The sequence below is a fragment of the Vibrio sp. Vb2880 genome, assembly GCF_033337975.1.
GTDB lineage: Bacteria > Pseudomonadota > Gammaproteobacteria > Enterobacterales > Vibrionaceae > Vibrio > Vibrio alginolyticus.
The window spans coordinates 115,343-173,013 of the sequence record NZ_JAWORT010000009.1 but is presented as its reverse complement, the minus strand read 5'-3'; the positions used below and the strand labels follow the sequence as shown (position 1 = coordinate 173,013).

The window sequence follows — 57,671 nt, the reverse complement described above, 5'->3', positions numbered from 1 at the left end:
AGGCTTGCCGACTTCTTCACGGTGCAATTCAATTTTAGGAAACGCGATGTTTTTGCAGCCTTCGACCAAAACCACATCAAGCATGTCTTCATCAAAACGTGTTAATAGGTATTCAAACTCCGCTTCGGCTTCTGGCGTTTCTGTCATTAACGCAAAACGGTTGCGAGAAGCAATCAGCATTTGAGATGCGCCAGCTTTGCGTAAACGGTAGCTGTCTTTACCCGGCTTATCGACATCGAAGTTGTGGTGCGCATGTTTTAGCATGCCAATGCGTAAACCTGCTTCGGTCAGCTTTGGCAATAGGGCTTCAAGTAGCGTGGTTTTACCTGTGCCTGAATAAGCTGCAAAACCAAGAATAGGAATGTTTAGCGTGTGTTTCATGATTCTAATTGTCCAAATTGCGCCAGTTCTTCCGGAGTGTTCAAGTTGACGAAACAGTTTGGTGAGTCGCTAAAGTCAACGTAACTGGTGTTGCACTCTTTGTAGAGCAGAATGATTTTGCGGTCGCCACGTTCTAAAAACGCGGTGAGTTTTGGCAGTACGCGCTTGTGGTAGAGCGTAAAAACAGGTTGCTGATGGTCACCATCATGCGCGACCAAAATATCGCTGTCTTCTTTGACGAACTGGCAGAAACGCTCGACAAGGTCGGTGTTAATTTGTGGACTATCGCAAGGTACAAATCCGACCCAGTCAGTTTCAGCATGCATCAAACCCGCGTGAATACCGCCCATAGGCCCAGGGAAATCTTTGAATTGATCACTAAATACGAAACCAAATTTGCTGTACGCATCTTGGTTTCGGTTGGCATTAATTAAAATGCGTGGAGTTTGTGGAGATAAACGTTCAATAACGTGTTCGATGAGTGGCTTCTGATTTAACTCAATCAGACCTTTATCTTTTCCACCCATACGGCTGGCTTGGCCACCAGCCAAAATGACCCAACTAGTTTGTGTTGGTTGAAGCATATGCATTCTCTTGGGATGTTTCTTTTGGTATGACATACAACAGAGGAGACTCTATCAAAGTCTTGTCTTTAATCCACCACTGTTTTTTACATAAGTCGGTCAGTGCGTTGGCCTGATGGCTTGTCACCACGATACTGGAACCACGATCCAAAAGATCTTTTGCCATCACCACCAATCGTTCAATGGATTCTTGGTCTAAAGACGCACTTGGCTCATCCATCAATAAAATCGACGGTTTTAAGATCCAAGCCCTTGCCATGGCAACGCGCTGTTTTTCACCGCCGGACAACACGGAAATATGTTCGTCCGCTAAGGTTTCTAAACCTACCATGCGCAGCGCGTGAATAACTTGAGCTCGCTTATCTTTTTGCGTGTCTTGTTGATATTTCACTCCATAGACTACGTTTTCATATACAGTGCCGTCAAAAAGGTAAGGGGATTGATGGAGATAAATCACATCGACACGACCATTGCGACGCGTCAGTCTTTTCAGCCACGTATCTTTTGGCGCAACAACATCACCAGTAGAGGGTTTGAGCAAGCCAGCAAGGATTTTGAGTAGGGTAGTTTTGCCCACACCATTGTCACCCTTGAGATAAATGGCATCATTTGGGCCGATGGCTAACTCAGGGATGTGGAAAAGCACACGCTCTTTAAAGCGCATGGATAACTGTTCGGCGGTGATTTTTATAGTCATAATTCGCCTCGACATGGGGTTAATGGTGAGTCGTTTGTTTGCTTCATGTTCTATGTTCTGAGGTAGCCTTTGCCTCTCATGCTTGATAAGAAGAAGTTTAGAGCCAACGCTAAAGATAGTAATACAATTCCTAATGCAACTCCTTGCGCAAAAGCACCTTTACTGCTTTCCATTGCGATAGCCGTGGGAATATTTCGCGTCACGCCCATAATGTTCCCACCAACCATCATTGAGCAGCCCACCTCGGTCACGATACGTGAAAACCCTGCAATGATAGCCGCAAGTAGAGGAAAGCGGGTTTCCCAAATCATCGTAGCTGCCAAGCGCGGAATAGAGGCGCCCAGCGTGATGGCAGTTTCCACTGCACGACGGTCGCTAGATTGTAATGCACCATGCATCATCGATACCAAAACAGGGAAGCAGATCACCATTTGGCCGAAGATCATTGCCTTCTGAGTGAACAGCATTTGCCAGTCTCCCCAAGGGCCAGCACGCGACAGCAACATGTACAGCAACAGGCCAATCACCACGGTAGGGACCGCTTGCAGCGTATTTACGATCGACAACAAAAACCATTTACCGCGAAAGTCGGTATACGCCAGTACAAAGGACATCAAAATAGCCGGCAATACCACTAGGGATATTGCCGTGATAGAAACACTAAAGGAGACCGCAACGATCTCCCATAGGTCTGCATCAAAATTCACCAGTAAGCGAAGCGCTTCCAGTGTTGTATCAGCAAGATTCATATTGCGTTATTTGCTCTCAGCATTCGCAACAAACAGTTGTTTACCGTTTAGGCGGAAACCATTGATAAGTTCCTGTCCGCGAGGGTTTACCAACCAATCACTGAATGCCTTCGCACCTTGGTAGTTAATCGTTGGGTAACGCTCAGGGTTAACAAGAATAACTTGGTACGGGTTAAACAGTTTTTCATCGCCTTGGAACAGAATTTCTAGATCCAATTTGTTTTGGTAAGCCAGCCATGTGCCGCGATCCGTCATGGTGTAGCCTTGCATTTCAGACGCCATGTTTAGAGTTGGGCCCATACCTTGACCTACGCTACGGTAGCCACCAAAGTTCGGTTCGATTTTAGTTTGAGCCCAGAAGCCCATTTCTTTTTTGTGCGTACCAGAATCATCGCCGCGAGAGATGAACGTTGCGTTTTTGTTTGCGATCTCTTTGAATACATCTAACACGCCTTCGTCATTTTTGATTGTTGCTGGGTCAGCTTTCGGGCCTACAATCACAAAGTCGTTGTACATTAGCTTGCGAGGTAAAACGCCGTAGCCTTTCTCAACAAATGCGCCTTCAGCTTTTGGTGCATGTGTCATCACCAAATCTACGTCACCGTTTTCGCCCATTTTTAAGGCTTTACCCGTACCTGCAGCAATAACATCGACTTTGTAGCCCGTGTCTTTTTCAAATTGTGGAAGCAGGTAATCAAGTAAACCTGAATGGTAAGTACTGGTTGTGGTTGCAAGGCGAACATGTTCTCCGTCTTGAGCAGAAAACGCAGAGTAACTTACAAGCGTGATAGACGTTGCAGCCAGAGTTAGCGCAATTTTTTTCATTTTTATGTGTTCCTTTCCAATGATTCTTTGGAATCTCTCCAGGTTTTAGGGAGAAGCCTTTTTGGACGAGAGCGATTAGCGTAATACGCAAGTTGTCTTAGGGTGTTGGAATAAGCAAACATCAACATCCTGAGATCACTTAAATGCGCTCCGTATCCACCTTATAGCAAACAAGATGCCAACCTTTTACAAGCTTAAAGTGCTTGGTTTATGCACTAAATCATGGGGTTATTTGCATAAAAGTTTGCGTTGGTACAAAATGTCGCACTTTTTGTAGGGTATCTCTGTTTAAACTTGGTACACTCTGTCCCATCGAAATCCATCTGGGGTAAATATGTCTACTCAATCCCATCTTAGTACAAACCAACAATATAGCGCCTTTTCCGTACTGGTCGTCGATGATGAATTAGGCATGCAAGCCATCTTGAAAAAGGCATTGGGTAAGCTTTTTTCACATGTCGATACAGCTGGTAGCATCGAAGAAGCAGAACAACTGCGTAATTCTCGACATTATGATCTGATCTTACTGGATATTAATCTGCCAGGGCGTTCTGGAATTGAGTGGGAAGAAGCGTTTGAAGATGATGACAAACGTGCCGATGTGATTTTTATGACGGGTTATGCGGATTTAGAAATTGCCATTCGAGCGCTACAGCTCGGTGCTTCCGACTTTATCCTCAAACCATTCAACCTTGAGCAGATGTTAAAAGCGGTCAGTCGCTGTATGGATCGCCGTTTGAACGAACGCATGCAGTACGCCATGACACGCGATTACCAGCGTCACAATACCTCAGAGATCATCGGCGGCTCAGAAAAAACGCGTCTGCTTAAGCAACTTATTAACCAATTTGCACCATCACGCGCTTCTGTTTTGGTGGAAGGTGAGTCGGGTACAGGTAAAGAGCTAGTTGCACGAGGTATCCACCAGGCGAGTGGGCGAACGGGCCCGTTTGTGCCAATCAACTGCGGTGCGATTGCACCAGAGCTTTTAGAAAGTGAGTTGTTTGGTCATACATCGGGCGCGTTTACCGGTGCAAAAAAATCGCGTGAAGGTTTGTTCCGTGTTGCGAACGGTGGCACCTTATTTCTTGACGAAATCGGGGAGATGCCACTTGCAATGCAGGCATCATTATTGCGTGTGTTAGAGCAGCGCACGATTCGCCCTGTCGGTTCAGAAAGAGAGATCAGTATTGATGTCCGTATTGTTGCCGCCACCAACCGTAATCTGCAAGAAGAGGTCAATCAAGGTAATTTCCGCAGTGACCTCTATTACCGTTTAAACGTTCTGAAAATTGAAGTGTGTCCGCTGCGAGAGCGCAAAACCGACTTATTTGAGTTGGTGCCATTTTTCAGCAACATGCTGACGCGCGAGCTCGGTATGCCTGCGCCCAAATGGGCTCACGAGGATATGGAAGCCATGAGTGAGTACGATTGGCCGGGAAACATTCGTGAGCTCAAAAACTTGATTGAGCGTTGTATCTTGCTTGGCAAACCACCTGCACACTATTGGCGAGAGCTGAATGGCGGGCATTCACTGCCTAATGTATCGATTACTGTTTCTCACTCTTCTGAGTTACCAACCTTTAGAGAAGGCAAAGAATTTACTGGCGAAGGCTATCCAAACAGCTGGACGTTAAAAGAAGTCGAGAAAGCACATATTAAACAAGTCGTTAACTTGCATGAAGGTAATAAGTCTGCTGCTGCTCGTGACTTGGGCGTAGCTCGCAAGACCTTAGAACGTAAGTACAAAGAATGGGATTCTGAGGGTGAGGAATATGCCGACTAACGGCCCACAGCACAAAGGATTGTCAAAATGGACGCACCGTTTTAAAACCATGGTGCGTTATCGCTTGTTATTCTTAACCTCTGCGCCGATTTTCCTCACATTGTTAGCTCTGATCGGCATTACCATTTATTGGTCTATTCATTACACGTGGCAAAATGCGCTGCTTGATGTCTCGGAACGTCTTGGTGTTGCAAATAACAGTGTAACGTTGTTACAGCAAAAGCAAGCCAATTACGTGCGGGCGTTTGCCGATTCGTACGATTTCCGTATTCGCATTAATAAAGGAATGCCACAAGGTGACCTGCAAAAGTGGGTCACAGAGCAGAAGAAAAGATATGCTTTAGATTTTCTCTCTTTCCAACGCGTTAATTCCATGGAAAACAAATTCCGCTTTATGGATCTCACCAAGCGCGAATCGTTTTTTGATGTACTCAATAAAGAAGAACTCGAACGCCTCGATCCTGAACTCGCCAAACGAGCAGAAGTGCCTATTCTTGCTGATGGTGACAGGGAAGTGCGTGGGTTAGTCAGTCGAACCGTGATTCCGGTATACAGCCAAGCGAACGATTTGATCGGCTTTCTTGATGGTGGTTTGCTCCTTAACAACAGCACAGTGCTGGTGGATCAAATCCGCGATCTCATTTACTTAAGTGATAATGACCGCCTTCGCCCTGTGGGTACGTTGACGGTATTTCTCGATGATTTGCGTGTGAGTACCAACGTTCCTCTAGACAGCGATCATAGACTAGGGCGCGCTATAGGCACTCGCGTGAGCGCAGAAGTGTATAACCAAGTACTTTCTAAGGGTGAACAGTGGGTTGATCGCGCTTATGTGTATGACGCTTGGTATATTACGGCGTATCAACCAATCAAAGACCAATACGACAATGTTATTGGTATGCTTTATACCGGTTACCTCATGTGGCCATTCGTTAAAGCCTACATGACGAACATTGCCGAAATCAGCTTGATTACGGTTATGTTATTGCTGGTTTCCGGCGTGATGGTATATCGCGGTTCTTATGATCTGTTTCGACCGATCGAACGCATTCATAAAGTGGTGAAGCAGGTCCAACAAGGTAAAGAAAAACGGATTGGCCCGTTAGGATTAGATGCCGATCATGAACTTGCGCAGTTAGCCAGACAGTTTGATGATATGTTAGACGCGCTAGAAGAGCGCAAAATTGAACTGAAAAACTCCGCAGCTCAACTTGAATGCAAAGTTCAAGAGCGTACGGCAAGCCTGAGAGAAAAAACCCAAGATCTTGAACTGCATATTCAATTGCTCAACCAAACCCGCGACAAACTCGTTGTTCATGAAAAACTGGCAGCGCTGGGAGAACTCACCGCGGGGATTGCTCACGAAATTAATAACCCAACCGCCGTGATTCTTGGCAACGTAGAATTGATCCATTTTGAATTGGGTGACGATGCAAGTCGAGTACAAGAAGAAATTGATGCGATTCACGCGCAAATTGATCGTATCCGCAATATCACACGCAGTTTATTGCAATACAGTCGCCAAGGCGGTGTTCAAGATGAAATCACTTGGCAACATGTCAATCCTATTATTGATGAAAGCATCACCTTGGTTAAAACTGGCACCAAGAAACGCGACGTTGAGTTTGTGACTGACCTACAAGCGCATACGTCCGTTGAGATAAACCGTCACCACTTGCTACAAATCTTAGTTAATTTGCAAATGAACGCCATTCACGCAATGAGCGGTAAAGGAACTTTAACAGTAGTCAGTGAAGACTGGATTGAAGAGGGCGAAGTGAAAGGAGCCGCGATTCATGTTATCGATGAGGGCTGCGGTATTAAACCAGAAAACTTGAGTCGAATCTTCTCGCCATTTTACACAACGAAACGAGAAGGCACAGGGTTAGGGCTATCGGTCTCCCAAAGTATTCTCAGCCAAACGGGTGGTGAGTTAAAAGCAGAGTCTGAATGGGGAAAAGGCAGTAAATTCAGTATTTATTTACCTAAAAAAGCCGAACTGATCCTAGAGGTGACGAACATCGCTTAGTCACTTTTTTGAAGTATTAATGGAAAAAGAGCCACTGACGATAGTGGCTCTTTTTTGTATTTGATGAAGCATTTATGTTTACGCTTTTGCTTCTTAGAAACCTTACAATGATTTCACTTGGAGTGAATTAATAAAAACAACACTTGCAGTATGTAGCATGAACAAGTACCGTTGCCCGGTTTTTCTAAATACACCCCAATTGCTAAGGTAAAGGTTTTGATCTCCACAGCGAATATTACTCAACAATTCGGCGCTAAGCCGCTATTCGAAAACATTTCAGTTAAGTTCGGCGAAGGCAATCGCTACGGCTTAATTGGAGCTAACGGTTGTGGTAAATCAACCTTTATGAAGATCCTCAGCGGCGAGCTTGAGCAAACCAGCGGTAACGTAAGCTACGATCCAAACGAGCGCGTTGCAAAACTGAACCAGGACCAGTTCGCTTACGAAGAATTTACGGTAATCGATACCGTTATCATGGGTCATAAAGAGCTATGGGAAGTGAAGAAAGAGCGTGACCGCATCTACTCACTTGCTGAAATGAGCGAAGAAGACGGCATGAAAGTGGCTGACCTAGAAGTTCAGTTCGCGGAAATGGACGGTTACATGGCAGAAGCGAAAGCGGGTGAGCTTCTTCTTGCTGTAGGTATTCCAATGGAACAACACTTCGGTCTAATGAGTGAAGTTGCACCGGGTTGGAAACTTCGTGTGCTTCTAGCTCAGGTTCTATTCGCAGACCCAGATGTGATGCTTCTTGACGAACCAACCAACAACTTGGATATGGACACTATCCGTTGGTTGGAAGACACGCTAAACGCACGTAACTGCACAATGATCATCATCTCGCACGACCGTCACTTCCTAAACTCAGTATGTACGCACATGGCTGATTTGGATTACGGTGAGCTACGTGTTTACCCAGGTAACTACGATGAGTACATGACGGCGGCTTCTCAAGCTCGCGAACGTCTACTAAACGACAACGCGAAGAAGAAAGCACAAATCGCTGAGCTACAAACGTTCGTTGCTCGTTTCTCTGCAAACGCATCGAAAGCAAAACAAGCGACATCTCGTGCTAAGCAAATCGACAAGATCAAACTGGATGAAGTTAAAGCGTCTAGCCGTCAAAACCCATTCATTCGTTTCGAACAGTCGAAAGAGCTGTTCCGTAACGCTCTGATTGTAGAAAACCTGAGCCAAGGTTTTGAAGAGGACTTGTTCTCAGACTTCAATGCAATTTTTGAAGTGGGAGAGCGCGTTGCGATCATCGGTGAAAATGGTGTGGGTAAAACAACACTTCTAAACACGCTTGCTGGTGTACTTGAACCGCGTGCTGGTGAGTTCAAATGGTCTGAAAATGCAAACATCGGTTACTACGCGCAAGACCACGCGCATGACTTTGCAGAAGATATGAATCTAACGGATTGGATGGGTCAATGGCGTCAAGAAGGTGATGACGAGCAAGTCGTTCGTGGTTTCCTTGGTCGTATGCTGTTTGGTCAAGATGACATTAAGAAGTCAGTAAAAGTACTGTCTGGTGGTGAGCAAGGTCGTATGCTGCTTGGTAAGTTAATGATGCACAAGCCAAACATGCTGCTAATGGACGAACCAACCAACCACATGGACATGGAATCAATTGAATCTTTGAACACGGCGCTTGAGCAATACAAAGGCACGTTGTTCTTCGTCTCTCACGACCGTGTATTCGTAGACTCGTTAGCAACGCGTATTATCGAAATCCGCGATGGTAAAATCACAGACTTTAAAGGCACTTACTCTGAGTTCCTAAAATCTCGTGGCGTTGACGCGTAATTACTCGCAAAGCGTTTAAAAAGCAAAAGCCTCGCTATTTAGCGAGGCTTTTTTGATATTTGGCCTTAATCCTTAAACTGACCGGTTATATACGCATAGAGCCCGACCACGCCAAAGGTAATAATCATAGAAAGCATGATACCGCTGGGCGTAAGCAGAAAATTCCACAATTGGTCATTATTCATAGTCCACATCCTCTGTGAATCCGCATTATTGGTTTTAGTTTACACTGAAAAGGTGTTATTGGTTGCCTTTTACATCAAATTCAACCTTGTCGGCTCCTGTAAAGACTTGGAAGCGCAAACCTTTCGCACGCGCAATGGTCGTAATACCAAATTGCTTCGCTAGATCTAACCCCATTTGAGTAACGCCAGAGCGAGAAAGCAGAACAGGAATGCCCATTTGAGCCACTTTAATCACCATCTCTGATGTAAGGCGACCAGTTGTGTAGAAAATTTTATCTTCACCTGTTTCTTCTTTGAGCCACATCTCACCTGCAAGTGTATCCACTGCGTTGTGACGGCCGACATCTTCCACAAATGACAACACTTCATTACCTTTGCAAACCGCACAGCCGTGTACTGCGCCCGCTTTTTTGTAGGTGTCGTTGTAATGAGTTAACGCTTCCAGCGCAGAATAAATTTCTGACTGCTTAAGAGAAACTTGAGGCACTTGATAATTTTCAAGCTGCTTCATCACGTTGCCATACATAGTGCCTTGGCCACAACCTGAGGTGACGGTTTTCTTTTTCAGGGCGCCTTCTAAGTGTTCAGTGTTTTCTTTAGTAATCACCGCTGCGGAATGCGTTTCCCAGTCAATAATAACGGATTCAATCGCGGCTGGATCGGACAGGAAGCTTTGGTTTTTTAAATAACCCAGTACTAGTGCTTCTGGACGCGAACCTAGCGTCATGAGCGTGACCACTTCTTTCCAGTTCAGCATGACCGTAAGAGGACGCTCGCAAGCGATTTGCTTCGTGAGCTTTTCGCCGTACTCGTCGTACACATCGACTTCAATGGTTTGCAGGGGATTTTCACTGGTTTTAATAATATTTGGTTTCAGCACAGTCGTGTCCTAGTGATTAAGAGCGTTAGGTTGCTACGCATTTTAGCTTGTTAAGTGGCTAGCAAATCTCATTCCAAAATAGCGGTTCCCACAGAAATTGCGAGGTTTTATGTCAACAATGCATTAAAACTGCGAGTTCGCAGTAATGACACATCAATACATTTGAGTTTCGTCTAGTTTGGTACTTATAGCCTGAGGGTGTATATAGACTAAGTTATATCAGCTTGGCGCGTTTATTGCTTCGAAGACAATAAAAATGGTCGAAAACGGGGGCAAAATGTCCTGTGTGTTTTCAGACCAAAAATAGAAAGACTGGGTGAGTTATGTCGGATAAGAAAGATTTCGAAAAAAATTACGAAAAGACTGAGGATACATGGCCAATCGGCGTAGAGCTTGTTGAGCATGAGATCAGTACAGGGATTTGGGTGACAACCCAATGGCAGTTGACAGGATTTGCGCTGAATCCGACGGAAGAGACTCCAGATGTTTGTCCGTTGCAATTACATAAAGATGAACGTACAGACTACCGCTTTAACTTAAGCTCTCTGCAACCTAAACTCTTTTTAGTGATGGATAACGTCGAGTCTGGTGAAAAACCAGCGATACAGTTACTGACGGCTTCACAATCTGTTGCGGCGCAATATATGGATGGTGATAACCTTGTACTATCTAACGATATGCCGTTAGCCGTTCAGGCTTGGATGGAAGCCTTTATCGGTCGCCACGGTGAGTTGTTAGAAGTAAGACGTAAGAAACGCAAAGGAGCGGGCAGAGCAAATGGCAACTAGTTTTTTAAGCCGTTGGTCGAAACGTAAGTTAGAAGAATCTTCCCAACATGATGAAGAGATCACGCCGATAGCAGAGACGGCGCAATCCGAAGATAGTGTCACAGCGCTTTCAAACGCTGACGAAAGCTCAGATGCTTTGAACGTCAATGAGGATAGTCAGGCTCCAGACATTACCGCGAGTGTAGAGACTGAAAAAACCGAAGAAATGTCTGTGGCGCAACTGCTGGTTTCTGAAGCCTCAGAAAGCGTCAAGAAAGCTGCGCTGCGCAAAATGTTCTTGTCCGAAGAATTTAACGTGCGTGACGGCCTAGACGATTACGATGATGATTACAGTAACTTAAAGTCACTTTCTCAAGACGTCGCTGAGACGCTGCGTGATTGGGTTAAAGACAAAGTGGAAGACGAACCAGACGCTGAAACTGCGCAAGGGTCTGAGCTTAACGTTAACGATATCGCATCTGAGGTAGTTGAAGACGCAGAGTCAAACACCGACAAAAGTGGCCAAATTACTCAATATGAAAATGAACTGTATATAAATACAGTTCCTGGCGAAAGTGATACTTTTGCTGAAGAATCACAGCCTAACGAGGTGAGACAAAATATACCACACAAAGAATAGGTACATTTTGACTAAACACTCAATGAGCCGGCTGAGACAAAATGTCTCAACCGGTTTTTTTATCCCTACTATTTGTCAGTAAAATTGATAACCTATTGATTTTTAGTTGATATTTTATTGGCATGACACTTGCTATTTGTTGCTCAATACCAATCTGGTTGAAGTTAGTACGGACGCACTGCGTAGTATTCATCGCCTATAGATGGCGGAATAAGAATGCTCATTGATAAGTTAATCAGCAGAATCTCCGGCGCTAACTACACTAAGAGATGGAAAAGACTATCCATGTTCATAAATGGAATTGAGCAATGCTGAAACAATTATTAGAACAAGCAACTTCCAATAACGGTAAAGCGAGGCTGTACGCTTTCGAAAATACCGTAGAGTTGACCAATCTTATTCCACCAACCGTAAGCTATGAAAGCGGCGGTAATACTTTGATTGTGGGCCCAACAGCAATCATCGAAAGTGCGGCAGCGCAATTGTCGCAAATGAACAGCCTAACGCTGCTTTCTACCGATGGCGAAAAGGGCACAAATCCCGAGCTTTATTACGCCAATTCGGTTCAGGTTTCAGGGTTCTTAGGTACGTTTGAAGTTCTGATTGAAAATCATGGTTCGACCAACAATCTTGCCAAGGTCGCGACCAATAGCGATTGTTTCGATATCGTACTCGATCTTTGCCTTAACAGCTGCATGTCGGAAGAAGTCCCAGTACCGGGCTACTACCCAGTAGGTCGTGGCTATCCGAAACTGGCTGAAGCGTTGGAAGAGATTCCAACCTTAATGGGGACGTTCGATAAACCGAAATTCTTCCGTTTAGATACCGATTTATGTGCACACAGCTCTCGTGGCGTAAAAGGTTGCGAACGGTGTGTGGATGCTTGTCCGGCAGGGGCACTATCGAGTGAAGGCAGCGACAGAACGGGCCATCGCATCGAGATCAACCCATACCTATGTCAAGGCGTGGGTACTTGTGCTACAGCGTGTCCGACAGAAGCGATTCATTACGCACTGCCAAACCCTGAAGATACGCAAAAGTTTATTGAACGTACGCTCGCCAACTATGAGCAAGCGGGTGGTTTAGATCCTATCGTATTGATTTGTAGTTCTCGCCACGAGAGCTACAACGTGATGGCACTAAAAGCACTGCCAGATAATGTGATTCCAATTGTGGTGGAAGAACTGCCTTCGGTTGGTATTGATACTTGGTTCGCCGCGCTTGTGAATGGTGCTACTCAGGTGCTGTTTGCGGCTTCACGTTTTATGCCTCAAACCATTATTCGCGTGCTTAATAGCGAAGTAGGTATTGCTCAAGAGCTGCTCGGTCAGCTTGGTATCGCCAAAGAAACCATCGACATTCTGTATCTAGAGTCACTACGTGAAGGTGCTCCGACACTTTGTACTGAGTCTTTTGATTTGGCATTAGGTGATTTGCAAGGTAACAAACGTCAGCGTCTATTTACGGCGTTGGATGCGTTGTCCGCATCACGTATTCCAGTTGAGAGCATTGTTGAACTTCCAGCGAACGCACCTTACGGCACAGTCTCTTGTGAAAGTAAAGGTTGTACGTTGTGTATGAGCTGTGTGGCGGTGTGTCCAACACGTGCATTGCATACGGACGGTCGATCTCCGTCGCTTAAATTCGTCGAGCAAGACTGCATTCAATGTGGGCTGTGCGAGAAAGCGTGTCCAGAGAAAGTGCTGACGCTTACTCCTCGTATGAACTGGGTGAAAGAAGAACGCCAGAAAGCGGTTGTGATTCATGAAGAAAAGGCAGCCGAGTGCATTCGTTGTCACAAGCCTTTTGCTCCGCAATCGATGATCGACATGCTACAAAACAAGTTACGCGGTCACTCTCACTTCTCTGATGAAGCGGCGATCAATCGTATCGCGATGTGTGAAGACTGCCGTGTGATCGACATGTTTGAGTCGATGGCAGAAGACCCAATGAAACAACTGAAATACTAGGAGCTCGCAGTGGACACACAACAAGAACAAACACTGAGAACAGACATTTATCTCGTTCTATCTGCACTTTTTCGTAGTGCGCCTAGTGATGAAATGCTGGCGTTCCTGAAATCGCTAGAAATTGAACCGTCTGAGAGCGCGATGCAAAAAGCTTGGCTCGCACTGCAACAAGCCGCGAACGAAGCGCAGCGAGAAGCGTTAGAAGAAGAATATCAAGATCTGTTTATTGGCATTGGACGTGGTGAAGTTGTGCCATTCGGATCTTGGCATCGCACTGGCTCGATGATGGAAAAACCGTTAGCGGAAATTCGTCGCGATTTGGATCTTTTAGGCATCGAACGAGAAGAGAACGTGAAAGAGCCTGAAGACCATATTTCTGCACTGTGCGAAGTGATGGCAATGCTGACAGGTGAAGAGGAAGAACTTCAACAAGCGGTGTTTAACAAACACATCGCCCCTTGGTTCCAATCTTTTACGCGCCAACTAGAGAGCGCAGAAAGCGTGAACTTCTACAAGCCAGCTGCACAGCTTTGCGATGCGTTTTTAACGTTAGAGCAAGTGCGCTTTAGCGTGAACACCAAAAGCAGTAAGAACAAATTAAAAATTGATGTGAAAAACGTCACTGATTACGAGTAATCGAGCAGTACTTGGTCATATCGATAGAGAGGCATGAGTCTCCAAAGATCTACCGTAAGGTAAGGAAGCAATGATGAAAGATAATAAAGAAATAAACACAAGCCGTAGGGATCTCCTAAAAGGCTTCACAACCGCTGCCGTTGCCGGTGCTGTTGTTGCGGGAACCACGAAAGTGGCCGTTGCTTCAGAAACGGTTGAGCCTTCTGAAAACGACGTGAAGAAGAAAGGGTATCGTGAAACTCAACACATTCGCGATTACTACGACACACTTTAGGAGATAACGGATGAAACTTGTCAAACGCTCCGACAGTGTGAGCAAAGAAACGAACCAGCTTGGCGTATCTCGTCGTGCATTCATGAAAAACACTTCGCTTGCCGCTGGTGGCGCAGTGGTTGGTGCTAGTCTATTCGCACCGGGAATGATGAAAAAAGCGCAAGCAAAATCAGTCGATCCAGAAGCGAAAACAGAAGTAAAACGTACTATCTGTTCTCACTGTTCAGTGGGTTGTGGTATTTACGCAGAAGTTCAAAATGGTGTTTGGACGGGTCAAGAGCCTGCATTCGACCACCCATTTAACGCCGGTGGTCACTGTGCAAAAGGTGCAGCACTGCGTGAACATGGCCACGGTGAGCGCCGTCTTAAATACCCAATGAAGCTTGAAAACGGTAAGTGGAAAAAGCTTTCTTGGGATCAAGCGATCGAAGAAATCGGTAACAAGGTGATGGACATCCGTAAAGAGTCCGGCCCTGATTCGGTTTACTTCTTGGGAAGCGCAAAGCACAGCAACGAACAAGCGTACTTGTTCCGCAAAATGGCATCACTTTGGGGTACGAACAACGTTGACCACCAAGCGCGTATTTGTCACTCAACAACCGTGGCGGGTGTAGCGAACACTTGGGGTTACGGTGCGATGACCAACTCTTTCAATGACATGCACAACTGTAAGTCGATGCTATTCATTGGTTCAAACCCAGCTGAAGCACACCCAGTAGCGATGCAGCACATTCTGATCGCGAAAGAGAAGAACAACTGTAAGATCGTCGTAGCGGATCCTCGTCGTACACGTACGGCAGCAAAGTCGGATCACTATGTATCACTTCGTCCTGGTTCTGACGTAGCATTTATTTGGGGTGTGTTGTGGCACATCTTCGAAAACCAATGGGAAGATAAAGAGTTCATCCGTCAACGTGTATTCGGTATGGATGAAATCCGTGCTGAAGTAGCGAAATGGACGCCAGCAGAAGTTGAGCGCGTAACAGGCGTAAGCGAAGAAGACGTTTACCAAACAGCAAAACTGCTTTCTGAAAATCGCCCGGGCTGTATTGTTTGGTGTATGGGTGGTACTCAGCATACTACTGGTAACAACAACACACGCGCTTACTGTGTGCTTGAGCTAGCGCTTGGTAACATTGGTAAATCAGGCGGCGGTGCAAACATCTTCCGTGGTCACGATAACGTACAAGGCGCAACCGACCTTGGCGTACTTTCTGACACGCTACCTGGCTACTACGGCCTTTCTGAAGGCGCTTGGCGTCATTGGTCAAAAGTGTGGGAAATCGATTACGAATGGATCAAAGGTCGTTTCGATGACAACGCTTACAGCGGTCAGAAACCAATGCACAGTGCAGGTATTCCTGTATCTCGTTGGGTTGATGGTGTACTGGAGAACAAAGACAACATTCGTCAGCGCGAAAACATCCGTGCAATGTTCTACTGGGGACACGCAGTGAACTCTCAAACACGTGGTGTTGAGATGAAAAAAGCGATGCAGAAGTTGGACATGATGGTGATTGTGGACCCTTACCCAACGGTTGCTGCGGTAATGAACGACCGTACCGACGGCGTTTACCTGCTTCCTGCAACAACACAGTTTGAAACACACGGCAGCGTTACCGCATCTAACCGTTCTCTACAATGGCGTGAGCAGGTGATTGAACCTTTGTTTGAATCAAAACCAGACCACGAAATCATGTACCTGCTTTCGAAGAAACTGGGCTATTCCGATCTTCTGTTCAAAAACATCCGTGTTGAAAACAACCAGCCGGTGATTGAAGACCTAACGCGTGAATTCAACAAAGGCATGTGGACGATTGGTTACACAGGCCAAAGCCCAGAGCGTTTGAAAGCGCACCAACAAAACTGGCATACGTTCCACAAAACCACATTGGAAGCGGAAGGTGGCCCTGTCAACGGTGAAACCTACGGTCTACCTTGGCCATGCTGGGGCACACCAGAAATGAAACACCCAGGTACACACATTCTGTACGATACGTCTAAGACGGTTGCAGAAGGTGGCGGTAACTTCCGTACGCGCTTTGGTGTGGAATTTGAAGGCAAGAGCCTTCTTGCAGAAGACAGTTATTCGAAAGGCTGTGAAATCAAAGACGGTTACCCAGAGTTCACTGACAAGTTGTTGAAACAACTTGGTTGGTGGGACGACTTAACTGCTGAAGAGAAAGTGTCAGCAGAGGGTAAAAACTGGAAGACTGACCTTTCTGGCGGTATTCAGCGTGTCGCGATCAAGCACGGTTGTATTCCATTTGGTAACGCGAAAGCGCGTGCGATTGTTTGGACGTTCCCAGACCGTGTGCCACTGCATCGTGAACCACTTTACACACCACGTCGTGACCTTGTAACGGATTACCCAACTTGGGAAGACAAAGATGCAATCTTCCGTGTTCCTACGTTGTATAAATCCATTCAAGAGCAAGACAAATCGGGCGAGTACCCAATCGTTCTGACTTCTGGCCGTCTGGTTGAATACGAAGGTGGTGGTGAAGAGACGCGTTCAAACCCTTGGCTTGCCGAGCTTCAACAAGAAATGTTTGTTGAAGTGAACCCGAAAGACGCGAACGATCTTGGCTTCAGAGATGGTGATGATGTTTGGGTTGAAGGTGCAGAGAAGGGACGAATCAGGGTGAAAGCGATGGTAACACGTCGTGTGAAACCTGGCTTGGCGTTCATTCCGTTCCACTTTGGCGGTAAGTTCGAAGGTGAAGACCTACGTCCTAAATACCCAGAAGGTACACAGCCTTACGTTGTTGGCGAATCGGCTAACACGGCAACCACTTACGGTTACGACCCGGTTACCTTGATGCAGGAAACCAAAGTAACCCTATGTAACATTCGTAAAGCGTAAGGAGTCTGACAATGGCACGAATGAAATTCCTATGTGACACCAAGCGCTGTATCGAGTGTAACGGCTGTGTTACTGCATGTAAGAACGAAAACGACGATGCGCTTGAATGGGGCATTCAGCGTCGCCGCGTGGTAACACTAAACGACGGTGAAGCTGGTGAAAACTCTATCTCTGTTGCTTGTATGCACTGTACCGATGCGCCTTGTATGGCAGTTTGTCCAGCTGATTGTTTCGAACATACCGAAGACGGCATCGTTCTTCACAATAAAGATCTGTGTATCGGTTGTGGTTACTGTTTGTTTGCTTGTCCGTTTGGCGCACCTCAATTTCCTAAACAAGAGGCGTTTGGTGAACGTGGCAAAATGGATAAATGTACTTTCTGCGCGGGCGGCCCAGAAACAGAGCCTGGCTCTGAGGAAGAACGTCAAAAATACGGTGCGAACCGTATCGCAGAAGGCAAGTTACCGATGTGTGCATCGCTTTGTTCAACCAAAGCGCTGCTTGCGGGTGACGCAGAGAAAGTCTCTGACATTTTCCGTCAACGTGTGGTAGAACGCGGCGCGAAAAACGCAGGTTGGACAGACGGAAACGATCTTTCTTACGATGCGACGAAAAGCTAAGTAAGGAGAGGCACATGTTAAACACGCTTAAACGTGCATCTCTAGCAATGCTGTCAATGATGACGGCATTGCTGCTGACTTTTGCAATGCCTGCTTCAGCAGAGGAACAATCTTCTAAAGTTATTCAACAGGAGATCACGCGACTCGCCGGGGCAGACTATTGGCGTGAAGTCAGAGAGGGGCAAGAAGGCTACACCACGTCCCAATCGCCAGAACATGGCGTATTGATCAGTAAACCTGGTGAGACTTGGTACATTCTAAAAGAGAAATGGATGTCTCCTGCTGGTGCTGTCGCGATTTTCGGCAGTATCGCGATGGTTATCATGGCTTACGTATTCGTTGGTCCTTTGATGCTTAGCAAGCCGCGTACTGGTAAAAAAATGAAGCGTTGGTCTCGTTTAGACCGCGCGCTTCACTGGAGCATGGCGTTTACATTCTTAACGCTGGCATTCAGTGGTTTGATGCTGGTTTACGGTAAGCACTTCTTAAAACCGTACGTTCCTACTGAGTTCTGGGGCTTTATCGTCATGTTGGCGAAGCAGTACCACAATTACATGGGACCATTGTTCTTCATTTTACTGATGCTCGTGCTCTTTAAATGGTGGCGCAAGTCGATTCCAAACATGACAGATGTTCGTTGGTTTATGAAAATGGGCGGCATGGTTGGTAAACACAAAGGCACACATCCGTCAGCTGGTTTCTCAAACGGTGGTGAGAAGGCAATCTATTGGTTGTTAATCTTCTTTGGTGCTATCGCGGCAGTGAGTGGCTTAGTTCTGGACTTTCCTATCTTTGGCCAAACTCGCCGTGACATGGAGTTTTCTAACTTAGTTCATGCGATTTCGGCGCTGATTCTAATCTGTGGCTTTATCTTCCACATCTATATTGGTCTATTCGGAATGGAAGGTGCGCTAGAAGGCATGGTGACAGGTGAAGTTGATGAAACATGGGCGAAAGAGCATCACGATCTTTGGTATGAGGAAGTGAAGTCCAAAGAAGCGATGGGTGAAACAGATACGGCACAAACGGAAGTAAAAGGAGCGAAAGCGAATGAACAAACCTCATAACGGGATTTGGATTGCGTACATCCTGAGCTGTCTGACCCCGTTTACGTTTCTGATCTCAGGCGTTATCGCAATTATCTATGCGGGTTACCGATTAGATAAGGGAGAAGACAGCGACGTAGTGATTTCTCATTACTACGGTTTAATTCGCACCTTCTTTCTCTACCTGACGTTTTTTGTTGTGTTGATCGTCACCGTCGCGACTTCTAACGGTGTACTCGTTGGCGTGAGTGATTATTGGTTGCATAGTACTTTGCTTGAAACCATCGCTTACTTTATTCCTTGGGTAGGGATGGTGTTTGCTGCATTAGCCATCTTGGTGTGGTTTATGCGAATGTTTCAAGGGATGCAGCAACTGCTCAATAACCAACCACACAGACCATCGACAGGTCCAAACCTTTAATCAGTATTCTTTAAGCAAAACCGCCGTAATAGGCGGTTTTTTTGTTGCTGTTTTGTCTCAAATATGAAGCACTTAGTCGCAGTGGTGATACTTGATGCAACTTATTGAGTGAATTTACGTAACTGGGCAGAAAATCATAGTTAAGTAAGAAACATGTAAAAAAATCGCGTCACGATGAGACATTAGTCTCACTCACGCTATTGTTCATTTACTCAGGATTCATCGTCCCGTTAAAGTACGCTGCGCTCAGAAATTCAAAGAGTTGCATACGTGAAAATTGCCATCAATACATTCAGTCTACGCATACAGAGGAATCTCTATCGGAGGATGTTTGATTAAGGCATCTTGCTCTCACAAATAAAAAGAGCGAAACGAGCATTAAATGATGCGGCAAGGTAAGAAAAGGACAAACACGTTACGGCTATGATCCCTCAATTCGTCATTCCTATCACGAATCGCTTTGGCGAAAGTTATCACTTCTCTGGTCAGTTACTTACTAGCGGCGAACCTAAAACATTCGTGACCAAACAAGAGGCAATAGAGTTTCTTGAGAGCTTTGGTGAGCTTGACCTTCGCTCTGTCGAGGACTTGTTCTATGCGATTGGTCAATTCAAGCCAAACATACCTGACGGTGAGCTTACTTCCCAACACTATAATTCAACGTTTGCCAATGCTTTGGTGAACGGTGACTTGCATGTCGCTCGAATTGTACCTACCGGCGAAAACTACGCACTCTCGTCAGCGGTTACGCCTCCACCGACTCAAAATACCGTCAATGCAAAACCATCGAAGGGAAAGGGGAAGTCGAATAAAAAGAGTGGCAGAAGTGCCGCATCCGCCAAGCCTCAGCAACAAAGCAGCGAAAAACATGAGAAAGCCGGTGATCCTGTATCACTTGTGACGGGTGAAGAAATTCTCGAGCTCTATGATATCGAGCTACAACAAGGTACTACTTGGCAGCGTACTTACCGCTCTTCGCAGTCGGATGTAAATCATGGAATGGGCTTTGGTTGGCGACATGCATTTCAGTTTGAATTACGCGAAAAGACGGACGAGAAAGACAATGTTATCGCTTGGGAGTTTGTTGACGATAAGGCAGATATCACAGAATTTGAGCCAGTAGATATTGGAGCAACAAGTTACCAGATATACGCTGGTGCGAGCTGTTATTTCCTAAATTCAGCAACTCGGATCGTGACGCTCGCTAATGGGCATCAATATCGATTTGAACAGAAAGATGATCGTTGGCTTGTTAAACAAGTCAGAAATGGCACGTTTTCAACGTTTCAATTGCAGTATTCTCGAAACCATCGATTGATCGAGATCGCATATAACAAGCGTCCGGTTCTTGAATGTCAATATGATAAGCAAGGACGCCTTGTAGAACTGCTAAATGCAAAGTCCCAAAAAGTTCTGACAACTTATACCTATGATGAGCACGATGATTTGGTCAGTGCAACTAATCATTTGGGCTTGAAGGAACAGTATCAATACCGCGGCCATTTAATTGTTAAGCGTGTACGACCAACAGGCTTTACTCATTATTTTGAATGGGATGGCGAAGGTGCTAACGCGAAATGCATCAGGAACGTTGGGGACGCAGGAATTTATGACTATCGCTTCCATTATCAGGGAAATCACTCTTCTTATTCTGACTCGTTAGATCATCAATGGTCTTTCTTGCATGACGAGCAGGGTAACTTACTCGAGAAAATAAGCCCCACAGGTAAAACTTGGCGATGGCAATATGATGAACTAGGACGAAAAGCACAAGCTATCTATCCTGATCAGTCAACGGTCAATTATCAATATAATCAGCATGGTCAATTAGTTTCTAAGTTTCATTCCTCTGGCAAAGAAATTCAATATGGCTATGACGGCTTAGGTAAGTTAGTTAAAACGGTTTCACCTGACGGGGATATCGAGAAGGCTTACTACAATAGTCTCGGTCAAAGAGTTTGGGATACCGATCAGTTCGGCTGTGTCACGGAGTATGATTACGATAAACACGGTCAAGTCGTCAAAAAAGAGTCTGAAGATGGTAAGAAAAGTCAGTGGTGGTGGGATGAACAACAAAGACTTATCGCGAATGAAATAGACGGTACATTACTTCGTTACAGCTACAACGAAGAAGATCTAGTGAATGGCGTCGCTTATCCCGATGGGTGTATTGCTCAACTCGCTTATGATCAATTCGGCAGGCGTACATCAGTTCGTTATTTTAACGACGAAGACAAAGTCGGTTATAGCGAAGAATATTCTTACGATGAGCACAGCCGTGTTGCTCAGATTCGAACGCCAGCAGGCATTACCTCGTATCAATGGGGAGCACTCGCGCAACAAGAAGCAGTCATCTTTCCCGATGGCAGCCATATTTCTTACGAATACGATCAACAACGTAACCTGACTAAATTAGTTCGGAGTGACGGCTTAGAGTTCGAATTCCTGTATGACGATGAAGGCCAGCTATCAGGAACTGTTGGGTTTGATAATCTACACAGCCAATTTGATTATGACGATATGGGGCGCATCCATCGTAAGCAAGTCGCCGATAGGACCGTGCTGTACCGCTATGACGCTGCGGGTTATCTCAAGCACGTCAAAGCAGGAAATGGTCGCAGTATTGTAGAGAACCACTTCAATTATACGCTTGGTGGGCGACTTACTTTCGCATCCAATCGCCATCAAACATTGCAATACCAATACTCTTCATTCGGGCATTTAACAAAGCGAATTCAAGGTCAGTTTGAGATAGCGCAGGAGTTTAACAGAGTTGGCCAACGCGTATCTCAGGTACTGCCAGATAATACGGAGCTGAGCTTCTCTTATGATCGATATGGGCGTTTTTCAGCGATTCGATTTGGAAACCTAGATTTACCTCAAATCAAATTTCATTACGATGAAATGGGACGAGTTTCCCAAATTGAAACGGCACATTTTAATGAGCGCATCATTTATGATGGTGTTGGTCGTTTGGTCGAACAACATTGGCCTGATAGAGAGAAAAAGTACGTTTACAATGCGCAAAACCGTATTTCATCAATCATTGATAATACGGCAGGAGCAACGCACTATCAGTACGATGCCTTAGGGCAACTGAAACGAGTCAATGCTTCCGGAGAAGTGACTAAGTTTGAATACGATAGTTTTGGCAATCCTACTTTGCCAACTTCAGAGGTATTCGCTGATCGTATTGAAGTACACGATGGTGTCCGGTTCAAATATGACGCGCAAGGAAACCAGACAAAACGTGAGGGGCAAGGACAAGTTCAGACTCGAGTGTTTGATGCGTTAAATCAGCTCATTGAAGTTCACACCGACGATGGCATCAGTCAATATGAATATGATGCATTAGGGCGCAGGACGAAGAAGATTACACAACAAGGCGTTACGGAGTTCTTGTGGGAAGGGGAACGTTTAATTGGTGAACGCTCTTCATGTGCTTTCCGCTGGTACCTATATCAACCAGAAACCTACACGCCAGTGGCACTGCTAGAAAATGACGTTATTTATTGGTACCAGTGCGATCAAGTTGGTAAACCAGAGCGACTGATCGATTGCGAGGGGAATGTTGTATGGAGTGCCAGCTACGATGCTCATGGCTTTGCTCATGTACATATTGAAAAAGTAGTAAATCCACTGCGTTTTCAAGGGCAGTACTTCGATCAAGAAACCGACTTACACTACAACCTCGCTCGGTATTACGATCCTAAGCTAGGACGCTTTATCCAACAAGATCCGATATCTATTGCTGGTGGCATTAACCATTACCAATATGCAGTCAATCCTATCCAGTGGATTGATCCAACAGGTTTCCTTTGTGAAGAAGGGCTAAAACGCTTGGGTCAAATGTTGGCAGCGTATCAGGCGCAAAGCGATGTCCCCCAAGAGGTTTGCGATCAGATTTTAGAAGCTGCAAAAGAATCATCCGTCGGAGAAGATGGCGTTCGCTCGCAAGTCAAAATCCGAAAACCCAAAGGTAAAAATCATATTCGATATGAATACGATTTAGACCATATTGATTGCGAGAAAAATGAAATTACTTTTTATCGTCATATCAACTATTCAGATGGTAGTAAACGAAAAATTCAACATGTTGTAGGCATAGAAGAAATTGTCCAAATCATCCCCTTGAATAAAAGTCAAAGGGGGAGTGTTGTGAATCCTAATGGCGGTTCTTTAGACAGAGATTGTGGGCTTAAGTTAAATAACGAAATAGTTGGCGGGATACCTGAAAACCATGCTGGACATCATCAAATTAGTATCAATATTGCTCAGGAATATCCTGTAATGCATAGAGCTGCCGAACTTGGTTACAACATTAACAGAGGTACAAACGGGATTGCACTTCCGACTAATATTGAAACATCTGTCGAAACAGGTCTTCCTTTACACGTGGGTAGACATCTAAGTGCAAGGCACGAAGGTTCAGCGGATGCCTTAGTTAGACGAGAAATGAGAGCGTTGCAAACTAAGTATGATCGTGGTTTTATCGATGATACGACTCTTGTAGATGAAATTGGAAAAACAGAAAGTAGAATTAGGAATGCTCTGGAAAAGAATGAAGTTCGATTGCAATTGGATGATCCGCACTGGAAAAGTAGGAAGTAGTAATGACACTTAAAATTTGGACCAACAAGGTAGATAGAGATTCCGATTTTACTCAAGGTAAAGTAACGGAGCCTAGTGTATTAAGAGGGTTGAATCTGACGGGAGGCGTTGCCCTAGGAGACAAATGGCCAAAAGTTACTATTGATGTCATATCAGATGACAAGCCTGCGGATAGTTTTCTTAGTGGTCCTTTATTAATCGTGAGTCGACGGTTAGCTGATTTAATTTCTGAGCACACACAAACGAGTGAAGTTGAATTCCTACCGATTGAGGTTAATTACCAAGGCAAAAGTTTTGGTGAATACTATTTTTTAAATGTTATTGCGATTTGCGACTTACTGGATAGAAATCATGCAATATTTAGTGAGTTTGATGGAGAGATTGATTCAATTGATCGAGTTATCCTTAAGAAAGACATTGAAGCGCAGAACACTATATTTCAATTGGATGCTATCGAATGGTTGTTATGTGTTGATGAAAAACTGGCGGAATTAATCGAGAATAAAGGTTTTTCAGGAGTGGTATTTAAGTCAGAAAGTGAATGGCGTCCTTTTTAGGTATCCGCGGGTAGCTTGTTTTGAGCCATCTCTTACGAGGTGGCTTTTACGTTTTATGGTAGAGAGTTTGCTGTTTGTTGAACCATATAGTGCGCATTATGTTGGTGCACCAAAACCACATTGGTGCATTTATTAGCGTGTTAAGCACCATTTCAAGAATGCCTAATTCTATTAAAGTTCATACAAAACAATAAATTAAAGTGTAAGTGTTAGAAATGTAAATTATGGAATGAGAATTGCTCTGTTAGACGTTCTATAAATTAAGTTCACCAAATTGGTGATGAGCCTAACTTTGATGCACAGGATAAGTGCGCTACAGATCAACGGAGACCATTAGAATGAGTGTAACTGCCAATCAGGTACACGGCGCTGTACAAACTCTCACGCAAAGTTCCGACACACTTTTCTTACTACTTGGCGCAATCATGGTTTTTTTGATGCATGCTGGTTTTGCTTTTCTTGAAGTAGGAACCGTGCGCCAAAAGAACCAAGTTAATGCTTTAGTTAAAATCTTGGCCGATTTCGGTATTTCCGCCATTGCGTATTTTTTCATTGGATACTGGGTCGCTTATGGCGGCACCTTCTTTGCTGATGCAGAGACATTATCTCAAGGCAATGGTTACGAGTTGGTGAAGTTCTTTTTCTTGCTGACCTTCGCTGCAGCGATTCCTGCTATTGTTTCTGGTGGTATCGCAGAGCGAGCTCGTTTTTATCCGATTCTAATCGCAACATTTTTCACTGTCGGTATTGTATACCCACTATTTGAAGGAATGATCTGGAACGGAAACTTTGGCGTTCAATCTTGGTTTGAAAATACCTTTGGTTATGGCTTCCACGATTTTGCAGGTTCAGTCGTTGTACATGGTGTTGGCGGCTGGATAGCGCTGGTTGCCGTTGTGTTTTTGGGCATGAGAAAAGGCAGAGTTCGAGCAGGAAAGCATACCAACTTTGCACCTTCGAATATTCCGTTTTTGGCTTTGGGAGCTTGGATCTTATGTGTGGGGTGGTTTGGCTTCAACGTCATGTCAGCTCAAACTGTGTCAGGCATAAGTGGCTTGGTGGCTATGAACTCATTGATGGCAATGGTCGGAGGCATTGTCGCGTCACTGTTGGCTGGTAAAAATGACCCTGGCTTTATTCATAACGGGCCACTAGCTGGCTTGGTTGCTGTATGTGCGGGCTCAGACTTAATGCATCCTATCGGTGCTTTAGTGACAGGTGCGATTGCTGGCGTGCTATTTGTTTATCTTTTTACCCACCTACAAAACAAAACCAGGATTGATGATGTGCTAGGTGTCTGGCCTTTACACGGTGTATGTGGCGCTTGGGGTGGTATTGCTGCGGGGATCTTTGGCCAAATCTCGTTGGGTGGGCTAGGGGGCGTGAGCATTATCGTTCAGCTTCTAGGAACGCTTTTGGGCATTTCCATCGCTGTGCTTGGGGCACTTGCAGTCTACGGCGCGATTAATACCAGTATGGGACTAAGGCTTTCAGAAGAAGACGAATTCAATGGCGCTGACCTAGCCATTCATAAAATATCTTCGACCAACGAGGATTGAGACCAATATGGGAGCGGCATAAAGCCGCTCTTTTAGCAATTGCCTTTCTTGGCTTGGCCAGGAGGACAGAAATTACCATTACCTCGATGGTCATCATCATTGGTGCTGACTCTTACCTTTACATCATCGACTTCGCCTTCAACATTGGTAAGTTGACAGCCTGCCAAAGTCATAAGCAATATAAACGCTAGAGATACTTGTCTCATTGCTGTTCCTCTTAAATTGTAATTCTAATAGTGACCATTACGACTATGGTCTAATCCATATTACTACTGTTGCTATTCTTTCAGTGTTAAGCTAATGAAAAAACAGCAAGGATGAGTTATGAATTTCCCTTATAGAAATATTGTAGTACTTACTGGTGCAGGTATCTCGGCCGAATCTGGTATTCAAACATTTCGTGCGCAAGATGGCCTATGGGAGAATCACCGTATCGAAGATGTAGCAACGCCTGAAGGGTTTGCTCGCGATCCGGACCTTGTTCAAGATTTTTACAACCAACGCCGCAAGAAACTTCAAGATAATGCGATAAAGCCTAATGCAGCGCATGAAGCATTGGGTCGTTTAGAGGCTGAGTTAGAAGGTAAAGTGACGGTCATCACTCAAAATATAGACAACCTTCACGAAAGAGGCGGCAGTCAGAATGTGATTCACATGCATGGTGAGTTGCTCAAGGCCCGCTGTAGTGAATCTAACCAAGTAGTAGAGCACAATGAGGACATTAAGACCGGCGAGCTTTGTCACTGTTGTCAGATCCCTTCACAAATGCGACCACATATTGTTTGGTTTGGTGAAATGCCACTGCGAATGGGTGATATCTACGCGTCATTAGAAGAAGCAGATTTGTTTATTTCTATTGGGACTTCTGGCGTTGTGTATCCCGCAGCAGGTTTTGTTCATGATGCAAAAATGCACGGTGCACATACCATTGAAATTAACCTAGAACCTAGTGCGGTAGAAAGTGAATTTGAGGAAAAACGCTACGGAAAAGCAAGCGTTGAGGTTCCAAAATTAGTTGACGAGATACTGGCTCTAGAAGGAAAAGAAAGAGCGTAATAACTTCAACAGGAAGAGTTTTTGTCTTGTCATTAAGAACAAAAAAGCGGCTCATGAGCCGCTTTTTCATCTCTTTAAAACTAACGAATTAGTTGTTCACTTTTAGCTTTTGGAAGTACTCATCGTACATTACGCTCGCTTCGCCAACTTCATCTTGCCAAGTACCACTGTCCATCACTTCTTGTGGTGGGAAGATGCTTGGATCATTAGCAAATTCTTTCGGTAGCAGATCGTGTGCCGTTTTAACTGGCGTAGGATAACCAATCTCAAGTGCAATCTTAGCTGCGTTCTCAGGACGTAGTAGGAAATCGATCATCTTATGAGCGGCGTCAACGTTCTTCGCGCCAGTTGGAATAGCTAAGCTGTCCATCCAGAAGATAGTGCCTTTTTCTGGCCAGATGATGTCGATGTTCGCGCCTTCTTGACGAGCCATGTATGCAGAACCGTTCCAAAGCATGCCTAGTGAAACTTCACCCGCAAGGTAAGGGTTTGCAGGAAAGTCTGAGTTAAATACTAATACGTTTGGCATTAGCTTTTTCAGTTCTTCGTAAGCGGCTTTGATTTCTTCTGGGTTAGTCGTGTTTGGTGAGTAACCAAGCTTAGTCAATGCAATGTGGAATACTTCGCGAGAATCATCCATCAGCATTAGTTGACCTTCCCACTTGCTATCCCAGAAATCATCCCATTTAGAAACCGATGACTTGTCTAGCATGTCAGCATTGATACCAATACCGGTCGCACCCCAAATGTATGGGATAGAGTAGTTGTTGTTCGGATCGAACGGTTTGTTTAGGAAGTTAGTATCAAGATCGGCAAAATGAGATAATTTCTCTTTGTCGATCTGTTGTAGCATGCCTTCTTTACGCATTTTAGAGACGAAATAGGTAGACGGTACTACCAAGTCGTAACCAGAACCTTGAGTTTTTAGTTTTGCGTACATACTCTCGTTAGATTCGTATGTAGAGTAAATAACTTTGATTCCGGTTTCTTTTGTAAAGTCTTCAAGAACTTCGTTTGGAATGTATTCCGACCAGTTGTAGAAATACAGTTCTTGATCAGCAGCCATTGCAGGGGTAGCGATGAGCGTCGCTGCACATAGAGCGCTTGCGTAGAATTTACTTTTCATTTGTTTTCCGTTTTGTTTCGCGATTGGACAAGTCAATACTAGCTGGAGTTATCAAGTTGAGCCAAATCGCAGTAAGCACAAATATGTTCATTTAGCTTGAATATCGTTGTCTCCTTGTTATGAGACGATAAATCTATGATACCAAGACAAATAAACCTAGCAACGCGCGATTATATCAGCCTAAGACAAAAATAGGCAGCGTATTGCTGCCTATTTTCCTATGGTTGATGACTTGTTACACAAGCTAGATTATTGTCCCGCTTTCAGCTTGAGGAAATAATCTTCGTACTTAACGGTTAGATCACCAACCGCATCTTGCCATTCAACGCGGTCAAGGTCTTCTTGAGAAGGGAACAGTGGGGCAACGTCTTTAAACTTAGCATTCGATTCTTCCACCGCCGTTAGGTAGCCAGTATCACGAGAGATTTGCTCTGCGATTTCTGGGCGCAGTAGGAAGTCAATCATCTTGTGAGCGGCTTCTACGTTCTTCGCACCGGAAGAGATAGCGAAGTTATCAACCCAGCCGATACCGCCTTCTTTAGGAAAAACGAGTTTAAGGTTCAGGCCTTCACTTTGTGCCGCTGCCGCGCTACCGTTCCAAAGCATACCAACGCCCACTTCACCAGACATGTAAGGTGCGCCAGGGTTGTCAGAGTTGAAAACTAAAACGTTAGGCATCAACTTTTGTAGCTCAGCGTACGCTTCATCGATTTGCTTAGGGTCTTTTGAGTTACCTGAGTAGCCAAGTTTACGCAGAGCGATATGGAACACTTCACGAGTGTCGTCCATCAACATTACTTGACCTTCAAGCTCAGGCTTCCATAGGTCAGCCCAGCTTTGGAAGTCGTTTGGATCGTACATATCTGCGTTAACCGCTAGGCCTGTAATCGCAACAACGTGTGGGATAGAGTAGTCGTTACTTGGATCGTAAGGCTTGTCTAGGTAGTTTTTATCTAGGTTGCCGAAGTTTTTCAGCTTAGTCTTATCGATCTTTTGTAGCATGCCTTCGTCACGCATCTTCGCCACGAAGTACGTTGAAGGTACTACTAGGTCATAACCTTGGTTATGGGTTTTTAGCTTTGCATACAAAGTTTCGTTCGACTCGTAAGTCGAGTAGATCACTTTGATGCCAGTTTCTTTAGTAAATTGCTCTAGGATATTACTGTTGATGTAAGGACCCCAGTTCATAAATACTAGTTCTTTATCATCCGCTGTCGCTGTACCAGAGAACAGAGAAAGCGCACATGCACTACCAGCTAATAGAGTAGCCCATTTTTTCATTGACGTTAGCTCCAAACCAAACGTTGTCCAATTTTGGACGATAGATAGAAAAACAGAATGGCATGTAACCATTCTGTTTCGTGATGTTAACAGGTGCGGATTCTACTTCACTTTTTCTCTTGCTAGCAACTGAGAAATTACTACCAAGACCAAAGAAACAATCAACATCACCGTTGCTAGGGCGTTAACTTCCGGTGAAATGCCCACCTTAACCATGGAGTAAATCTTCAATGGCAAGATTTCGTATGTTGGACCCGTTACAAACGAGCTGATGATCACATCGTCCAAAGACAGGGTAAAGCTCAATAACCAACCTGCGGCAACCGCTGGTTTAGCGAGAGGAAGGATGATCTGTTTCAAGATAACCCATTCGCTTGCACCAAGGTCTTTTGCAGCTTCCAACATTTTCACATCAAAGCCATTTAAACGGCTGTACACTGTTACCACAACGAAAGGTAGACAGAAGGTGATGTGAGCAATCAATAGAGTAAAGAAGCCTAGCTGTACGCCCAATACAAGGAACAGAGCAAGTAATGAAATCGCCATTACGATATCTGGAGACATCATTACGACAAACAGCATGCCGTTTACCGCGCCTTTACCTTTGAACGAGTAACGGAATAAAGCAACAGCCGTCAAGCTACCAATAATGGTTGCAGCTGTCGCTGAAAATACCGCTACGTTCAATGAATGCCATGCAGCCTGCATTAGGCTGTCGTTATTTACTAAAGTTTCGTACCATTTCGTGGTGAAACCGCCCCATTTCATACCAAATTTGTTGGCATTAAATGAGTTAACAATTAAGACGATGATTGGCAGATACAAAAATGCATACACCAGCGCCATAAAGCTAAATCTAACTGTGCGTCCCATTAGTCTAGCTCCACTTTCTTATTCAATAGTTTGCCTGCTCTGTAGTAAGCGTAAAGCATCACAGCCATTGCGAAGGTGAGGGCGATACTGGTCGCAGCACCAAATGGCCAGTCACGAGCGTTCAATACTTGGCTCTTAATAACGTTACCAATCAGTAGGTTCTTCGCACCACCAAGAAGGTCAGAGATGTAGAACATACCTAGTGCTGGTAGCAGAACCAACAAACAACCACCGATAATGCCAGGCATTGTAAGAGGTAGAATCACTTTCGTAATGGTTTGGAACTTGTTCGCACCAAGATCTTTCGCCGCCTCGATATAAGTGTTGTCCAACTTCTCGATTGCCGAGTAAAGCGGCAGAATCATAAATGGAAGCAGGATGTACACAAGACCAATCATTACTGCTGTTTCGGTGTACATAATACGTAATGGCTTATCGATGATTTCCATCGCCATTAATGATTTGTTCAAAATACCTTGTGTACCCAGAACAATCTTCAGGCCGTAAGTACGGATAAGAGAGTTTGTCCAAAACGGTACGATAACTAAGAACAACATGAATGGGCGCCATTTCTCTGGCATTTTCGCTATGATGTAAGCAAATGGGTAACCAATTACTAAACACAACAACGTCGCCACAATCGCCATGTAGAACGAGTGCATCAGCACTTTCGCATACAAAGGGTCGAGTAGACGTAAGTAGTTGTCGAAAGTAAATGTCATTTCGATTAAGTTTGCTTCATCACGCGTTAAGAAACTCGTACCGATAATCATCACATTTGGTACCAACACGAAAAGTGTTAACCAACCGACGATTAAGGTGATGATCGCGTTTTGAAGATTAATCTTCTTGCTTATCATTGAGGACTACCTCCCAGCTCTCAACCCAAGTGATAGCGACTTTCTGGCCAAGTGAGTGGTCCACATCAGGATCATCTTCGTTAAAGAATTCGCTAACCATTACACGCATGCCCGAATCCAATTGGATAACTGAATCAAGCGTCATACCTTTATAGGTACGCTCTGTTACGTGACCTACGATGCCTTTTTCTTCAGACTCTTTGATCTCTTCGATACGTAAGTCTTCTGGGCGAAGTAGTACTTGCAGTTTTTCACCTGCTTGCGCTTCCTGATCGTAGTAAACAACAGACTCGACACCTTCTATTTCTGCACGGATACGTTTCTCGTCGATACGCTCTAGCATGGTTGCGTTGAATACGTTGATCTCACCGATAAAGCGAGCAACAAATAGGTTCTTCGGCTCTTCGTAAATCTCACGTGGAGAACCATCCTGCTCGATAACACCGTCGCGCATAACAATAATGCGGTCAGACATCGATAGGGCCTCTTCCTGATCGTGCGTAACGAAGATAAAGGTAATACCAAGTTGACGCTGAAGCTGTTTAAGCTCGATTTGCATTTGCTTACGCAGTTTGTAATCAAGTGCAGATAGAGATTCATCTAGCAGCAGTACTTTTGGTTTGTTAACAACCGCACGCGCAATGGCGATACGTTGTTGCTGACCGCCAGAAAGCTGATGAGGCTTACGCTGAGCCATTTTTTCTAGGCGCACCATGCGTAGCGCTTCCATTACTCGTGGTTCAATGTCCGCAGTAGGCGTTTTCTGCATACGAAGACCAAAAGCGACATTCTCATATACGGTCATGTGTGGAAACAATGCGTAACTTTGAAATACCGTGTTGACGTGCCTTTGCTCTGCAGGAACCTGTGTTACATCCTGGTCATCCAAAATAATTTGACCGTTATCTGCCGTTTCAAAACCTGCAATCATGCGTAAAACTGTTGTCTTACCACAACCAGAAGGCCCGAGAATCGTCAGAAATTCACCATGATTAACATCCAGATTTAAATTACCGATGATTTCCTTACCATCGAAACTTTTACTAATACCAGATAAACGAATAACTGGCTTTCCTGCTTGCGGTTTTGCGTTCAACGTCTGTATTTCCCCCACGTTCAAGCCGGGATTATCCCAGCTGATGTGACACTAACCATTCACTTTTGAGGCGCGCATCATAATCACCAAAAGTGTGAAATTAAAGCATTTTCTTATCTTGAAACAGAAATAATTTTGCAGGAAAAAGCCATCATTCCTTACCATACTGTTTTTATGAGATTAATTGGCATCTAAACACAGTTTGATAGCACTAAACTTTGTTCAACAATTGTTTCAATTTCATGACCTTGAAAGTGGTTAATTATCAACCATACAGTTGAGATTGCAAGGATTGTAGGTGAGTTGTGATGTTAGATGTGGAAAGATTTCTTTATAATGACGATTACATTAATTGACTGGAATTCCAGTCAAAATTTTACAAGTTAGTCTTGGATAAACTATGAACGACGATTTTGAGAAAGATTTCAATCTTGGGGGGAGTGTAGAGCGAGCTTTGTCTGGCAACTACGAGCTTAAAGCTGGCGCGGTTTTTAACGAAGCTTGGCGAGCAACCATCCAGCACTTTTTATCATTTTCTCCTGCCATTATTGTATTGCTTTTTGTCCAGTTAGGTATTTTCTATATTGCATTAAAACTGCAGTTGGGCGATTTGACCGTTATTCTTGATGCGTTTGAGAACCCAGAGTCGTTCACAAACGATATTGTGTCTTCTATTTATGTCGCGAATTTCAGTTATGAGGTGATTAGCGCCCCAATTTATGCGGGGATAAGTTTGATGGCTATGAGTCATGTCGCTGGCTTAAAGACTAAGTTGCGCCATGTTGGAAAGGGGTTGCAGTTCACCATTCCTGTTATCCTAGCAACGCTCATGAGCTTAATGCTACAAGGTGTGGTTGGTATGATTTTTCCTTTACTGTCGCTGTATCTTTCCTTGGCATTTAGTCACTCTATCTTGTTGATTTGTGAGAAAAGGGTGCCACCAATGCAAGCGTTGCTGTTATCACTTCGCGCAATCAACAAGAAGATTTTTGTGGTCGCGGGGCTTTACTTAGGCGTGATGTTAATGTTTATTATTGCAGCAATGTTCTACGGTATTGGCTTGATTTTTGTGCTGCCATTCTTCTTCCATTTGAAAGGCATACTCTACCGCGAAATGTTTGGAATTAAGCTTAAGATCGTTACAACACAGAAAAACGATAATGATCACGATAGTAACTCACAGGTGTTTGATGCCTAATTCTTTGAAATCAATAAGTTTACGAGTGGCGGCAACCTGTATAGCCGCCACTTTCATTTCTATAGGCCCATATTTACACTACGAGAAACAGTTTAAATATGTGGAAAATCCTGACGTACTCTCTGGCAAGATTAAGCATGTCGATTTATCACACTTGCCATACATCGGTGATATCCCAGACTTCAATTCAATAAAAGATACGAAAGAGAAAAAAGCTGCTTTTTTTGATTTTTTAAGGCCTAAAATTGCTCTTGAGAATCAACGAATTCGTCATGAGCGGGCCTTTCTTACATCTTTAAAGGTGGGACAAGTGACGCAAGAACAACAAGAGTATGCTCAGCGGTTATCATCTCTGTATTCGTTGCCCTTGAGTAACGATAAGATTGATCAAGCATGGCTAGACGAGATGCTTGTGAGAGTGAACGTCTTACCAGAAGCGTTGGTTCTAACTCAAGCGGCAAATGAATCTGCGTGGGGCACTTCTCGTTTTGCTACTCAAGCAAACAACTTGTTCGGCCAATGGTGTTATAAAAAGGGCTGTGGAATTGTTCCAGCGCAACGTGGCGCTAACAAAGTTCATGAAGTTGAAAAATTCGATTCTGTACAACAGTCTGTTCATGGCTACTTTATGAATGTTAATCGAAACCCAGCGTATGCAGACCTGCGTGAAATCAGAACATCTCTGGCTGAAAAGAACAAGGGCTTGTTAACGGTCGCAACCGCGTCAGAGTTAACGCATGGGTTGCTAGCCTATTCTGAACGTGGCATCGCCTATGTACACGATCTTCGCGCTATGATTCGTCATAACAACGCCTACTGGACGCAATAAAATAACGGATAAAATGAAAAAGTTAAGCCTAAGTCTGTTGGGAAGTGCGGCGCTAATTCTTGCATCGCCGATAACCCAAGCTCAAGAGTACATGTTCACGTACTCAAAGTTATATACTCAACTAAAAAACAACAATAAAGAAGGGCATGACGATGTGAAAGTTGGTGTCTTTTTTGTGGACGCAAAAACTAAACAAATTTGTATGATAGAAAAAGCTTGGATGGAAAAAGAAGAGCACTATGAAGAGTTTGTTATCCCTGCTTCACAAGAGTTGCCTTTACCTGTTGATAAAAACTTAAAGTCAGCGAATCCGTTGGTTTTTGTCGATACCCCAAAAGATACACGTTGCGATTACTCACTTGTTGTGATGACCAAAGAACCATTACAGGGTAACGTTTCTTACGACCAACTTAAGCCTCTTCTACCTCAAATGCAGACGATGCTGGAAGATTTAGGCGGTATGTTTGCGGGTTGGTTTACACCGGAGGTTCAAGGTGTGACGATGGAGTTTGCAAATCAACTGAATGATAAAGTGATTTTCTCAAACGGAACCGAAAAGCCAATTGTCAATGGCAAGATACAAGTCGCACTAAGTGAAATAGGGCAAGGTGGCACAATGACACTACCAGAACCGACGATGCGAGTGTTACCTTATCTACCTAACGCAAAGAAATGAACACTGAACGTTTAGAAAGGGCTGCAATCGCAGCTCTTTTTTAATTTTGACCGTAACTAAAGTATCTTTCACACTCTTTTCTTAAAGACTCAATAAGACAAACATTTAATCCTGCGTAAAAAGCTCGTATAATCCACGCCCCAAAGAAACCCATGTTAGGAAGTCCTAGTCGATTTATCGGCGATGTGAGAGCCCGCAATGAACCAAATAGATACAAGAAAAGAAACCCTAGAATTCAACAAGCTTCAGAAACGCCTAAGAAGACATGTTGGAAATGCCATTACTGATTACAACATGATCGAAGAAGGCGATGTTGTGATGGCATGTATTAGCGGTGGTAAAGATTCATTCGCGATGCTTGATATCCTGCTGAATCTTCAAAAAGCCGCACCGATCAAATTTGAAGTGGTTGCAGTAAACCTAGACCAAAAACAACCGGGCTTCCCTGAGCACATTCTGCCAGAGTATTTCGAAACACTGAATATCCCTTACTATATTGTCGATAAGGACACGTATTCCGTCGTAAAAGAGAAGGTACCAGAAGGCAAAACCACTTGTGGTCTGTGTTCACGCCTGCGACGTGGTACGCTGTATTCATTTGCAGAGAAGATTGGTGCAACTAAGCTTGCGCTAGGTCATCACATGGATGACATCGTCGAAACAATGTTCTTGAACATGTTCCACGGCTCTCGCCTTAAAGCGATGCCACCAAAGCTACGCTCTGATGATGGCCGTAACGTGGTCATTCGTCCATTGACTTACTGTCGTGAAAAAGATCTGATCAAATACGCTGAGCATAAGGATTTCCCAATAATTCCATGTAATCTTTGTGGCTCTCAAGAGAACCTTCAGCGTCAATCTATAAAAGCAATGTTGATTGAATGGGATAAGAAGACGCCAGGCCGTGTGGAAGCAATTTTTAAATCAATTCAAAACGTAAGCCCAAGCCAACTAGCAGACCGCGAATTGTTCGACTTTGTTAACTTACCGCTAGATCGTGAAGGTAACCGCGAAGAGTATGAGTTTAATGAGGCTGTCGTGTCTTCGACGAATATTGATGAATCAATGTTCATCGATGTTACGAACATCTAACTTGTAAAAAAGGAGGTCAATTAGACCTCCTTTTTTGTACCCAACGCTTTAACTGTTCCCAAACAAAAATCCCCCTGTATTCGGGGGATTTATTAGCGCTTATTTGAAAGCGCTCAATACATAGCAATACTAAGGAGAGATTAGGTTGCTGTATTTGGATCGAGAGGACTAATGTAGCCTTTTGGTTTTAGAGCCAACACATCGCAATTTATTTTATCAATTACGTGCTCCGCTGTATTACCAATAAAGACAGCAGAAAGCCCAGTTCGCCCTGTAGTACCTAAAATAACCATTGCAGCATTCAAGCGCTCTGCAGCTGCCGGAATGACATCTTCAGGTAAACCTTGCTCAACTATCGTTTGTTCTTCATCAAGACCATGTTTTTGGCGCAGTGCTTTCATAGCCGTTAAATGATGACCTCGCACTGCATCGGTATAAGTCGTTGGGTCAAATTCAGGAAGTTCAATCGTAATGTTCGCCGGTGTAACGGGGTAGGCGTTAACAAGATATGGCTTGGCCTCAAGCCGAGTGGTGATTTCTTTTAATCGCTCGACCATCGTATCGTTGAGATCAATATGAGTCGGGTTTTCTGAGCCCACATGTACTGAGGCAAGGATACTTGCTTGTTCCGGCCAATCTGCATTTTTAATCAGAAGTACTGGGATAGGGCATTTACGTAACAAGTGCCAATCGGTCGGAGTGAAAATCACAGATTCTAACACGTCGTGCTTACGTGTGCCTTTGATGACTAGGTCATGATTGCCTGCGTAGACTTCAGCAATAATCGCCTCATAAGGACGGTTGTGCCAGACAACACAAACATCAAAGTCGAAGCCATCGTTTAGGTATGGTTGAGCAATTTTGCGCATCCACTGCTCACGCTGATGAATGACACCTCGACGCATAGCATCTCTTTCATCCACTGATAGCATTGACGTCATGTCATACGAGAAATCGTAAATGGATAAAAAGAAAGTGATTCGGCTCCTAGATACACTTTTCTGAGCTAATTGAACAGCTCTTGCAAGTGCGGGCTGCTCATCATTATTGATGTCAGCTACAACAAGGATCTTACTGTATATACTCATAACTAAGCCCACTTCTATTGCAAAACCAGATACTGAATGTAAATTAAATCAGTATTTTGGAGTACTCACCGTACATTTTTACTGTAGCTTAGTTTGGAGAACTTTTTGAGGACTTTCGAAAGGAATTTATGAGAAATATGATGTAGCTCATTTTCGAGCTACATCAATAATTAGGGTGTATTATTCTTTAGTTACACCAGCAAGTTCCATCAATGCATCGTGGTCTAAGATAGTGATATATTTACCTTTTACGCTTAGGATCTCAGATTTCTGGAAACGACCTAACAAACGACTGATCGTTTCGACTGTAAGACCAAGGTAGTTGCCAATATCACCACGAGTCATAGTTAAACGAAACTCTCTAGGGCTGAAGCCACGCTGAGAAAAACGCGTTGATAGGTTGTAAAGGAAAGCAGCTAGTCGCTCTTCTGCATTCTTTTTAGAAAGAAGCAAAATCATTTCCTGATCACCTTTAATTTCGTTACTCATCAAACGCATGATTTGCTGGCGAAGCTTAGGCATCTTACCCGATAGATCGTCTAAAATTTCGTATGGGATTTCACATACCATCGACGTTTCGAGTGCTTGAGCAAAGCTAGGGTGGGAGTCACCAGTGATAGCATCGAAACCGACTAAGTCTCCAGCTAAGTGAAACGCTGTGATTTGCTCATCACCTTGCTCTGTGATCGTATAGCTCTTGATGGTACCAGAGCGGATAGCGTATAACGATTTTAGCTCATCACCGGCCTTAAAAAGCTCTTGTCCTTTTTGAATAGGCTTCTTACGTTCGATGATTTGGTCAAGCTGGTCAAGTTCTGCCTCATTTAGAGTGAACGGGATACACAGTTGACTAATGCTACAATCTTGGCAATGAATGGCGCAACCGCCTGATTGGATACGCTTTGTTGCAGGTTTTTCAGAAATCATAACAACCTTTCACTATTTGATATACATCAATATTTTAGCATCGCTTAATCCTAAAGGGTAGCAAAAATGTCACCTCAATAGAGTTTAACGTTATATGAAACCGAGTAACGCTAAGGCTCCTACAGCGGTATACGTACCATAGCCAATAAGGATTAATGCTGAAATATTTCTAAATATTAATGATTTTTGTAATTTCTGAAAATGATTGGCACCGTATCCAATAATAAGCATTGCAGGTAGCGTTCCGAGCCCAAACGCAAGCATAATTAGGCCGCCGTTCATCGCACTACCAGAAACCGCCGACCAAGTAAGCGCTGAATAAACTAAGCCACATGGTAACCAACCCCAAATAAAGCCAAATGGCAACGCGTGAAGAGGATGCTTTAGTGGCAACAGATTCTTCCCTGCCGGCGAGATAAAGCGCCAGATATACTGCCCTAGCTTTTCTATTAAAAGTAAGCCTTGCCACCATTTAGCAATATACAGCGCGACCAGGATCATGAATAACGCAGCAATCAGCCTTAACCAAGCAAGAGAGTGCGTTAACCCACTAAGCTCAGATAAACCTGATATAGCACCACCCACTAATGCACCTATTAAGGTATAACTGATCAATCGTCCGAGGTTGTAGAAGAGGGGGATAAGAGGGGTAGTTTTATTTTTAGCAGAAGAGCCCATGGTAAGCAGAGACGCGATACCACCACACATACCCATACAATGACCGGCTCCTACTAAGCCGATCATCAACGCACCGATAAAATCAGGAGTCATAAAGGTCGCTACTTTTTATCACTATTAGATTGGTCTTCTTCGTCGAGAAGAATGTTGTGCCCTTGCCGTTCAAGATCTTCAAACTGATCGCTTCTTACCGCCCAAAGAAAAACGGCGACAGCAACACAAACGAGAACGATAGCGATGGGAATCAATATATAAAGACTTTCCATGTTTGCTTTCTCTACTTATTTCTCTTTGAGCAGGCGCAAAGAGTTAGATACAACGATAATTGAGCTTGCAGACATGCCAACTACTGCAATGTAGGGAGCCACTAAACCTGCGACCGCCAAAGGCAAAATTAACAGGTTGTAACCCAAAGACCAAGCCAAGTTTTCTCGAATAACCTTTCTTGTACGCAGTGCAAGCAAACGTGCTTCTAGTAGCTTTTCGAGATTATCTCCAAGTAACGTCATATCTGCAGAAGCTTTAGCGACATCTGTACCACCGCCCATTGCGACAGAAAGGTGAGCTCCGGCGAGAGTCGGCGCGTCATTGATTCCATCACCAACCATCATAGTGATACTGTTTTCGTCCAAGCTCTTAAGGTATGCAAGCTTATCTTCTGGCTTTGCTGACGCGACGATGTGATCGATACCAATTTCATTCGCCACTGGTTGGGCGTTTGAGAGAGAATCACCAGTTAGCAGGGTTGTCTTAATTCCAGCGTCAGCAAAACGTTGAATAAAGGCTTTGCTTTCTTTTCGGATAGGGTCGCGGTAGTAAAAGCTAGCGACATGCTTGCCATCAACCGACAGATAGACCGCCTGGCTTTCACCACTTTCTTTGCCTTGAACAAAAGCAGCACTACCTATCTTAACGATTTTGCCATTCCACATACCCTCAATCCCTGAACCAATCACGTTTTGCGCGTCAGACACGATAAAGTCATCATTGGTGTAAGTTGCAAAAGAACGAGCGATAGGGTGGTTTGCATGAGCCTCTAAAGCTGCAGCTAGTGATAGACAATCTTTCTGTGGGAGATCACTAAGTACCTTTGTTTCACAGATCTCAATATCACCTTTCGTTAGAGTGCCTGTTTTATCTACAACTAAGTGGTTGATCTTACATAGTGTCTCAAACACATGGCCTTTACGAAGCAAAATGCCAAAATTACCCATTCTAGAGGTAGCACAAGTGAGAGCGGTCGGAGTGGCCAGAGATAGCGCACATGGGCATGTAGCAACTAACACAGACAGCATGATCCAAAACGCATCATCTGGTTTTGTTTGATGCCAGTAAAACCAAGTACCAGCAGAGATGATAAGAATCACACCAACAAAGTAACGGGCGACAATGTCTGCAATTTCCGCAATTTTAGGTTTGGAGTGTTGAGCTTCATCTTGTAAACGCACGATGTTAGAAATCATTGAATCGGCCTTTGAGCTTACTACCTCAAGTTCAAATGATTCGTCTCCGTTTAGCGTTCCCGCATAAACAATATCGCCTTCTCGTTTCACAACATGCACTGACTCACCCGTTAGCATGGATTCATCAATATGAATACGGCCTGAAATAACTTTACCGTCAGCGGGGATATGTTCACCAGGTAGAACGCGAATACGATCGCCAACTTTTAGCGTCTTCACGGGTATCTGATCACCGTCCAGCGTTGTAGCAATTGCAGGAATCAACTTAAGAAGGTTACCACTCGCTGCAGCAGCTTTGCGACGAGCGCGCATCTCTAAGAATCGACCTACTAACAAAAAGAAGGTAAACATCGAGATAGATTCAAAGAAGACTTCGCCTTGTTCAGTTACTGTTGCAACTAAACTTGCAACATAGGCAAAGATCAACGCGATAGAAACCGGGACATCCATACCAAGGGTTCGGCCTTTGATACTGCGCCATGCGTTTAAGTAAAATGGAAGAGCGGAATAAAGCAAAACAGGAGTAGCAAAAATCAAACTTACCCAACGAAAGTAACTTTTAAACTCTGGCTCTAAATCACCAAAGACTTCGAGATACAGTGCAACGGCGAGCATCATGACCTGCATGGTTGCTAAACCTGCAATACCTAGCCGATATAGATATTGCTTCATCATTCGATGGTAAGAGGCTTCTTGCTTATCTGCTTCAAAAGGTGCAGCTTTGTAACCAAGTTTATGAATAACGGAAAGGAGCTCGCTTAACCGTACCTGAGTTTTATCCCAGGCTAGTAACGCTCGATTGGTGGTTGTATTAACACGGATAGATACCAACCCGGCCGTATTAGAAACTTGCTTTTCGATTAACCACGCACAAGCGGCACATGAAACGCCTTCCAAAGAAAGGGTTACTTCAGAAACATTTTCGCGATTTCGTACGAATTCAGATTGTACATCCGCATTGTCATAATGAATTAAAGCTTGGAGTTGCTCTGGTACTAGATCTGCCTTTTCTGCAGGCGCAGTGCGGTATTGGTAATATGATACAAGACCACTATCGACAATAGTCTGCGCCACAGTTTCGCAGCCCGGACAACACATGTCGCGAATTTCACCCAATATTTCTACTTTGAAATCCGTGTTGGCTGGTACATCTTCACCGCAGTGATAACAGGATTTACACATATGCTTACTTCATTAACGGTGTTGAAGAGGCAGGAAACTCAACTTTACCTTGGATCATCCATTGCTTGTCGTGTGGTTGTAGTTCAACAAACCATGGTCCTTGAATAGATTCCTCAGCTTTTAGTCGGTAATTACCAGATGCATCCGCTGTTACAAGCTTTGTGAAGTCACGATCAGGAAGAGTACGATGAGTGAAAGTGGCCGTTAGAGCAGGGTAATGAGGTAGCTTCCCTTTAGCGAAAACAATCACAACATTGTTATTTTCAGAGGAAATCTCAGCGTTAAGACCTAGGTCACGAGCGACATTCATTTTACTAATGTCGATATTAATGCCTTTGCCTTTTTTATAGTAATCCTCGGCGACTAAAGAAACAGAGTTGTTCGAGAAAACGACCACAGTAATCACAGTCCAAACTACGACAGTAAGAGGAAGGATGATTAGGAACCACGGCCAAAATTGTTTATACCAAGGCTTTACCATAAAAAAGTTCTCAACAGCTAAATGAAAAAATGTAAGGCGTTAAATTTAAAGGAAAGACAGCCCCTATGAAAGGGGCTGTTATTGCTATGTTACGTAATATCTCAGTTACTTACTCTCTGAGTTACTTAAACTCCAGACATATGAGGCAACGAGCTGAACTTTATCTTCACCCAAAATGTCTTTCCACGCAGGCATTACGCCTGAGCGTCCGTTCATTACGGTTTCTGTTACAGCTGCACGAGAGTCACCAAATAACCAGTCTTGGTCTGTAAGGTCAGGCGCACCGACTGCAGGGTTACCCTTACCATCGGTACCATGACAAGCAGCACACACTACGAAGCGTGCTTTACCTGCCGCGGCTTCACGAGCATTTACTTTACGACCAGATAGACTAAGTGTGTAACTTACAACTTCTTGAACACCTTGCTCACCAAGGGCATCTTTCCATGCTGGCATTTGACCAATACGGCCGTGCATGATGGTTGTAACGATCGCTGCTGGCTCGCCACCATATAGCCATGCATCATCAGTCAGGTTAGGGAAGCCTTTCTGACCACGTGCATCAGAGCCATGGCATTGAGAACAGTTTTGCAAAAACAAACGCTGACCAACTTTTAATGCTTCAGGATCTTGCGCAATTTCAGGAATTGGGCGTAGACCACTGTCATTGTGCGCAAGTTTACGGAATGCTTCGCCGAAGTAAGCGTCGGCATCATCCAGTTCTTTTGCATATTGGTTTAGTTGCTTGTTCTCTTGTGCTGCAGCGATGGCTTCTTTTGACTCTTCTAGTGAGCGAACGGTTTGAGCCGAACTCTGCCAGTTTAAAAAGCCCTTGAAGCTACCTAGACCTGGGAATAGGGCAAGGTAAACTGCTGCGAACACAAATGTGCTTACAAACAGGTAAGTCCACCACTTTGGTAGAGGGTTGTTTAGCTCGCGAATACCATCGTACTCGTGGCCCATGTCTTCCCCTTCCTCGACGCCCATTTTATCTTTAGCGCACCAAGTCAGGAGAATCGCACAGCCTACTAGCGTACCGACAGTAATCACGATAATCCAGAGACTCCAGAATGTAGTCATTACTTCTTCACTCCTTGGTTATTAGGGGTCTTTTGTTCTTCGTCAGCAAACACCAAGTTGGCATCTTCTTCAAAGCGTGCTTTACGCTTTTTACTAAATGCCCACCATACGATGCCAATAAAACTAGCGAAGAGTACAACGGTATAAATACTATGAATTGTACCGAAATCCATATGATCCCCTTACTTCATTGCATGACCAAGAGACTGAAGGTAAGCGATGATTGCATCCATCTCTGTTTTACCTTCTACTTCTTTAGCCGAATTCGCGATCTCTTCATCAGTGTATGGAACGCCGAACTGATCACGAAATAGCTCAAGTTTCTTCTGAGTTAGCTTACCGTCTAAAACGTTTTCAGCTAGCCACGGGAAACCTGGCATGTTTGACTCAGGTACAAGCTCACGAGGATCTAACAGGTGAACACGGTGCCATTCGTCAGAATAACGACCACCAACACGAGCTAAATCCGGGCCTGTACGCTTAGAGCCCCAAAGGAATGGGTGTTCCCAAACACTCTCACCAGCAACAGAGTAGTGACCGTAACGTTCAGTCTCTGAGCGGAAAGGACGAACCATCTGGCTGTGACAGACGTTACAACCTTCACGGATGTAGATATCACGGCCTTCCATCTCCAAAGGAGTGTAAGCGCGCAGATTTTCTACAGGTTCAGTCGTTTGCTTTTGGAAAATCAGAGGAGTGATCTCTACAAGAGCACCCCAACTGATAGCAAACACGATAAAAATAGCCAACAAACCGACATTACGTTCTAAGATTTCATGGCGATTATTAGAATTATTACTCATTCTTAAATCTCCTTATGCCGGATGTGGGATAGCTTTTAGGCTTTCTTTAGGTGCACTTACCGTTTTGTACGTGTTGTATGCCATTAGGAACATACCAGATAGGAAGATAAATCCGCCTAGGAAACGTACAAAGTAGAACGGATAAGACGCTTCTACAGATTCAACAAAACTGTAAGTTAGCGTACCGTCAGAGTTAACCGCGCGCCACATAAGACCTTGCATTACACCAGAGATCCACATCGCAACGATGTAAAGAACGGTACCGATTGTTGCTAGCCAGAAATGCACATTAACTAGACCAACAGAGTACATACGCTCTTGGCCAAATAGGCGAGGTACCAAGTGATATACAGAGCCGATAGAAACCATCGCAACCCAACCTAACGCACCAGAGTGAACGTGACCAATGGTCCAGTCTGTGTAGTGAGAAAGTGCGTTAACCGTCTTAATCGACATCATCGGGCCTTCAAAGGTAGACATACCGTAGAACGACAGTGAAACGATTAGGAAACGTAGGATAGGGTCATAACGAAGCTTATGCCATGCACCAGATAACGTCATAATACCGTTGATCATACCACCCCAAGAAGGAGCAAATAGAACCAGCGACATAACCATACCTAGAGACTGAGTCCAGTCTGGTAGCGCTGTATAATGAAGGTGGTGAGGGCCTGCCCAAATATATAGAGAAATAAGTGCCCAGAAGTGAACGATAGATAGACGGTAAGAATAAACAGGACGTTCAGCTTGTTTAGGAACGAAGTAGTACATCATACCTAGGAAACCAGCGGTCAGTAGGAAACCTACCGCATTGTGTCCATACCACCACTGAACCATCGCATCCACTGCGCCCGAGTAAATCGAGTAAGATTTACCAAGTGACACAGGAATAGCCATGCTGTTCACGATGTGAAGTACTGCTACTGTGATAATAAAGGCACCGAAGAACCAGTTTGCCACATAAATATGTGACGTGTTTCGCTTCACTAGTGTGCCGAAGAACACCACCGCATATGATACCCATACTAGCGCAATTGCGATATCAATAGGCCATTCTAGCTCAGCATACTCTTTACCCGACGTTAAACCGAGAGGCAAAGTAATGGCTGCTGCCAGGATGATTGCTTGCCAACCCCAAAAGGTGAAGGCAACGAGTGGGCCACCAAAAAGACGTGTTTGACATGTGCGCTGTACAACATAATAAGACGTTGCGAACAGAGCACTGGTACCAAACGCAAAAATTACCGCATTAGTATGCAGTGGACGTAAGCGACTGTACGTCAACCACGGCGTATCAAAGTTTAGCTGTGGCCAAACTAATTGAGCGGCAATCAAAACACCAACAGCCATACCAACTATGCCCCATAAAATGGTCACAAGGGTAAATTGGCGAACGACTGTATAGTTGTAGTTTTGTTCAAGCTGCTTTACTTGGCTCATTTGCATGCTTCCAATTTCTAATTAACTACACTTTTACTTCCAACACGACTTGCGTCGTAACACCACCCAAGTAAACTCTAGAATTCAAGTGTTATCATCACCTTATTTCCATTGCTGACTTTAATAAAAAGTGGCATTTTCAGCGTGACACTATACTTGAATTAACAATTCAATGACAGGGTAGTAACCTTACTGGACCTCTGGAAATCATTTTTTATTTAAAAAGTTTGAAGTTTGTAACAAGGATATTAGTAATTATGCCTGCACAAAAGTTAACAAAGGCGCGACTTGCACAAATCTTAATCATGCTCAGTGTTTTAATAGGCGCATTTTTCTGGCGTACCTTTACACACGAGAGTGTTAATAGCGTTGACTGTTCACAAAAAGAACGATGCGATGTAACAATTGAAGGAGAAATAATCACGATTAATCGTGACTCAATGGGAATTTCGCTCGAAACGACAGAAAGTAGCACTCTAAAAATTGATCTAAATCAATCTGGTAATTTTATCAATCTCAACGAGAAGCATAAGTCAGTAGAATGGGACATCATGCCTGAATCGAAAAAAATCACCTTTAAAAAAGGTGAAAACATTGTTGTAGTTCAATTATAAATACGATCTATCACGAGATAATCGTAACTTATTAATGAAATTAACACCTTCTTACCTAGAGAAAATTGGTTGGAATGGTATAACAGCAGAGTGATATCCAATTATAAAATCGTATGCATTGCCAATCAGTTTTTACTCATATTAAAGATGAAGACTCAGCGATAAAAACGCTCAGCTCCGAATTGACACAACAGAACTTGTCTTACGTGATGTGTTACTACACGGAAGAATACAATTTCGAGTTGATTCGAGAAGCGTTTCTTGCGCATTTTCCTGGTGTGCCTTTTCATGGCGCCAGTTCATGTCAAGCCGTAATGACAGATCAGGGCTTTCATACAGGCCCAGTAATTGCGGCACTTGCTGTTTATGATACAGGCCCTCATGCTTATGGTACTGGTATTTCTAATCATAATTCAGGTGACAGTGTCACCAAAGCTTTGGATATGGCCCTTGAGAGCGCTAACCGTGTAGGAGAGGTACCAAACTTAATTCTACTTCATGCCACACCAGGGCAAGAGGAATCAATCATTGCGTCTATAGATGAAAGATTTGGAACTCTAATTCCAATTATTGGTGGTTCAGCCGCTGATAATAACATCGCTGGGAAATGGTCTGTGATAACCGCCCAAGGCTCTCAAACTTCAGGTTTAAGCTTAACTCTCTTTTACTCCTCTCAACCTGTTGATATCGCTTTTAGCGCTGGGCATACACCAACTAATATCAAAGGTGTTGCAACCAAGACCAACGATAGATGCTTACTTGAAATTGATAACGAACCTGCGCTCAATGTTTATAGAAGGTGGACAAATCACCAGGATAACCAAGTAGGTAAAGATAATATGCTGTTTACAAACTCGAGTGCTTATCCATTAGGGCGGATCGCAGGTCACCTCTATGATCGCCCATATTACAAGTTATCCCATCCGATCCGTGAGACGCAAGATGGTGGAATCGAGTTGTTTACACGAATAGAAGAGGGTGACGAGCTCACATTAATGAAAGGAAGTCGTGAGCATCTCGTTGCGCGCGCTGCAAAAGTCGTCAATGCCGCTTTTAACCAAAAATTAGAAGAGTCTCGAAAAATTGGAGTGATAAATATCTTTTGCGCAGGTCCCATGTTGCACTTAATGCAAGACATGAATAGCGTTTGTGAACAAATTAACCAAGAACTAGAACATTTGCCTTTTATTTGCCCTTTTACTTTCGGCGAGCAAGGTAGATTTATTGGTGGTGAGAATGGACATGGAAACCTGATGATTTCATCGGCTATATTCCATAAACCTTATGAAAGATAAATACTTAGACATATATCAACAGGAAGCGCTTCAAGAAGCGTTAGTTGAGCTAAAGCAGGCTAGACAAAGAGAACGACTACTCGCCGATGAAAACAAGGCCATTCTTTCCGCGATATCTGCGATGAGTGAGGCAAAGAATCGGCATGAGATATTTACGGGATTAAACAATGTCCTCAAAAAGTACATCAACTTCGATGACTTTATTGTACTGACTCGTGATGGTGAACGATATCCCTTCAAGACATTGATATCAACTAATAGCGTATTTGATAATGTATCCTGGTTACACGGTAACACCTATCAAAGAGCTCTCAATGGTGAATGCATTCTACTGTTCGAGCCAGATAAACTCGCTGAGTTTGTTAACTTAAACAGCTTTATAAAAAGCCATGTAAACTCGGTCGTTTTAACTGGTATACGTTCAGAAGTAACGCAAACCGTAATCCTACTTATTGGAGCTCAGAAAGGGCACTTTAGCATAGAGAATAAGGAAACCTTGAGGCGGTTTCGTCCCTTAATTGAAAGGGCGGTCATTGATATCGAGACCAAAGAGAAGTTACAACGTATCGTTGAGGTAAGAACAACTCAGCTCGCTAAAGCAAGAGAAGAAGCAGAGCTTGCGAACCGGTCTAAGTCGGAGTTCTTAGCGATGATGAGCCATGAAATAAGAACCCCTTTAAATTCCGTTCTTGGAATGCTAGATATACTGAAGCAATCAACCTTGTCAGAAGAACAAATTGATGCTTTGAGCCAAATGGAGTGCTCTGCAGAGTTACTTCTCGCGATAATCAGTGACATTCTTGATCTTTCTAAAATCGAGTCAGGTCGCTTTCAGCTCAATGAACAATGGATTAACTTAAGAGACACTGTCACTTTTGTTATTTCTCAGCAAAAACAAATAGCTAAGAAGAAGAATCTTAAATTCAAGCTCAACTGTACTGTCACTAATGACAAACAATTTTGGATTGACTCCACGCGGTTATCTCAAATTCTGTTTAATCTAATAGGGAATGCAATAAAGTTTACAGACGAAGGTGAAGTAAAAGTTTCTGTATCTGAGCAAGATGCTGAACTTGTGATCTCAATATCTGACACTGGAATTGGTATATCTAAAGCAAAGCAAGAGCATTTGTTTACGGCATTTCATCAAGGAGACCGTTCCATCACGAGACGCTTCGGTGGTACAGGACTGGGGCTCGCAATAACCAAGCATTTAGTCGAAATGATGCGTGGCAAGATTGCCGTTAAAAGTGATGAGCATGTTGGTTCAACCTTTACGATTTCGATTCCAGTTTTGACTCGTTGTAATCAAAATCGTCCAGTTAGAATCGAAACCAATCAACCGACAAAAGCAATGGAACTTCTCGTCGTAGAAGATACCGAGTCGAATCAGTTCGTAATAAAGCTTATCTTAAATAAGCTTGGCCATAATGTTCATATCGCAAGCCATGGAGCAGAGGCATTAACATTTTTAGAGGAGCATGAGGATTTAATCGATTTGATTCTCATGGATGTCTCGATGCCGGTGATGGATGGAATTACCGCAACAAGACTTATTCGAGATAAAGGTTTCAGGACCCCAATTATAGCGTTAACTGCACATGCGCTAGAAAGCGATAGAGATAAATGCCTGGATGCCGGGATGGACGGATTCATTTCCAAGCCAGTTAGAAGACAAGATATCTTTGAAGCTATACAGTCATTTCAATAAGTAAAAAGGCGTTAATATAGATCTTAACAATCGATAGATTATTAAGATCTATATTAAGTATTTTATGCACCCTAGATGTCTCGTTTTGAAATCCGTTTTAGAAAACTGACACAATCTTAAAATGTGCAAAAAGTTAGAAAAATAGTGAACGGAACCTCTCTAAGTGCTGGTGTCTTTATACAGAACTTTCAATGGAGAGAAAATGCTAAGGCTAGTCAAAACTTCAACGACTCTTCCAATCTATAAAGACACGCAAGCATCAATTGACGAAAATGGCGTGTCGAATCAATCACTTTTAGAAAGCGCCACAGTTAGCAAGGCTCCACTTTAATCCTGCTTAGCCTTAGTCATAAATTCAGTTGTGGAAGCACTACAATAAAAGGGTATTGGGGAGTCTTTAAAATTTTTATCTATGCCCTCGTTGCGGCCTGATAAAGAGTCAGTGTCGTTCTTTCTTACAGGCCTCGGAGTTGCGTATGAAAAACAGAGAAGTGTTTAGATAGAAGAAGCTCTGAAATTAACGGACGTTGGCTATCTCCCGGTCATTAGCAATTGAACTACATCATTTTCTGAAACTAAACCTACACATTTACAAGCAAAGCATTGCTTGGCGATAGCCAAAATCAGCAGTCAAGAAAAGGACTCAATGTGCGTCCTTACACGTTTGGCTTTATGGGGGCACAAGGGGTGTTTCATGATGAGTTGCCGCTGATACCTAACTTTGAGCCAGCGTAATCGCATACAGCAGACCGTGGTTTGACAAAGTCCATCTATATTGATGCTTACTTGCTGATATTTAGCTAACTGCACAAACTATACTAATTTCATGAGTTTTAAGGTCAGAAATTTCCTTGGAAGATTTGAATAAATCCGTCGAGAGCTCTCTCTCCGTCAGGGTGAGGAATTCTTCTACCATGTGCTCCCATTCCTTGCGACACATAAATGTTTGACCCTAGAATAGCGATGTTAGATGGGGTGTCTAACTGCGATGCCAGTTCTTTGACTTTCTTATTAGCAAAATCAACACTTAAAAGCCTTCCACTGAATCTTTGATACCCTCCGTGTATTGCCCTATCAGGGATATGATCTCTGGGTAGTGGTTCCAGAGTCGTTTTACATAGCTCTGTAATGAGCAAGTTCCCGGTTTGGTCGATGGCAATGCCAGTAGGAAGCGTTAGCCCCTCTACTACGGTAGTAAGTGCACCGCTCCCCACGTCTAGGGCGACGATTTTCCCCTGCTGTTTCAGAAAGTTGACGCCCTGCTTGTTACTGTCCGTTTGGAATTCACCTGAAAACAGGCTAATCAATAAGCGATCATTGTCATGGCAGTAAATGACGTTGACGGGTACAGCTTCTTGGCCTTGATCAAGGGTTGGCAGAGCGCAAACGACTTTTTCTTTTTGGTTTAGTCGAAACTCAATCACTTGGTTCGTGTCGGGCTTTATGCCATACCAAGCTTCTTGCTGAGGGTGAAAGCATAAGCTGTTGATATTGCCCTGTGTTTCAAACAAGGGTTCTGTGCCTGCCTCGGTTAAATGAAACACTTTCGAGCCGTGAATATAGTCTGTGAAACTGACAAGCCACTGCTCCTGTTCGGTATTGGTAACATTAATGATGTCTGAAAGTCCCATAATCTCATCACGACACATTTTGGGCTGCATATTCATCGCAGTTAAACCGCTGAGCAGATTATGTTTAAGCTCGCCTGTGTCTTTGTCGCGCACGGTAACTTTGCCATTATGGGATATCGTTTCTTGGCCGCTGCCTGCTTCGACGACAATTAGGTCTCCATTTTCGTTAAATGTCATCCCTCTCGGGTTAAGTAGGTTTCGGCAAAGGATTTGCGATGCCAAAGGCTGTTGAGTGATTTCAGTCTTATCTATATGAATAACGGTCTTCATTTTAGTTCCTGTCTGATGCGGGCACTCACTGTTGTGCAGAGAGTGCCGATTTTGGGGAGTTAGATAGCTTTATTGGGATCCCAAGGTTCACTAAAAGCAAAGGCGTTAATGAGTCGAACTTGACTTGGTGACATGGAGCGTACGATTGGCATATACAAGGTAGTTGGCCAGTATCGGCTAGACATCCGTGTTTTGATGCCTTCACGATGCTTAAGGATGGTTTCGGCGTCATTCAGCGGAAACACCGTCGACATGCCTAAGAAGTTTAAGTAGTGATACCGTAAGGCATGTTGATACACGAGTTCCCATGTAACGGGGTCTCCCTCAACGAGGTCAAAATTGGTGTATTGGAATTTTCGGGTGTTGATGGTTTGTTGCGCTTCGCCAAGATTAAAGTTGATGTCATAGAAGCCTGCCATCTCATCGAGGTCGTTTTTGCCTGGCGAGTTATCAGCAACTTGTATGGTGTATTTGAACGATGTTGCCCCGGCTTTAACGGGTATCGCCCTAGTTGGTTTCCCTTCGTCTAAGTCGAGGTCGAGATAGTCGGCAAAGCCAGGAGTATTTTCATTTGTTGACAATAAGATGGTTTGGTCGGTATCTAGCGCTCCTCCTAAATAGCGAACTTGTATGGTGATCTCTTTGCTATCACCTGCTTTATCGCCCACGTATACGTCGATATCACTTGAGTAAAGCCGGTAACTGGTTTCTTTTAGGAGTAGGTGGTTGTTGTGAATCACCTTTTCACCATTGATTACCAGTGGGTTAGAAGCGAATGATTGAGAAGTTTGTTTATCGAGAGGGATATCAATGATGCCGCCATATTGATAGTAGTTAATGTAATCGGGACCATAAGTGGTGCTCTCTTTCCCGCCTACAATCGTTAACTTACCAAAATCAATGGCGGGTTTTGGCGGAACTGTTTTAAAGCCCGCTCGGTCTTCTCTGAACGTACTTTGAAGGAACGCAAGGGACATATTGACGGAAAGGAACTCCTGTTCTTGCACTTTGCTGATACATGCAAAAGCTGGTGCGGTTTGATTCTCGCGTTCGGTATTGTCGATATGACTAATGAGTAGCCTTCCATCTGGGTTGTTCGCTGTCTCACCTTCGCATGCGACAGAGAGTGTGCCTATTATACGGCCGACGCTTGGATTGCGAGGTGTTTGACGCTGGGCAAGTTTTGTATTGTATTCTTCAGTTGTCATTTGCGGGCACATTTCAAAGAAACTGAAATTGACAACAATCCCAGTCGCGCCTTTGGTATTGAGAAGACCTCGAATGATCTGGTCTGCTTCATCATTTCCACTCAGCGCGGATGCTTTTTTTACATCTTCCGTTATTGGAAAAGTCACTTGCCAAGTGCCGGCAAAATTACTTGAACCTGGGGCATCATTTGCGCCAATCAGAGTCTTAAATGACAAGCCACCCGATGAATTGCCAATGTTTCCGCAGATTTGATCACTTTGGATATAAAGCAAAGGTTTGTCGGGGTCACCAAGGAGCAGGCCGCCTACAGCGATTTGTGAGTAGGTTTGCCCTAAAGGATTCAAGTCAACCATTACAGGGCTTGAGGTATACGCTTGATTTGTGTCTGGGTTGACAGACCCCAGTAAAGAGAAGTCAAAGTTTGCTAAAGGGGTGTCGGTTGTAACCGCGCCAGGGTGGCCTGATGTATAAACCTTAACTTTTTGAGTGGTGACACTATGTTGCCCATATACATTCCATCCTCCATTGGTGAAATAACCTTCTTCTGTCGGCGTCTGGAACATATCGATGATTTCTTCATCTGAGATGCCATGTTTATAGATAAAATCTGTCAGTGTAGATGTCGCTGGATTGAAAATGTCATGCTTTTGACCATCAACAGGGTAGGTTGCCTTGTTATTGGGCACACTCACATCGACCTCGATGCCCCCAAAAAAGTTGATTCGATAGTTATTTAGAATACTCATTGCAATAGTCCTTTATTTGTCAGAGCTGTGTGCTTCAAAAAACAGGAATGAATAATCAGCCTTAATGCCGTTATCAGGTAAGGTGGCTGTGCTGTGGCAGTTGATACAGTTACTGCTGCTCTGGATGTAACTTTCCATTGTGGTGTTGGCGAGTGGTGTGGGTGTGGGGGTGCCTAATGGGTTACTTGGGTTATTGGGGTCGGTTGGCCACTGTGTGGAGATCAGTTGATAGTTTTCTAACACAGTGCCTTTAAGTTTGAGTTCGAACTCAGAGTTTAATTTGGCTGCACTGGCGTATATCGGCGTGTAACGCGCGAGTGGATTAGGGGTGGTAAATGGTAGACAATTTGTGGTGTTGCTCAATCCACAAGGTGGTTGGTTGGTCTCCTTGGCGCTGGCTTCTGCATTAAAATAGGTGTACTTCATACCTTCCTCTGGCTGGCTTACTACCTTTTTTGCATCCTTGTCGTACAGAGCGGGAGGAACATTGTCGATATGTTCAAATGTACCCCATATCCACTGTTTGAAGCCTGGCACTTTGACTATTTGATGAAAACCCACTAGGCCAAGCAGAGCCGGTTTGGTTTTGTACTGACCAGTGTCGCCCTCCGGTATTGGATTCCCCTCTTTGTCAAAGACCACCACTTGAGCCCGCTGGGTAATATAGCGTTTTGCTAGATCTGCATTGTCTTCTGGCAATTTTCGCCATGCAGACTTTATTTCCATGGACCAGTTTGGAAATGAAATGCTGCTTACATCGTCAAAGTTCGCTTTATCGTAGAGCTTGTTGCCGTGGACGTAGTCGTACCATGTTTCGTTGACCCACATTTGAAAATAAGTTGGTTCATCCATTTGGTCGATGAGCCAGCCACCTACTGCTTCTTCATGTGCTTTTATCGCAGCGTTAGCGCTTGCTTTCGCGATTTGAGAGGTGGCAAATGGGGATTTTCCTTTTTGGTCGCCGTAACCGCTGTAGCCATCGTTCCACGAACCGGGATCTTGCCCATCGGCTAGAAAGACTTGTTGTGAATCTTTATATGTAAGCCAAACAGGTCGCTCACTTACACTCGGCAACTTGCAAGGCTTAGCTGGTTCACCGCGCGTTGAAGTACTTGCACTTTGGTTAAGGGCGATAAAGGTTTTCCAACTGAAAACATCGAATTCTGCCTGTGTGGGGGAGTCAGAAAATGAATGCTTTGGAACCTCACAAGGTAGCGCTTCATGATGTTTTACTTCTTTGGCCAATGTATCCACAGAAACAATCAAAAGCAGTGTAGCAATTGCGCCCAATGCGGTTTTTTTATCAATGTTCATGCTATTCACTCCTTTGGTCCGAGAACAGGCGGCACTTTTCAGTGGTATCGATTGGGCACCATTTTTTGACACTGTCCCAAAGTTCAGTATTTGGCTTTCTTCTTTGAAAATTTACGTAGTTTTGGCTGACCATTGGGTCTAAGGGTTCACCTTCGATCTCCAAGCTTCCAGTGAAGAAAAACGATTGTGGATTTTGCTCTAGTTTGCTAAAGGTCGAGGCGAGTTGAGCCGGTACTGGTTTATAAAAGGCGTAAGCGAACAAAATAGGAGGCTTTACTTCTTCCCACATTTGCTTCCAGTAATAGGCTTGCACGCTACTGTTGAGGTTTTGGCTAGCCTGTGGCCAGTAATCTAGATGTTTAATAAAGTCTGTTCGAGGGGGATGGTTGCTCGGTGAGAACATACAGCAATCCGGTTTGAGTTGGTTTAGCATCTGCTTGCTTGAGTTTGTCTGCATGTTGTCGCCATCTGGAAAGGTCAAGTAGTAGGCTTGTTTACCCAGAGAGACGAAGGCGCAGCTGTGCTGATTGTCTTCAATCGTTCGGCCAAAAATAGGTAGGCAGAACTTATCGTAATATTCCAGCATTGCGCCCACATCTTCTTTGTCTGTCGGCTTTTCTGGCCGCCACTTGCTGTCGTAATAGCTCGCACCATATGAGACGATGTAGTCGGAAGGTGTTAGTGTCGATGGTGGGCTTGAGTAGGGTGGTGGGTTCGCCTTGGATGCTGCTTCGTTGGTGATGGTGTACATAGTCCATTCACTCATCCAGTAATCTGGGAAGCTGGGGTCAATGGGGTCATTGTCATTTCGTTCGGCAACACAGTAGTTGTTCTGTTCCGTGCAGAGACAGTCACTGTGAACGCCGTTGGTCGGATAAATCCAGTCGTCTCCACAAGGGGGAGTGTTTTCTTGGTCATTGGTATTGAGTCCGGCCGCATACAGCGAACTTGCGCCAGTCAATAACGCAATGCTGGTGACCATTGCTGTTATTAGTTTCATTGCTTGATTCCTAGCCGTTATAGTGATGGTTGAGTTGGGTGCGCTCCTCCCTAGCGCAGATGTTATTGGGTGATAGACTCTCGCTTGATGGGTTAACACCAAAATGAGACAAGATAAGTTGAAAAATGCATTCCATCGGCAGGCCCGCCTGAGTGGTATTGCGAGCGATGTCGTCGGGTATTGGGTAAGAACTGATCATGAGTGGCCCACTCTCGGGAGTACTTGCGAGTCTGCCATGACTGCCTTTTACCATGTCAGCGTGATCGGGAACGACGTCCATTAACATTCGGAACCCGAGCTTTTTTTGGAGTAAGCGGCTTAGGATTCTCAGTTTGGGAAAGCGCAGCTTAGGATTAATAAAAAGTTCGGCAGGGTCATAGCCTGGCTTGCGATGAATATCGACACTGTTTGCGAAATCTGGACGCTTGGTATCTTCTAGCCAATAGTAATAGCTAAACCATGCATTTGGCTTTGCTATTGCGATCAAATCACCACTGCGAGAATGATCAATCCCCCAACGAGGCTTTGATTGACTATCGAGAACCTGCTCAACCCCACTGATCTGTTCTACAAAAGCTTTTATCTCCTCTACCTTAGAGCGATCGTTCACATAGATGTGTGCAATTTGATGATCTGCTACAGCAAAGGCATCGCTAGCACCGGCATCCAGAAGCTCATAGCCCAATGACTCTCGCACCGATAACCAGTTCTTTTTACGTAACTCACGGTTGAGCGCGATAGGGGTGTCGACATCATTGATCCCATACTCGGAGACTATAAGTATTTCAGCGCCTTCGGCATTACAAAACTCAATCAGTCGGCCTATCTCATGATCAAGTTGAATGACATCCTCGGAAATTTCGGGATCGCTCGGTCCAAGTCTTTGTAAGTTGTAATCAAGGTGAGGCAGGTAAACGAACTGCAAGTCAGTGGGGTTATGGGTAAAGTGCTCGATAGCACAGTCGACAATCCATCGAGAGGAACGGATATCTGAATTTGGCCCCCAAAAGTTAAAGAACGGAAAGCATCCAATGTTGCTCTCAATACTTTTGTGATACTCGCTTGGTTGAGAATAAAGATCGGGAATCTTACGCCCGTCGGCCGGATAATGCGGGCGAGGTGTAATAGAAAAATCGACGTCAGCGTACATGTTGTACCACCAAAATAACTGCGAAACCGTGATTTCTGGGTGATTTTGTTTGAGTAACTGCCAAACTTTTGAGCCTTGAATCAACTGATTGGGTTGCAACCAAAACTTGATTTCGCTCAGATCTTTGAAGTACCAGCCATTCCCTACAATGCCATGTTCGCTAGGGGCTTTTCCTGTCAACATTGTTGCTTGAGCACTGGTGGTTAATGCTGGAAACACGCCTTTGAGTGGGTACATGGCCCCGCGTTGGATCAGTAGATTGAGGTTGGGTGTGTTTTCGCCTAGCAGACTAGGGGTAAGGCCAACGGCGTTGATGACAAAAAGCGGTTTCATCATGCGAACTCCGCGTTCGGTGTAAGTTGTGACTCAAGCCATACCAGTTCTTCAGCAATGGCTTGGCACAGTTCATCTGTTGTTAAGTTATAGAGGAGTGTCCAAGTATAGGTTTCCACTTCCACAACCGGATCGACGTTCTCTGATTGCCACATCGTTTTAAGTTTCTCTATGGCGCACAATAACTGCGGCTGTGTTGTTTCTAGGTTAAGGTCGTTCGCAAGTGGAATTTGTGCATAGTTTATTGGAATGTGACAGTGCACCAGTGCCTCGGCGCTTTGAGCTTGGTTTAGTTTGGACTGAAGACTAGTGGAATGATGATCAAATAAGGTTTTGAAGTCGTCAAAGCGCAGTCGCTCCTGACTATTTATAAGAAGTCGAGTTTGATGCAGCCAAGGTGAGTGAATGAGTTTCTTTAAGAAAGGGACTTGTGCCAACTGAGCGAGTGGCATTTGCTTTAGGTCTATTTTTAATGCGTTTGATAGTTGGAATTTGCTGATAGTAATGTTGGCTTGTTGTAACTTCTCTATTGTCTTCGATATGGATTCTAAATTGACAGCCTGATGACAGATATCTAAACACGCGGTTAAGTAATGATTAGAGGCGAGCATGGGCTGTATGTTGTCAAAGAAAGCGATCAGTTGATCGACCGACTCCAATGAACAGTCTGGTTCCATCTCAATAGCGATCAATACTCGCTTTCCCGTTTGCTGCTCAATCAAGGCACAGTGATTCAGTGTTTTCTGTAGCTGGTTCAATAGTTTGGGGTTGAGGTACTGTTCACTAGAGTCGGATTTGTAGCTTAGTGGTAATGTGGATATGACGCCTGTCGTCACCTCGTTAGGGAGCAGAGCTGCCAATATATCAATGAGGTCTATCGTGTATTCAAGTCGTTCTTGTGTATACCAGTTTGGGTGGTAAACGGCAGTTTTAACCAGCGATTGATTAGATTGATTGAAGCTACCGTAAGGAAAGCCATTGAGCGAGCGAACGTTTAATCCTAATTCTTTGAGCAATTGTTGCAGCTGCTTCAGATTTCGATTTCGTTTTAGCTCCACAACGGCTTGGTGACTAAGCCAAAGCCCAATATCCATCTTGTTGAGTCCTCGCATCTCTTTTACTTTTGCACTAAACCGTATTAGGTTAGTTTTGATCTCTTCAAGCGATTCACCTGGGTGCACGTTAGTGCAATAGCCAATGTGACTTTGATTGAAATGCTCATTTAACATGCTATTTCCCTGCTGTCACAATAGGTTGTTGGCCGCGCAGTGTGGAAC

General features: G+C 44.2%; 52 protein-coding genes (2 of these 52 running past the window's edge). 23 read left to right on the top strand and 29 right to left on the bottom strand.

Annotated elements, in window-relative coordinates; all coding sequences use genetic code 11:
* The 5 genes in view from R7M92_RS12455 to R7M92_RS12435 are tightly spaced (at most 50 nt apart) and all read right to left on the bottom strand, a layout consistent with a single transcriptional unit that may run on beyond the window.
* Positions 1-381: the 5' portion of a bifunctional molybdopterin-guanine dinucleotide biosynthesis adaptor protein MobB/molybdopterin molybdotransferase MoeA gene (locus R7M92_RS12455; protein ID WP_213870155.1), read on the bottom strand. It extends 1,398 nt beyond the left edge of the window; the window shows 381 of its 1,779 coding nt (coding positions 1-381); it begins with the start codon at positions 379-381; its stop codon lies beyond the left edge, outside the window.
* Positions 378-965 carry a molybdenum cofactor guanylyltransferase MobA gene (mobA, locus tag R7M92_RS12450; protein WP_005377572.1) on the bottom strand — a complete coding sequence of 196 codons (588 nt, stop codon included), beginning with the start codon at positions 963-965 and terminating at the stop codon, positions 378-380. Before mobA ends, R7M92_RS12455 begins: the two co-directional genes overlap by 4 nt.
* Positions 943-1,662, bottom strand: a complete 720-nt coding sequence (locus R7M92_RS12445) for an energy-coupling factor ABC transporter ATP-binding protein (protein ID WP_025766658.1) — start codon at positions 1,660-1,662, stop codon at positions 943-945. The genes mobA and R7M92_RS12445 overlap by 23 nt, the downstream gene beginning before the upstream one ends.
* Positions 1,663-1,712: 50 nt before the next feature.
* Complete coding sequence (locus R7M92_RS12440; protein ID WP_170890629.1) at positions 1,713-2,411, bottom strand: ABC transporter permease; 699 nt, start codon at positions 2,409-2,411, stop codon at positions 1,713-1,715.
* 6 nt (positions 2,412-2,417) lie between these two features.
* The gene (locus R7M92_RS12435; RefSeq protein ID WP_005389522.1) at positions 2,418-3,236 is read right to left on the bottom strand and encodes a substrate-binding domain-containing protein; all 819 of its coding nucleotides are present in this window, start codon (positions 3,234-3,236) and stop codon (positions 2,418-2,420) included.
* A gap of 334 nt (positions 3,237-3,570) precedes the next feature.
* On the opposite strand from R7M92_RS12435, the gene R7M92_RS12430 reads away from it, so the two are divergent.
* From R7M92_RS12430 to R7M92_RS12420, 3 genes are all read left to right on the top strand, one after another.
* On the top strand, positions 3,571-5,022 hold the full coding sequence (locus R7M92_RS12430; RefSeq protein ID WP_136977097.1) for a sigma-54-dependent transcriptional regulator: 1,452 nt from the start codon (positions 3,571-3,573) through the stop codon (positions 5,020-5,022).
* Entirely contained in the window at positions 5,012-7,051 is a 2,040-nt protein-coding gene (locus R7M92_RS12425; RefSeq protein ID WP_137281988.1) for a cache domain-containing protein, read from the top strand. The genes R7M92_RS12430 and R7M92_RS12425 overlap by 11 nt, the downstream gene beginning before the upstream one ends.
* Positions 7,052-7,267: 216 nt before the next feature.
* Positions 7,268-8,860: an ABC-F family ATPase gene (locus R7M92_RS12420; protein WP_025766654.1), complete on the top strand. Its 1,593-nt coding sequence runs from the start codon at positions 7,268-7,270 to the stop codon at positions 8,858-8,860.
* Between the two features lie 240 nt (positions 8,861-9,100).
* Here the strand turns inward: R7M92_RS12420 and R7M92_RS12415 are convergent, their stop codons facing one another.
* The gene (locus tag R7M92_RS12415) at positions 9,101-9,925 is read right to left on the bottom strand and encodes a formate dehydrogenase accessory sulfurtransferase FdhD (RefSeq protein WP_005377552.1); all 825 of its coding nucleotides are present in this window, start codon (positions 9,923-9,925) and stop codon (positions 9,101-9,103) included.
* 323 nt (positions 9,926-10,248) lie between these two features.
* Between R7M92_RS12415 and R7M92_RS12410 the strand changes: the two genes are divergently transcribed.
* From R7M92_RS12410 to R7M92_RS12355, 12 genes are all read left to right on the top strand, one after another.
* Positions 10,249-10,713: a DUF3305 domain-containing protein gene (locus tag R7M92_RS12410; protein ID WP_017634910.1), complete on the top strand. Its 465-nt coding sequence runs from the start codon at positions 10,249-10,251 to the stop codon at positions 10,711-10,713.
* The gene (locus R7M92_RS12405) at positions 10,703-11,332 is read left to right on the top strand and encodes a DUF3306 domain-containing protein (RefSeq protein WP_258483768.1); all 630 of its coding nucleotides are present in this window, start codon (positions 10,703-10,705) and stop codon (positions 11,330-11,332) included. Before R7M92_RS12410 ends, R7M92_RS12405 begins: the two co-directional genes overlap by 11 nt.
* Before the next feature lie 308 nt (positions 11,333-11,640).
* On the top strand, positions 11,641-13,302 hold the full coding sequence (locus R7M92_RS12400; RefSeq protein ID WP_318133492.1) for a 4Fe-4S dicluster domain-containing protein: 1,662 nt from the start codon (positions 11,641-11,643) through the stop codon (positions 13,300-13,302).
* A gap of 9 nt (positions 13,303-13,311) precedes the next feature.
* Positions 13,312-13,938, top strand: a complete 627-nt coding sequence (locus tag R7M92_RS12395) for a molecular chaperone (RefSeq protein WP_017820684.1) — start codon at positions 13,312-13,314, stop codon at positions 13,936-13,938.
* A gap of 73 nt (positions 13,939-14,011) precedes the next feature.
* The gene (locus tag R7M92_RS12390) at positions 14,012-14,212 is read left to right on the top strand and encodes a twin-arginine translocation signal domain-containing protein (protein ID WP_005377542.1); all 201 of its coding nucleotides are present in this window, start codon (positions 14,012-14,014) and stop codon (positions 14,210-14,212) included.
* 10 nt (positions 14,213-14,222) lie between these two features.
* On the top strand, positions 14,223-17,078 hold the full coding sequence (locus tag R7M92_RS12385) for a formate dehydrogenase subunit alpha (RefSeq protein WP_318133490.1): 2,856 nt from the start codon (positions 14,223-14,225) through the stop codon (positions 17,076-17,078).
* An 11-nt stretch (positions 17,079-17,089) separates the two neighbouring features.
* Complete coding sequence (gene fdh3B / locus R7M92_RS12380) at positions 17,090-17,698, top strand: formate dehydrogenase FDH3 subunit beta (RefSeq protein ID WP_005377536.1); 609 nt, start codon at positions 17,090-17,092, stop codon at positions 17,696-17,698.
* A gap of 14 nt (positions 17,699-17,712) precedes the next feature.
* The gene (locus R7M92_RS12375) at positions 17,713-18,765 is read left to right on the top strand and encodes a formate dehydrogenase subunit gamma (RefSeq protein ID WP_318133488.1); all 1,053 of its coding nucleotides are present in this window, start codon (positions 17,713-17,715) and stop codon (positions 18,763-18,765) included.
* Positions 18,749-19,165: a hypothetical protein gene (locus R7M92_RS12370; RefSeq protein WP_226083599.1), complete on the top strand. Its 417-nt coding sequence runs from the start codon at positions 18,749-18,751 to the stop codon at positions 19,163-19,165. The genes R7M92_RS12375 and R7M92_RS12370 overlap by 17 nt, the downstream gene beginning before the upstream one ends.
* Before the next feature lie 423 nt (positions 19,166-19,588).
* Positions 19,589-23,776 carry an RHS repeat-associated core domain-containing protein gene (locus tag R7M92_RS12365; RefSeq protein WP_318133487.1) on the top strand — a complete coding sequence of 1,396 codons (4,188 nt, stop codon included), beginning with the start codon at positions 19,589-19,591 and terminating at the stop codon, positions 23,774-23,776.
* A 2-nt stretch (positions 23,777-23,778) separates the two neighbouring features.
* A complete protein-coding gene (locus R7M92_RS12360; RefSeq protein WP_031781342.1) occupies positions 23,779-24,333 on the top strand; it encodes an imm11 family protein in 555 nt (184 codons plus the stop codon).
* 338 nt (positions 24,334-24,671) lie between these two features.
* Positions 24,672-25,892, top strand: coding sequence for an ammonium transporter (locus R7M92_RS12355; protein WP_031781341.1), 1,221 nt, complete (start codon positions 24,672-24,674; stop codon positions 25,890-25,892).
* Positions 25,893-25,924: 32 nt separating this feature from the next.
* Here R7M92_RS12355 and R7M92_RS12350 read toward each other — a convergent pair whose 3' ends face one another.
* Positions 25,925-26,098, bottom strand: coding sequence for a hypothetical protein (locus R7M92_RS12350; RefSeq protein WP_165401620.1), 174 nt, complete (start codon positions 26,096-26,098; stop codon positions 25,925-25,927).
* 118 nt (positions 26,099-26,216) lie between these two features.
* Here R7M92_RS12350 and cobB point away from each other — a divergent pair, with 118 nt between their 5' ends.
* Positions 26,217-26,948 (top strand): Sir2 family NAD+-dependent deacetylase, encoded by a 732-nt coding sequence (gene cobB, locus R7M92_RS12345; RefSeq protein WP_005377522.1) that lies wholly within the window; start codon positions 26,217-26,219, stop codon positions 26,946-26,948.
* 88 nt (positions 26,949-27,036) lie between these two features.
* Here the strand turns inward: cobB and R7M92_RS12340 are convergent, their stop codons facing one another.
* From R7M92_RS12340 to potA, 5 genes are all read right to left on the bottom strand, one after another.
* On the bottom strand, positions 27,037-28,074 hold the full coding sequence (locus R7M92_RS12340; protein ID WP_033905298.1) for an extracellular solute-binding protein: 1,038 nt from the start codon (positions 28,072-28,074) through the stop codon (positions 27,037-27,039).
* Positions 28,075-28,323: 249 nt separating this feature from the next.
* The gene (locus R7M92_RS12335; RefSeq protein WP_017634902.1) at positions 28,324-29,355 is read right to left on the bottom strand and encodes an extracellular solute-binding protein; all 1,032 of its coding nucleotides are present in this window, start codon (positions 29,353-29,355) and stop codon (positions 28,324-28,326) included.
* A gap of 102 nt (positions 29,356-29,457) precedes the next feature.
* On the bottom strand, positions 29,458-30,228 hold the full coding sequence (potC, locus tag R7M92_RS12330; protein ID WP_140242855.1) for a spermidine/putrescine ABC transporter permease PotC: 771 nt from the start codon (positions 30,226-30,228) through the stop codon (positions 29,458-29,460).
* On the bottom strand, positions 30,228-31,088 hold the full coding sequence (potB, locus tag R7M92_RS12325) for a spermidine/putrescine ABC transporter permease PotB (RefSeq protein ID WP_005377512.1): 861 nt from the start codon (positions 31,086-31,088) through the stop codon (positions 30,228-30,230). The genes potC and potB overlap by 1 nt, the downstream gene beginning before the upstream one ends.
* The gene (gene potA, locus R7M92_RS12320) at positions 31,069-32,184 is read right to left on the bottom strand and encodes a spermidine/putrescine ABC transporter ATP-binding protein PotA (protein ID WP_017634901.1); all 1,116 of its coding nucleotides are present in this window, start codon (positions 32,182-32,184) and stop codon (positions 31,069-31,071) included. The genes potB and potA overlap by 20 nt, the downstream gene beginning before the upstream one ends.
* 400 nt (positions 32,185-32,584) lie before the next feature.
* Here potA and R7M92_RS12315 point away from each other — a divergent pair, with 400 nt between their 5' ends.
* The 4 genes from R7M92_RS12315 to ttcA all read left to right on the top strand — a co-directional run bounded on the left by R7M92_RS12315 (position 32,585) and on the right by ttcA (position 35,979).
* Positions 32,585-33,382 carry a hypothetical protein gene (locus R7M92_RS12315; protein WP_213870146.1) on the top strand — a complete coding sequence of 266 codons (798 nt, stop codon included), beginning with the start codon at positions 32,585-32,587 and terminating at the stop codon, positions 33,380-33,382.
* Complete coding sequence (locus R7M92_RS12310; protein WP_017634900.1) at positions 33,375-34,211, top strand: glucosaminidase domain-containing protein; 837 nt, start codon at positions 33,375-33,377, stop codon at positions 34,209-34,211. Before R7M92_RS12315 ends, R7M92_RS12310 begins: the two co-directional genes overlap by 8 nt.
* 13 nt (positions 34,212-34,224) lie before the next feature.
* Complete coding sequence (locus tag R7M92_RS12305; RefSeq protein ID WP_025766641.1) at positions 34,225-34,887, top strand: DUF2987 domain-containing protein; 663 nt, start codon at positions 34,225-34,227, stop codon at positions 34,885-34,887.
* A 198-nt stretch (positions 34,888-35,085) separates the two neighbouring features.
* Positions 35,086-35,979: a tRNA 2-thiocytidine(32) synthetase TtcA gene (ttcA, locus tag R7M92_RS12300; RefSeq protein ID WP_005377502.1), complete on the top strand. Its 894-nt coding sequence runs from the start codon at positions 35,086-35,088 to the stop codon at positions 35,977-35,979.
* A 140-nt stretch (positions 35,980-36,119) separates the two neighbouring features.
* Here ttcA and uspE read toward each other — a convergent pair whose 3' ends face one another.
* The 10 genes from uspE to ccoN all read right to left on the bottom strand — a co-directional run bounded on the left by uspE (position 36,120) and on the right by ccoN (position 45,121).
* The gene (uspE, locus tag R7M92_RS12295; RefSeq protein WP_213914992.1) at positions 36,120-37,067 is read right to left on the bottom strand and encodes a universal stress protein UspE; all 948 of its coding nucleotides are present in this window, start codon (positions 37,065-37,067) and stop codon (positions 36,120-36,122) included.
* A gap of 180 nt (positions 37,068-37,247) precedes the next feature.
* A complete protein-coding gene (locus tag R7M92_RS12290; protein WP_005377497.1) occupies positions 37,248-37,994 on the bottom strand; it encodes an FNR family transcription factor in 747 nt (248 codons plus the stop codon).
* A 90-nt stretch (positions 37,995-38,084) separates the two neighbouring features.
* Positions 38,085-38,765 carry a sulfite exporter TauE/SafE family protein gene (locus R7M92_RS12285; protein ID WP_017634899.1) on the bottom strand — a complete coding sequence of 227 codons (681 nt, stop codon included), beginning with the start codon at positions 38,763-38,765 and terminating at the stop codon, positions 38,085-38,087.
* Positions 38,766-38,773: 8 nt separating this feature from the next.
* Positions 38,774-38,938 carry a cbb3-type cytochrome oxidase assembly protein CcoS gene (ccoS, locus tag R7M92_RS12280; protein WP_005377493.1) on the bottom strand — a complete coding sequence of 55 codons (165 nt, stop codon included), beginning with the start codon at positions 38,936-38,938 and terminating at the stop codon, positions 38,774-38,776.
* A 15-nt stretch (positions 38,939-38,953) separates the two neighbouring features.
* Entirely contained in the window at positions 38,954-41,317 is a 2,364-nt protein-coding gene (locus R7M92_RS12275; RefSeq protein WP_318133483.1) for a heavy metal translocating P-type ATPase, read from the bottom strand.
* Between the two features lie 4 nt (positions 41,318-41,321).
* Complete coding sequence (locus R7M92_RS12270) at positions 41,322-41,798, bottom strand: FixH family protein (RefSeq protein WP_005377489.1); 477 nt, start codon at positions 41,796-41,798, stop codon at positions 41,322-41,324.
* Between the two features lie 105 nt (positions 41,799-41,903).
* On the bottom strand, positions 41,904-42,878 hold the full coding sequence (gene ccoP / locus R7M92_RS12265) for a cytochrome-c oxidase, cbb3-type subunit III (protein ID WP_005377487.1): 975 nt from the start codon (positions 42,876-42,878) through the stop codon (positions 41,904-41,906).
* Complete coding sequence (locus R7M92_RS12260) at positions 42,878-43,051, bottom strand: cbb3-type cytochrome oxidase subunit 3 (protein WP_005377485.1); 174 nt, start codon at positions 43,049-43,051, stop codon at positions 42,878-42,880. The genes ccoP and R7M92_RS12260 overlap by 1 nt, the downstream gene beginning before the upstream one ends.
* A gap of 9 nt (positions 43,052-43,060) precedes the next feature.
* On the bottom strand, positions 43,061-43,681 hold the full coding sequence (ccoO, locus tag R7M92_RS12255; RefSeq protein WP_005377475.1) for a cytochrome-c oxidase, cbb3-type subunit II: 621 nt from the start codon (positions 43,679-43,681) through the stop codon (positions 43,061-43,063).
* 12 nt (positions 43,682-43,693) lie between these two features.
* Complete coding sequence (ccoN, locus tag R7M92_RS12250; protein ID WP_005396488.1) at positions 43,694-45,121, bottom strand: cytochrome-c oxidase, cbb3-type subunit I; 1,428 nt, start codon at positions 45,119-45,121, stop codon at positions 43,694-43,696.
* 257 nt (positions 45,122-45,378) lie between these two features.
* Here ccoN and R7M92_RS12245 point away from each other — a divergent pair, with 257 nt between their 5' ends.
* From R7M92_RS12245 to R7M92_RS12235, 3 genes are all read left to right on the top strand, one after another.
* A complete protein-coding gene (locus R7M92_RS12245; protein WP_005377473.1) occupies positions 45,379-45,735 on the top strand; it encodes a hypothetical protein in 357 nt (118 codons plus the stop codon).
* A 113-nt stretch (positions 45,736-45,848) separates the two neighbouring features.
* The gene (locus R7M92_RS12240; protein WP_318133481.1) at positions 45,849-47,030 is read left to right on the top strand and encodes an FIST signal transduction protein; all 1,182 of its coding nucleotides are present in this window, start codon (positions 45,849-45,851) and stop codon (positions 47,028-47,030) included.
* Complete coding sequence (locus R7M92_RS12235) at positions 47,020-48,741, top strand: ATP-binding protein (protein ID WP_318133479.1); 1,722 nt, start codon at positions 47,020-47,022, stop codon at positions 48,739-48,741. The genes R7M92_RS12240 and R7M92_RS12235 overlap by 11 nt, the downstream gene beginning before the upstream one ends.
* 839 nt (positions 48,742-49,580) lie before the next feature.
* Here the strand turns inward: R7M92_RS12235 and R7M92_RS12230 are convergent.
* The 7 genes in view from R7M92_RS12230 to R7M92_RS12200 are tightly spaced (at most 59 nt apart) and all read right to left on the bottom strand, a layout consistent with a single transcriptional unit that may run on beyond the window.
* Positions 49,581-50,642: a hypothetical protein gene (locus R7M92_RS12230; RefSeq protein ID WP_208446261.1), complete on the bottom strand. Its 1,062-nt coding sequence runs from the start codon at positions 50,640-50,642 to the stop codon at positions 49,581-49,583.
* Between the two features lie 59 nt (positions 50,643-50,701).
* On the bottom strand, positions 50,702-52,597 hold the full coding sequence (locus R7M92_RS12225) for a hypothetical protein (protein WP_318133476.1): 1,896 nt from the start codon (positions 52,595-52,597) through the stop codon (positions 50,702-50,704).
* 12 nt (positions 52,598-52,609) lie between these two features.
* A complete protein-coding gene (locus R7M92_RS12220; RefSeq protein ID WP_318133474.1) occupies positions 52,610-53,911 on the bottom strand; it encodes a hypothetical protein in 1,302 nt (433 codons plus the stop codon).
* A gap of 1 nt (position 53,912) precedes the next feature.
* On the bottom strand, positions 53,913-54,911 hold the full coding sequence (locus R7M92_RS12215; protein WP_318133472.1) for a hypothetical protein: 999 nt from the start codon (positions 54,909-54,911) through the stop codon (positions 53,913-53,915).
* A gap of 10 nt (positions 54,912-54,921) precedes the next feature.
* Complete coding sequence (locus tag R7M92_RS12210) at positions 54,922-56,397, bottom strand: alkaline phosphatase family protein (RefSeq protein WP_318133470.1); 1,476 nt, start codon at positions 56,395-56,397, stop codon at positions 54,922-54,924.
* Positions 56,394-57,623: a metabolite traffic protein EboE gene (gene eboE / locus R7M92_RS12205; protein ID WP_318133469.1), complete on the bottom strand. Its 1,230-nt coding sequence runs from the start codon at positions 57,621-57,623 to the stop codon at positions 56,394-56,396. The genes R7M92_RS12210 and eboE overlap by 4 nt, the downstream gene beginning before the upstream one ends.
* Position 57,624: 1 nt before the next feature.
* Positions 57,625-57,671 carry the 3' portion of a TatD family hydrolase gene (locus R7M92_RS12200; RefSeq protein WP_239918474.1) on the bottom strand. 844 nt of this gene lie beyond the right edge of the window, so the window shows 47 of its 891 coding nt (coding positions 845-891); its start codon lies beyond the right edge, outside the window; it ends in the stop codon at positions 57,625-57,627.

Bases quoted from the DNA above. Each gene is read 5' to 3' on its own strand.
- mobA (WP_005377572.1), bottom strand. From the start codon at position 965: ATGCTTCAACCAACACAAACTAGTTGGGTCATTTTGGCTGGTGGCCAA.
- R7M92_RS12445 (WP_025766658.1), bottom strand. From the start codon at position 1,662: ATGACTATAAAAATCACCGCCGAACAGTTATCCATGCGCTTTAAAGAG.
- R7M92_RS12440 (WP_170890629.1), bottom strand. From the start codon at position 2,411: ATGAATCTTGCTGATACAACACTGGAAGCGCTTCGCTTACTGGTGAAT.
- R7M92_RS12435 (WP_005389522.1), bottom strand. From the start codon at position 3,236: ATGAAAAAAATTGCGCTAACTCTGGCTGCAACGTCTATCACGCTTGTA.
- R7M92_RS12430 (WP_136977097.1), top strand. From the start codon at position 3,571: ATGTCTACTCAATCCCATCTTAGTACAAACCAACAATATAGCGCCTTT.
- R7M92_RS12425 (WP_137281988.1), top strand. From the start codon at position 5,012: ATGCCGACTAACGGCCCACAGCACAAAGGATTGTCAAAATGGACGCAC.
- R7M92_RS12410 (WP_017634910.1), top strand. From the start codon at position 10,249: ATGTCGGATAAGAAAGATTTCGAAAAAAATTACGAAAAGACTGAGGAT.
- R7M92_RS12405 (WP_258483768.1), top strand. From the start codon at position 10,703: ATGGCAACTAGTTTTTTAAGCCGTTGGTCGAAACGTAAGTTAGAAGAA.
- R7M92_RS12400 (WP_318133492.1), top strand. From the start codon at position 11,641: ATGCTGAAACAATTATTAGAACAAGCAACTTCCAATAACGGTAAAGCG.
- R7M92_RS12390 (WP_005377542.1), top strand. From the start codon at position 14,012: ATGAAAGATAATAAAGAAATAAACACAAGCCGTAGGGATCTCCTAAAA.
- R7M92_RS12385 (WP_318133490.1), top strand. From the start codon at position 14,223: ATGAAACTTGTCAAACGCTCCGACAGTGTGAGCAAAGAAACGAACCAG.
- fdh3B (WP_005377536.1), top strand. From the start codon at position 17,090: ATGGCACGAATGAAATTCCTATGTGACACCAAGCGCTGTATCGAGTGT.
- R7M92_RS12375 (WP_318133488.1), top strand. From the start codon at position 17,713: ATGTTAAACACGCTTAAACGTGCATCTCTAGCAATGCTGTCAATGATG.
- R7M92_RS12370 (WP_226083599.1), top strand. From the start codon at position 18,749: ATGAACAAACCTCATAACGGGATTTGGATTGCGTACATCCTGAGCTGT.
- R7M92_RS12365 (WP_318133487.1), top strand. From the start codon at position 19,589: ATGATCCCTCAATTCGTCATTCCTATCACGAATCGCTTTGGCGAAAGT.
- R7M92_RS12360 (WP_031781342.1), top strand. From the start codon at position 23,779: ATGACACTTAAAATTTGGACCAACAAGGTAGATAGAGATTCCGATTTT.
- R7M92_RS12355 (WP_031781341.1), top strand. From the start codon at position 24,672: ATGAGTGTAACTGCCAATCAGGTACACGGCGCTGTACAAACTCTCACG.
- R7M92_RS12350 (WP_165401620.1), bottom strand. From the start codon at position 26,098: ATGAGACAAGTATCTCTAGCGTTTATATTGCTTATGACTTTGGCAGGC.
- cobB (WP_005377522.1), top strand. From the start codon at position 26,217: ATGAATTTCCCTTATAGAAATATTGTAGTACTTACTGGTGCAGGTATC.
- R7M92_RS12340 (WP_033905298.1), bottom strand. From the start codon at position 28,074: ATGAAAAGTAAATTCTACGCAAGCGCTCTATGTGCAGCGACGCTCATC.
- R7M92_RS12335 (WP_017634902.1), bottom strand. From the start codon at position 29,355: ATGAAAAAATGGGCTACTCTATTAGCTGGTAGTGCATGTGCGCTTTCT.
- potC (WP_140242855.1), bottom strand. From the start codon at position 30,228: ATGGGACGCACAGTTAGATTTAGCTTTATGGCGCTGGTGTATGCATTT.
- potB (WP_005377512.1), bottom strand. From the start codon at position 31,088: ATGATAAGCAAGAAGATTAATCTTCAAAACGCGATCATCACCTTAATC.
- R7M92_RS12315 (WP_213870146.1), top strand. From the start codon at position 32,585: ATGAACGACGATTTTGAGAAAGATTTCAATCTTGGGGGGAGTGTAGAG.
- R7M92_RS12310 (WP_017634900.1), top strand. From the start codon at position 33,375: ATGCCTAATTCTTTGAAATCAATAAGTTTACGAGTGGCGGCAACCTGT.
- R7M92_RS12305 (WP_025766641.1), top strand. From the start codon at position 34,225: ATGAAAAAGTTAAGCCTAAGTCTGTTGGGAAGTGCGGCGCTAATTCTT.
- ttcA (WP_005377502.1), top strand. From the start codon at position 35,086: ATGAACCAAATAGATACAAGAAAAGAAACCCTAGAATTCAACAAGCTT.
- uspE (WP_213914992.1), bottom strand. From the start codon at position 37,067: ATGAGTATATACAGTAAGATCCTTGTTGTAGCTGACATCAATAATGAT.
- R7M92_RS12290 (WP_005377497.1), bottom strand. From the start codon at position 37,994: ATGATTTCTGAAAAACCTGCAACAAAGCGTATCCAATCAGGCGGTTGC.
- R7M92_RS12285 (WP_017634899.1), bottom strand. From the start codon at position 38,765: ATGACTCCTGATTTTATCGGTGCGTTGATGATCGGCTTAGTAGGAGCC.
- ccoS (WP_005377493.1), bottom strand. From the start codon at position 38,938: ATGGAAAGTCTTTATATATTGATTCCCATCGCTATCGTTCTCGTTTGT.
- R7M92_RS12275 (WP_318133483.1), bottom strand. From the start codon at position 41,317: ATGTGTAAATCCTGTTATCACTGCGGTGAAGATGTACCAGCCAACACG.
- R7M92_RS12270 (WP_005377489.1), bottom strand. From the start codon at position 41,798: ATGGTAAAGCCTTGGTATAAACAATTTTGGCCGTGGTTCCTAATCATC.
- ccoP (WP_005377487.1), bottom strand. From the start codon at position 42,878: ATGACTACATTCTGGAGTCTCTGGATTATCGTGATTACTGTCGGTACG.
- R7M92_RS12260 (WP_005377485.1), bottom strand. From the start codon at position 43,051: ATGGATTTCGGTACAATTCATAGTATTTATACCGTTGTACTCTTCGCT.
- ccoO (WP_005377475.1), bottom strand. From the start codon at position 43,681: ATGAGTAATAATTCTAATAATCGCCATGAAATCTTAGAACGTAATGTC.
- ccoN (WP_005396488.1), bottom strand. From the start codon at position 45,121: ATGAGCCAAGTAAAGCAGCTTGAACAAAACTACAACTATACAGTCGTT.
- R7M92_RS12245 (WP_005377473.1), top strand. From the start codon at position 45,379: ATGCCTGCACAAAAGTTAACAAAGGCGCGACTTGCACAAATCTTAATC.
- R7M92_RS12240 (WP_318133481.1), top strand. From the start codon at position 45,849: ATGCATTGCCAATCAGTTTTTACTCATATTAAAGATGAAGACTCAGCG.
- R7M92_RS12235 (WP_318133479.1), top strand. From the start codon at position 47,020: ATGAAAGATAAATACTTAGACATATATCAACAGGAAGCGCTTCAAGAA.
- R7M92_RS12230 (WP_208446261.1), bottom strand. From the start codon at position 50,642: ATGAAGACCGTTATTCATATAGATAAGACTGAAATCACTCAACAGCCT.
- R7M92_RS12225 (WP_318133476.1), bottom strand. From the start codon at position 52,597: ATGAGTATTCTAAATAACTATCGAATCAACTTTTTTGGGGGCATCGAG.
- R7M92_RS12220 (WP_318133474.1), bottom strand. From the start codon at position 53,911: ATGAACATTGATAAAAAAACCGCATTGGGCGCAATTGCTACACTGCTT.
- R7M92_RS12215 (WP_318133472.1), bottom strand. From the start codon at position 54,911: ATGAAACTAATAACAGCAATGGTCACCAGCATTGCGTTATTGACTGGC.
- R7M92_RS12210 (WP_318133470.1), bottom strand. From the start codon at position 56,397: ATGATGAAACCGCTTTTTGTCATCAACGCCGTTGGCCTTACCCCTAGT.
- eboE (WP_318133469.1), bottom strand. From the start codon at position 57,623: ATGTTAAATGAGCATTTCAATCAAAGTCACATTGGCTATTGCACTAAC.